The sequence below is a fragment of the Rathayibacter festucae DSM 15932 genome, assembly GCF_004011135.1.
Classification (GTDB): domain Bacteria; phylum Actinomycetota; class Actinomycetes; order Actinomycetales; family Microbacteriaceae; genus Rathayibacter; species Rathayibacter festucae.
This window is the reverse complement of record NZ_CP028137.1, coordinates 1975263-2030854: the sequence shown is the minus strand read 5'-3', so window position 1 is coordinate 2030854 and position 55592 is coordinate 1975263. Positions and strand designations below refer to the sequence as shown.

Here is a 55592-nt window from a genome sequence, read left to right as displayed (position 1 = left end):
CCCCGTCATCGCGACGATGGCCGAGCAGGTCGAGATCCTCGCCGCCGGCGACATGGGCGGCACGATGCGCCTGGGTCTCTACACGGCCGACCTCGCCGAGGGCTCGATCGTCGCGGAGGTCTACGGAGCGCCGCAGGCGGCGGAGCGCCACCGCCACCGCTACGAGGTGAACAACGGCTACCGCGACCGCATCGCCGAGGCCGGCCTCTGGTTCTCGGGGACGTCCCCGGACGGCAGCCTCGTCGAGTACGTCGAGCTGCCGCGCGAGAAGCACCCGTTCTACGTCGGCACGCAGGCTCACCCCGAGCTGCGCTCGCGGCCGAACAACGCGCACCCGCTGTTCAAGGGGCTCGTGACCGCGGCGCTCGAGCGCCAGGAGGCGTCGCGGCTGTTCCCGGCGTCGGAGGCCGGCTCCGATGACTGACGCGACCGACTCCGTGCCCTCGGACGCGCCGGCCTCTGACGTCCTGCTCTCGGACGAGCTCGTCGAGCCCGAGATCCTCACCAGCGAGCGCGTCTTCGACGGCATGGTCTGGGGCGTCCGCGCCGAGACCTTCCGCTACGGCGACGGCGAGCTGCGCCGGGAGTTCCTCGACCACACGGGCGCCGTCGCGGTGCTCGCCCTGGACGACGAGGACCGCGTCGCGCTGATCAAGCAGTACCGCCACCCCGTGCGCACCCGCGAGTGGGAGATCCCGGCCGGCCTCCTCGACATCGAGGGGGAGGACGCCCTCGTCGCCGCGCAGCGCGAGCTGGGGGAGGAGACCGACCTGCGGGCCGGACGCTGGGACCTGCTCTCGGAGTTCGCCACCTCGCCCGGCGGCAGCGACGAGGTGATCCGCATCTACCTGGCGCGCGATCTCTCCGCCACCGACGCCGCCTTCGAGCGCGAGGCGGAGGAGGCCGACATGGAGCTGCGCTGGGTCGCGCTCGACGAGGCCGTCGACGCCGTGCTCGCGCGCCGGGTGCAGAACCCGTCGCTGTGCCTCGCGGTGCTCGCGGCGCACGCCTTCCGCGCACGCGGCTGGGCCGGGCTCGGCGACGCCTCCTCGCCGTGGACGCGGCACCCGCGGGTCCGCCGGGGGTGACTCCACCCGCGATCGCCGACGCCTTCCTCCGGCAGGCGAGCGTCGAGCGCGGACTCTCGGCGCACACGATCGCCGCCTACCGGCGCGATCTGGGGCTCTACCTCGGCTGGCTCGAGGAGCGCGGGGTCACCGATCTCGCGACGCTCCGGCGCTCGGACGTGGGGGAGTTCGCGTCCTGGTTGGCGGCTCGGGCTGAGCGGCCGCTCGCGGCGAGCTCGCGGGCGCGGATCCTCTCGAGCGTGCGCGGGCTGCACCGCTTCGCGCTGGAGGAGGGGCGCGTCGCCGACGACGTCGCCCACGACGTGCTGCCGCCCAAGCTGCCGATGACGCTGCCCAAGGCGATCACGGTCGAGCAGATGGCGTCGCTGCTCGAGGCGGCCCGGGGCGAGGAGCTGTCGGAGCTGCGCGATCGGGCGCTGCTGGAGCTGCTCTACGCCACCGGGGCGCGCATCTCGGAGGCGGTGGACCTGAGCGTCGACGACGTCTTCGACTCGGAGGTGGTGCGGCTGACCGGCAAGGGCTCGAAGCAGAGGATGGTGCCGCTCGGGAGCTTCGCGCGCGAGGCGGTGCAGGACTACCTGGTGCGGGCGCGGCCCGAGCTGTCGCGACGCGGGCGGGCGACGCCGGCGCTGTTCCTCGGGGTGCGCGGGAGCCGGCTGTCGCGGCAGAGCGCGTGGCTGGTCATCCGCGCGGTCGCGGAGAAGGCGGGGCTGGATCGCGAGATCTCGCCGCACACCTTCCGGCACTCCTTCGCGACGCACCTGCTCGCGGGCGGGGCGGACGTGCGGGTGGTGCAGGAGCTGCTGGGGCACGCCTCGGTGGCGACGACGCAGATCTACACGCTGGTGACGGCGGACACGCTGCGCGACGTGTACACGACGGCGCACCCGCGGGCGCGGCGCTGACGGGGCGGGTCTCGATACGCCGCTGCGCGGCTGCTCGACCAGCATGAAGGGGCTGCTGCGCGGCTACTCGACCAGCAGGGGCGCTTCATGCTGATCGAGTAGCCCGCGGAGCGGGCGTATCGAGATCCGCCAGCGTCAGAAGTGGAGTCTGCAGACCCGCCCTGCTGAGGACGGCGGGTCTCGATACGCCCCTGCGGGGCTACTCGACCACCATGGAGGGAGCCGCTGCGGCTGCTCGACCAGCAGGGGTCGGGAGCGGTCGGCTCGAGATCGGCGGACGCCGGGGCGGCGGCGGGGACGACGACGGGGTCGCCGGTACACTCGACGGAGGCCGCGCGGGAGCGCACGCCGACACGGGAAGCGAGGCGACGCAGGTGACACGCAAGACGGACGACAAGGCCGAGCTCACCGGTCTCGAAGCCCCGACGCTCGGCCCGACCGGCCGGCCCCTGCGCGACTTCCCGCTCCCGGTGGAGCTGACCGGGCACGGGCCCGCGCGCATCATCTCGCTCTGCAACCAGAAGGGCGGCGTCGGCAAGACGACGACGACCATCAACCTGGGTGCGACGCTCGCCGAGTACGGCCGCCGCGTGCTGGCCATCGACTTCGACCCGCAGGGCGCGCTGTCCGCCGGGCTCGGCGTCGCCACCTACGACGCGATCACGATCTACGACCTGCTGCTAGGCACCGTCAAGGACCCGAGCGAGGCGATCCGCCCGACCCGCGTCCCGGGCCTGGACATCATCCCCGCGAACATCGACCTGTCGGCCGCGGAGGTGCACCTCGTCAACGAGGTCGCCCGCGAGACGATCCTGGCTCGCGTGCTCCGCAAGGTCAGCGCCGACTACGACGTGATCCTGATCGACTGCCAGCCGTCGCTGGGCCTGCTCACCGTGAACGCGCTCACCGCGAGCCACGGCGTGCTCATCCCGCTCGAGTGCGAGTTCTTCGCCCTGCGCGGAGTCGCGCTGCTGATCGAGACGATCGACAAGGTCCGCGACCGGCTCAACCCGGTCATCGAGCTCGACGGCATCCTGCCGACCATGTACGACTCGCGCACGCTGCACTCGCGCGAGGTGCTCGACCGGGTGGTCGACGCCTTCGGCGACAGCGTGCTCGAGACCGTGATCGGGCGCACGGTGAAGTTCCCCGACGCGAGCGTGTCGGGGGTGCCGATCACCACGTTCGCGCCGGAGCACAACGCGGCGAAGGCGTACCGCAAGCTCGCCAGGGAGCTGATCTCGCGTGGCGCGGTCGCCTGAGGCGCTCCTGCTCGACCAGGAGGCGGACACCGCCCCCGTCTCCCGCGGCTTCACCGTCGCGCTGTCGAACTTCGAGGGGCCCTTCGACCTCCTGCTGAGCCTGATCGCCAAGCAGCAGGTCGACATCACCGAGATCGCGCTGAGCGCTGTGACGGACGAGTTCCTCTCCTACCTGCACGGCATCGACACCGCGGAGGGACTCGACCGCGCCTCGGAGTTCCTCGTGGTCGCCGCGACCCTGCTCGACCTGAAGATCGCCGGGCTCCTGCCGCAGGGCGAGCTGGTCGACGCGGAGGATGCGGCGATGCTCGAGGCGCGCGACCTGCTCTTCGCCCGGCTCCTGCAGTACCGAGCCTTCAAGCAGGTGTCGGCGTGGTTCGCCGAGCGGATCGACGCCGAGACCGGCCGGCACGTGCGCCAGGTACCGCTCGAGGAGGAGTTCCGCGCGAAGAAGCCGGAGCTGGTCTGGACGCTCTCGCCCGAGGACTTCGCGGCGCTCGCCGCCTTCGCGCTCGCGCCGCGCGAGATCCCGACCGTGGGCCTCGACCATCTGCACGCGCCGCTGATCAGCATCCGCGAGCAGGCCGCGTACATCGTGGCCGTGCTGCGCGAGCGGACCACGGCGACCTTCCGCGAGCTCGTCGCCGATGCGGACGAGAAGGGTGTGATCGTGGCGCGCTTCATCGCCGTGCTCGAGCTCTACCGGCACGCCGCGATCGCGTTCGAGCAGCCGGAGCCGCTCGGCGAGCTGACCCTGCAGTGGGTGGCGGAGAACTGGTCGGACGCGAGCCTCGCGCACCTGGGGGCCGACTATGACCAGTGAATCCGCGAGCACCGACTCCGCGGCCGTCGCCGGTCCCGGGACCGTCGCGTTCGAGATCGACCGCGCCGTCGAGGCGATCCTGATGATCGCGGACGAGCCGCAGTCGCTCGCCGCGCTCGCCACGGCGCTCTCGCGGCCGATCCCGGTCGTCCGGCAGTCGGTCGAGCGGCTCGCCGCCGACTTCGACGGCGCGGACGGCGGCATCCGCCGCGGCTTCGAGCTGCGCGAGGTCGGCGGGGGCTGGCGGGTCTACGTGCGCCGCGAGTACGACTCCGTCGTCTCGGACTTCGTGCTGACTCAGAACCCGACCAAGCTGTCGCAGGCCGCGCTCGAGACGCTCGCGGTCATCGCTTACAAGCAGCCGATCTCGCGTGGCCAGGTCGCGCAGATCCGCGCGGTCAACGTCGACTCCGTCGCGCGCACCCTCCTCGGCCGCGGCCTGATCGCGGAGGTCGGCAGCGACCCCGAGACCGGCGCGGTCCTCTACGGCACCACCGAGCAATTGCTCGTCCATCTCGGCCTCGCCTCGCTCGACGAGCTGCCGAAGATCTCCCCCCTACTGAGCGACGGACGGAACGGATTCGATGAGCGCGCCTGAATTGCCTGAGGGCGAACGACTGCAGAAGGTCCTCGCGGCCGCGGGGGTCGCCTCCCGCCGCGTCGTCGAGGAGATGATCGTCGCGCGGCGGATCCGCGTGAACGGCGAGGTCGCGAGCGAGCTCGGCCGCCGCATCGACCCGGAGAACGACCGGATCGAGGTCGACGGCGTCGCCGTGCAGCTGGACACCTCGCGCCGCTACGTGATGCTGAACAAGCCGGTCGGCGTGGTCAGCTCGCTCTCCGACGAGAACGGCCGGCCCGACCTGCGGACCTACACCCAGAACTTCGAGGAGCGGCTCTTCAACGTCGGCCGTCTCGACTCCGAGACCTCGGGGCTCCTGGTGCTGACCAACGACGGCGAGCTGGCGCACGTGCTCGCGCACCCGTCGTTCGGCGTGACCAAGACCTACATCGCGAAGGTGCACGGGCAGGTGCTGCCGCAGACGATCGCGGCGCTGACCGCCGGCGTCGATCTGGAGGACGGCACGGTCGCGGCCGACAAGGCGCGGCTGCTCGGCCGGCCGGAGGGGCGCTCGAACGCGTCGCTCGTCGAGATCACGCTGCACTCCGGGCGCAACCGCGTCGTCCGGCGGATGATGGCGGCCGTCGGGCACCCGGTGCTCGAGCTGGTGCGCCGGCAGTTCGGCCCGCTGCACCTGGGCTCGCTGCGGTCCGGCGACCTGCGCGACCTGACCCGCGACGAGCTGGGTGCGCTGCTGACCATCTCGCGCCAGGGCGGCGAGGCGCCGGTGGAGAAGCCGGAGCCGACGCGTCAGGCGAGCGCGGGCGCGCGGCGGCCGCGGCCGCAGACCGCGGACGACCAGGGGACCGAGGGGCGTGGGGAGCGGCGGACCGAGGAGCGCTCGGTGCGGCGCTCGGAGGAGCGGCCGGTGCGGCGGTCCGAGGAGCGGCCTGAGCGGCGGTCGGAGGACCGGTCCGTGCGTCGTTCCGACGAGCGGCCTGAGCGGCGGTCGGAGGACCGTCCCGTGCGCCGGTCGGAGGACCGACCTGAGCGTCGTTCGGACGATCGCCCCGTCCGTCGCTCCGAGGAGCGGCCCGAGCGTCGCGCCGACGGCCGCGGCGAGCGTCGCTCGGACGAGCGCCGTCGTGACGAGCGGCCGCGCGAGCGTCCGTCCGATGCGCTGCGCGCCGACGACCGCGCGACGCCGCCGCAGGACCGGCGACGCCCCTCCGCGAACAGCGCCGAGCGGCCTGACTTCGGTGTGCGGCGCAGCGGCCAGGACAAGCGGCGTCGGCCTGATCGGTAGGCTGTCGGGGTGAACGAGCTCCTGCACCCCGCCCCGCCCGCGATGCGGACGACGGGGACGGTGCGGGTGGTCGGCTCCGGCCTGCTCGGCGCGTCGATCGGCCTGGGCCTCGCCTCGCGCGGGGTCGACGTCGTCCTCGACGACGCCTCGCCCGCCAGCCTCTCGCTCGCCATCGACTACGGGGCCGGCCGCGCCGCGACCGCCGACGACCGGCCCGTGCTGATCGTGGTCTGCGTGCCGCCGGACGTCGTCTCCGGCGTCGTCGAGCGCGAGCTGGCCGCGTTCCCCGAGGCGGTCGTCACCGACGTGGCGAGCGTCAAGATGCAGCCGCTGCGCGAGCTGCGCGCCCGCGGCCTCGACCTCAGCCGCTACATCGGCTCGCACCCGATGGCCGGTCGCGAGCGCGGCGGCCCGGTCGCGGCCCGCGGCGACCTCTTCGTCGGGCGCCCGTGGGTGATCTGCCGTGACGGCGAGACGCCGCCCGAGGCGCTCGCCCGGGTCGAGGCGCTCGCGCTCGACCTCGGCGGCTCGATCATCGAGATGGGCCCGGAGGAGCACGACCGCTCGGTCGGCCTCGTCTCGCACGCGCCGCAGGTGATCTCCTCCCTGCTCGGGCAGCGGCTCGTCGACGCGCCGAACGACGCCCTGCGGCTCGCGGGCCAGGGCGTGCGCGACGTCTCGCGGCTCGCCGCCTCCGCTCCGGAGCTGTGGGTGCAGATCCTCGGCGCGAACCGCGAGCACGTGGTCGCCGTGCTCGACGCCTTCCGCGACGACGTCGCCGCGGTCGCCGACGCGCTGCGCGACCTCGACGCCCCGGGTGCCCGCCGCCTGCTCGCCGAGCACCTCGCCGCGGGCAACGCCGGCGTCGCCCGCCTGCCCGGCAAGCACGGCCAGGACCAGCGCTTCTCCACCCTGATCGTCCTCGTCGACGACACCCCGGGCACTCTCGCCCGGCTGTTCGTCGAGATCGGCGAGGCCGGGGTCAACCTGGAGGACGTGCGCCTCGAGCATGCGGAGGGGCGCCGCGTGGGCCTCGCCGAGATCTCGGTGGTGCCGGAGGCTGTCGGCCCGCTGACCGAGGAACTGACCGCACGCGGCTGGAGGATCGCCGGATGAGCACGGAGCAGAACAGGCAGGAGGGCGGCCTGAACCGGATGACGCCCGCCCGCCGCGCCCAGCAGAGCATCCCGGAGGACGGGGGAGCGGCGCCCGAGCGCGCGAGCGGCTCGCACACCGACGACGTGCCCGACTTCGGCGACGCGGTCGTCGTCGCGATCGACGGACCGGCCGGCAGCGGCAAGTCGAGCGTCTCGCGCGAGGCGGCCCGACGGCTCGACTTCGAGTTTCTCGACACCGGCGCCGCGTACCGCGCGCTCGCCTGGCACGGCCTCGACACCGGGCTCGACTTCGCCGACGAGAACGCGATCGTCGACGCGCTCGACGGCTTCGACTACTCCATCGGCACCGACCCCGAGTCGTACTCCGTCTGGGTCGGCCGGACCGAGGTGACCGCGGCCATCCGCGAGCCCCGGGTGACCGGTCAGGTCTCGGCCGTGGCCAAGGTCCCGGAGGTGCGCCGGCGGATCACGCTGCTGTTCCGCCGCATCATCGGCGAGACCCGGAAGGCCGGCATCATCGTCGAGGGGCGCGACATCACGACGGTCGTGGCGCCGACCGCCGGGGTGCGGATCCTCCTGACGGCGAGCGAAGAGGCTAGGATGGCGAGGCGTTCGCGCGAAGTCACCACGCAATCCGCTGAAGCGACGGGTCAGGCACTGCGGTCCAGGGACCGCGCCGACTCCCAGGTGGTGGACTTCATGAACGCCGCAGACGGAGTCACTCTTCTCGACTCCACTCACCTCGACTTCGAGCAGACCGTCGATGCGGTCATCGCCGAGGTCCGAACTTCGAGAGCAAGGGCCGATCATGGCACAGGACACGCACGTCGGTGACGACGAGCTGAACTTCGGAGACGACGACCTCGTCGAGCGCCTCGGCGACCTCGACGAGCAGCTCGCCTCCTCGCGCGCCCAGGCGCTGCGCAGCGGACTCGAGGACTACGACCTCGACGAGGAGGACCGCGACCTCCTCGAGTACGCCAGCGAGGACCCCGACGAGGTGCGCTACCTCCCGGCGCTGCCGGTCGTGGCGATCGTCGGCCGTCCCAACGTCGGCAAGTCGGCGCTGGTCAACCGCATCCTCGGCCGCCGCGAGGCCGTCGTCGAGGACACCCCCGGCGTCACCCGCGACCGCGTCTCGTACAAGGCCGACTGGCTCGACCGCCAGTTCACCGTCGTCGACACCGGCGGCTGGGAGCCCGATGCGCGCGGCATCGACGCCTCCGTCGCGATGCAGGCCGAGATCGCGATCGACCTCGCCGACGCCGTGATCTTCGTCGTCGACGCGAACGTCGGCGCGACCGCGACCGACGAGCACGTCGTGAAGCTGCTCCGCAAGACCAGGAAGCCCGTGTTCCTCGCGGCCAACAAGGTCGACGACGTGCGCCAGGAGCCGAACGCCGCCTCGCTGTGGTCGCTCGGCCTCGGTGAGCCCCACCCCGTCTCGGCCGTGCACGGCCGCGGCGTCGCCGACCTGCTCGAGACGGTGCTGGAGAAGCTGCCGCTCGAGTCGCTCGTCGCCAAGCGCGAGGTCGGCGGCCCGCGCCGCGTCGCGATCCTCGGCCGCCCGAACGTCGGCAAGTCCAGCCTGCTGAACAAGGCCGCGGGGGAGGAGCGGGTCGTCGTCAACGAGCTGGCCGGCACCACCCGCGACCCGGTCGACGAGCAGGTCGAGATCGCCGGCAAGATCTGGCGCTTCGTCGACACGGCCGGCATCCGCCGCCGCGTGCACCTGCAGCAGGGCGCCGACTTCTACGCGTCGCTGCGCACCTCGACCGCGCTCGAGAAGGCGGAGGTCGCGGTCGTCGTGATCGACGTCTCCGAGCCGATCTCGGAGCAGGACGTCCGCATCATCGACCTGGTGCTCGAGTCGGGCCGCGCGCTCGTGCTCGCCTTCAACAAGTGGGACCTCCTCGACGACGAGCGCCGCCGCTACCTCGAGCGCGAGATCGAGAAGGACCTCGCCCACGTGGCGTGGGCTCCGCGAGTGAACATCTCGGCGAAGACCGGGCGTCACCTCGAGAAGCTGGTGCCCGCGCTCGAGCTCGCCCTCGAGTCCTGGGACACCCGCATCCCGACCGGCAAGTTCAACGCGTTCCTCGCCGAGCTCACCGCGGCGCACCCGCACCCCCTGCGCGGCGGCAAGCAGCCCCGCGTGCTGTTCGGCACCCAGGCGTCCTCGCGCCCGCCGACATTCGTGCTGTTCACCACCGGCTTCCTCGACCCGGGCTACCGCCGCTACATCGCGCGCCGCCTGCGCGAGATCTACGGCTTCCAGGGCTCGCCGGTGAACGTCAACATGCGCGTGCGGGAGAAGCGCGCGCGCTGACACGTTCTGTCGCGGCGGCTCCGGCTCGTCGTTCCGCGTCCGGCTCGCGGGGATCCTCGGATCCCGCGAGCCGGACGCGTTTCTGCGTGCCGGAGCATGCTGATCGAGGAGCCCGCGGAGCGGGCGTCTCGAGATCCCCCCCGGCCGCGCATCCGGCGATCGACCGGTCACGAACGGTCGTGGTCCGCGCGCCGACCCGACCACTCGTGACAGATCGATGGCTGCCGGAGTCAGTCCTGCGTGGCGAACGGCCACCAGGACGGCAGCAGCCGCCGGTACGCCGCGAGGTAGGTCTCGGGAGTGCGCGGCTCGGGGAGCCGCAGCCACGCCTCCATCAGGCCGGTCGAACCGGCGGCGAGGAAGGAGGCGGTGCCGTCCGCGAGGAACGGGGTGATGTCGTCGCCGTCGGGCAGCTGGAGCGTCCCGGTCTCGAGCGTCGCGAGGACGGCCGCGCGGAAGTGCAGCGCGAGCATCGCCCGGACACCCGAGTCGCCGCCGGGAGCGTCGAACGCCCGCAGGTAGAGGTCGCGGCGCGTCTCGAGGTGACTGAGGATCCGCGCCGTGCCCTGGCGAATGGTCGAGTCGGTCGCCGCCCCCGCTCGCAGGGTGTCGAGATACTCGTCGCGGATCGCGTCGAGCTCGTCGGCGAGTGCCGCACAGAGCAGCTCGGCGGCCGAGGTCGCGTGCGCGTAGAAGGTGGAGCGGTTGACGCCGGCGCGGTCGGTGATCTCGGAGACCGTGAGGCTGGAGACGTCTCTGGCAGTCGCCAGATCGATGATGGCTCGGTGCAGGGCCACCTGCGATCGCTTCTGCCGCGCGTCCACTGCTGCTGCCTCCTGTAGGGCGCTCGCTCCGGTCCGCCCGGCGCGTACCGCCTCAGCGATTCTACGGGCGCCGAGCGTCGGTCGTTTTCACTCTCGGCCCCGCGATCCGCTAAGGTAGTCGAGTTGCCCGGGCCTCGGTCCGGACTGCCACGGGCTGTGGCGCAGCTTGGTAGCGCACTTGACTGGGGGTCAAGGGGTCGCAGGTTCAAATCCTGTCAGCCCGACAGAAAGCCCTGATGAGACGTCCGTTCGTGGACAGCGCTCGTCAGGGCTTCGTCGTTTCCGGCGCCGCCGTGCGCGCGTGCCGAGCCGCTCAGCCCAGCAGCTCCGCGACCTCCGCGAAAGCCGCCTCGCGGCGAGCCACCCGCGCCGCCCGCTCGATCGGGTCCTTCGTGAAGAGGGCCTGCGGAGACGGGTGGAACGTGCGCACGACGGCCAGGCCGCGCTCGCGCTCGATGCCCGGGTGCAGCCGGAGCAGGCGGCGCCAGCCGTGGTCGGCGTCGGCGCCCTGCAGCAGGACGACCTCGATGCTCGGCGCGAGGTCGAGCAGGTGCAGGACCGTCGGAATCCCGGCGTCGAGCTGCTCCGCGGTCGGTGCCTTGCCGATGTACCAGGGGTAGGCGTTCCAGGGCAGGAGATCGAACGGCGACAGTCCGACGTCCGTGAGGAGGCGCGACATCAGCTCGGCGGAGTCGTCGTCGTTCTCGGTGCAGAGGAAGCCGCTGCCCGCGCCGTCCCGAGTGCCGGGGCCCGGATCGCGGAGGATGCTCAGCACCCGCGCCTCGGTGCCGCCGTGCAGGGGAGCGACGTAGGGGAGCCAGCCGCGGTCGTACGGGTTCCGCAGCTCGTCGATCCAGCGGTTGATCGGGGCGACGTGGGGCGCGTAGCGCTGCTCCCACTGCTGGCGGCGGAAGTCGAGGTCGGCCATGGCGCGGGGCATGACTGCACCCTAGACCTCGGGTGCACGCGACGATCGGGCAGGCCTGGCGGACTCGAGGACGGCCCAGGCGAGACCGGAGGAGAGCAGGCAGGAGATCAGCAGGGCGCCGGAGAGGGTCAGCAGGACACGGAGTGCATCGTTCCCCTGGCCGTGGAGCGCAAGGCTGGAGGCGGCGCCGGCCACCGGCAGCATGGTGAGCACGACCGCCGCGACCACCCGGCCGAGAAGCAGATCCGAGAAGGCGCGTGATCCGATGCCCGCGAGCGCAGCGGTCGTGCAGCAGAGTGCGAGAGGAAGGACTGCGAGCAGACCCCAGCCGATCCCGTGCAAGTACACCGAGGCCCAGAGAACGACGGCGGGCAGCGACACGGCCGACGAGAGGAGGGCGTGAAGGCCGACACCGGCGAATCCGGCTCGGGCGATCGAGACGTCCGCGAGCGGGAGGTGCTGGTGGTCGAGGTCCTGCGCGGTCGCCTGAGACGGACCCGGAAGCGCGAGGATCAGCACGAGGAGAAGTCCGCCCAACGGCATCGGCACGCTGTCCCGCAACAGGCTGGAGAGCACCGCCACGGCGAGGAGGGCGAGCGCAGTGCGGGGCTCCTGCCAGCGCCGGCGCCGAGTCTGCGCCAGGTGACTCGCTAGGACCGCGCCGACCGCGGAGTCGGGCCATCGCGTCCATGAGGGACGGCCGACGGCGTAGCCCCGGCCGGCAAGAGTCCGGTTCGACTCGCCGGAGAGGACCCGGGTGAGCTGGTTCGCGAGGATGCTCTCCTCGACCGCGGGTTCGACGAAGATTCCGGCTCGCCGGACGAGCAGGCCGACGGCGATGCTCGACAGCAGGAGAACGCCGATGGTGGCGGAAACGTGCGCGAGTCCGCTCGCCTCGGGAGCGAGGATCACCTCGAAGAGGAGACCGGCGGCGCTCATCGCGGCCGACCCGATGGAGTCCTCGCCCACGAGCAGAGACTGCACCCCGAGGGCGATCCAGACCGCGCCCGCGGCGAGGACGCAGGTCAGCGCGAAACGGCGCCGATCAGGCCGGATGATTCTTCCGAGGATGTGGCTGGTCAGGGACGTCGCCCGAACCAGGAGGAGGACGGCCGTCATCGCGCACCCCGAGAGCACGCCCCACGCGACCGGCTCTCCACGGAGAAGCAGAGCCGTCGCCGACGCCGCGGAGGTGCTGGCGAACGCGATCGCCGCGGTCCCGACCGCATGCACCACCACGACGATGCGCGGACCACTCGGGCTCTGCAGCACCCAGGACACGTCCGCGGGCTGCAACCGCAGCGGCGAACCCCGCTGCGCTGTCAGTGACACCAGGATCAGCGAGAGACCGAGGACGAATCCCGCGATCCGCGTGGGGGGCGCCTCCGTCGGAGACCCGCCGGCTCCACCCTGAACCAGGAGCCAGACGCCGCTCGACGCAGCGATCACGAGGACGACGATCGCGAGGGGATTCGTCACGAGGGCCGTGGTGCTGCGGATGCGGATCCGCAGGTAGGCCCGGGAGAGAGCGAGCGCTCCTGCAAGGGGAAGACGCCGCGTTCGTTCAGTCGTCGTCATCGCGAAGAGCTCCTACGACACGGAGGTAGACGTCCTCCAGAGGCGGCTGCCCCTCGAGATCGTCGCGCCCGAGACGCGCGATGTGCGCGATCCTCCCGGCGTGCAGGATCACCGCTCGATCGGCGATGCGCTCCAGCTCGGTCAGCCCGTGCATGGAGAGCAGCACGCCGCAGCCTTCCTCGGCCAGCCGCCGGACCTCGTTCCGGAGCTCGCGCACCGAGACGGCATCGAGGCCGTTGAACGGCTCGTCCAGCAGGAGGAGCCCGGCGCCCTTCAGCAGCGCGAGAACGAGAGCGAGCTTGCGGCGCATCCCCTGCGAGAGCTGATGGGGGAGGAGGTCCTGCTTGTCGCTCAGTCCGTAGCGCTCCAGGAGCGACGGTCCGAGCGACTCGATCCGGGGTGAGCCGCTCAGCCGCTCGATCAGCCGGACGTGCTCCACAACGCTCAGACCCGGGTACAGGTCCGGTTCCTCCGGCATGAGGCTGAGGGCTCGTCGAGCCCCCGTCGTGCCGATCGCGTGACCGAGGACGAGCGCACTGCCATGCGAGGGCTCGTACAGTCCGGCGAGGGTGCGCATGAGGGTGGTCTTCCCGGCGCCGTTGGGTCCGACGAGTCCGACCACCTCGCCGGCGTTAATCGTGAAGGAGACGTCGCGGAGAACACCCACCGCGCCCATCGTCTTGCCGAGCCCCTGGACCTCGAGGATCATGCGATGTGTGCCGCCGTCAGTCATCAGCGGCCAGCCACTGCGCGAGGTCGCCGCCGGAACGTTCGACCGGTGCACGCAGCGGGTCGAGCCCTCCCTCCGCCAGAATCGACCGGAGCATCGCCCGGATGTCCGGCGATCCGCTCGCCGCGGCCTTTTCAACGGCCCGGCGGACAGCGTCGTCGTAGCGCACCCGCCGGCGAGGGAGAAGCCGATTGCGGACGGGTCGCCGTTCTTCCGCTGCGCCCCAGCCGCGTGCGTCGCCGAAGGCCTGCACTGTGAGGGTGGTGCTGTCCTGGACCCCGGTCGTCGTCGCCGCGGCGAACGCCACGTGCAACACCGACACAGCGACACCCTCCTGCTGCGCTGCGCGCTCGGCGATCGCCATGACTGCGCGGAACTCTGCGATGCGATTCATTCGCTTCACCTTTCATGATCTGTGGACGGATTCCTGCCGGCGGTCAGCTCTCTATCGGACCTGCGGGGCCGCGGCGCAGACGGGGCGAGGACGCGATACATCCGCTCGACCGGGCCGCTCAGACCGCGCCTAGCGAGGACCTGACAGGCGAGGACGAGGGTCCCGTGGATCACCAGAGCGATGACCATCGACAGGGCGAAGGGCACGCGCGAATAAAGGGCCAGCCCGTACGCCAGCCCCGCGCAGAGGACGCTCGTCGAGAGGTAGATCGAGAGCGAATACCGGCCCGCGACCGCGAACCACGTCAAGGCACGGATACGAGCCAGCCGGCTTTCATTGCGCGAGAGGAGAAGGTAGATCACGACGGCGAGAGCAGGAGGCGCGGCGACCTGACAGCAGGCTGCAAGAGCGCTCAGCAGCCCCGTGTCCGTCGGGAGGAAGAGCTGGATGGAGAGCTGAAAGGCGTAGGCCCCCAGGGCGATGGCGCTGCTCAGGCCGAGAGCGGCCCGCGCGAACTGGCCGTGAAGGCCGTCCTCTCTGCGCAATCGAGCGAGGGCGATGCCCACGAGGAAGAGTCCGGCGAGTTGAACTCCGCCGATCAGCGCGAAATCCTCCGCATACGTCACCCAATCGATGAGGCGTTGCCCGCTGACGGCGGCGAGGTCCTGCGAGGTGTAGGCCGAGAGGGCTCGGTCGCCCAGCGACTCGTACATCGAGGCGGCGCTGCTCAGCGCTTCGGTGATCTCAGGTCGAACGACGCCTCCGCGGGCGAAGGTGTCGGCGACGGTCAGGATGAGCGGAAGCAGCGTGATGGAGATTCCGATCGCCAGCTGTGCTCGGGGTGGCCGGTGCCGGAACTGCAACGCGACCAATCCGGCCAGCAGGTAGTAGAAGAGCACGTCGCCCCACCAGACGAGCAGGCCGTGCAGGAGACCCAGCATGCCGAGCACGACGAGCCGTCGCGCCGTGCACCGATGGCCGCCGGGTCCCTGTAGGAGATCCGCCAGGCCCGATCCCATGGCGAGCACGAACATCCCCATCCCCGTCATCGTCGGCACGGCGAGGAAGACCGCGACGGCGAGATCATCCGTGAAGCCTCCGGGGAAGGGATTCCGGCCGGCGACGAGCTGGTAGCGGATCGGAGTGAGGATCAGCGGAACGTTCGTGAGGACCACGAGGAGGGTGCCGAATCCACGCAGCAGGTCGGGCGTCAGCAGCCGCTCCGCCTGCTCGCCGCGAGAATCGATTTTCCGGTCAGTCATGATCCTCCTGGACGCTCGCGAGTCGACCCAGCTGGACGATGAGTCTGCAAAGCCCGTGCTTGCTGACGCCGGCTTGAGCGCGGCCCGTGAGGTCGGTGGCGGCGCCCGGCTCCTCCGACACGAAGACGAAACCGTCTGACTCGAGGAGGGTGAGGCACCGCTGAATCGCCGGTCTCGCCAGCATGTCCTCGTTGAGTGCCGGCACGAGACCGACGGGCGCGTTCACGTTCGCGAGTGTGAGCGTCAGGAGAGTTCCGGTGGAGCCATGGGCCAGTGCGCTCAAGGTGGTGGCGGTCGCTGGTGCGACGAGGGCGGCATCGCAGTGCGAAGCGAGCCATCGGTGCGGAGGCTCTCCGCGAGTGAGGGCGAATGTTTCGACGAACACCTCGGCGTGGAGGAGTGATCCGACCGTCGTCGGTGACACCAGGCGGCAAGCCGACGGAGTCATCACCACGCTGTAGCTGCCGACGAGCGAGCCTCGCGCGGCCGCCAGCACCGGCAGGACCGAGAGGACCGCCGGAGAACCTGACATGCCGAGCAGCAGGCGGTCGACGCTAGCCACGGCGACGCGCCCGAAGAAGGAGATGCGGATGATCCGGGTCGAAGCCTCGTCGGGAGAACTCCGAGCGGAGTGCCTCACGCAGCGTGGCCTCGTCTACGTCGGGGTGCGCGTGCAGTGCCGTCGCCGCGCAGGCGGCACGGGATTCGCCTGCGCTAACGCCCGCAGCTCCTTCCATCCAGGCGCTCCCGCCCGGACCGGCCTCGGCGAAGAGGGACCGTCGACACGATCTGTCGGTGTAACGGTCGAACTCGCAGTCCGCGATCATCCGAAGAGCCGGATCTCGATCGCTGTTCGCGAGGAAGATCGTGAACGAGTCCGGGCGCGGGTACTCGCCCCGCTCTGCGAGGACTTTGACGACGTGGCCGGAGGAGACCGCTGGTAGTCGAGACGCCAGAATTCTGCCCACGGTGTGCACGTGTTCCTCGGTGATCGCCAGGTAGATACGAGTTCCCGTCCTCGGCGGGTCGTTCTCGCTCAGGAGGGCTGCGAATCCAGGGGTGTACCTATCCCGCACGGCGGGAAGCCTCAGCGACCCGTCGCGCTGGACGAGCTCGAGTCCGACGGAGAGGTGCAGTCCGTTGCGGACGAAGACCGGTGCCTCGCGCTCAGGAGCGGGGCGGTGAACCCAGCCGGGCTCGCGCCGCGTGACCGTTCCGAACACCGCTTCCGAGGAGAAGGTGGAGCCGCTATCCGAGGGGGACTCGAACCGGTGACGTCGCCTGAGGTGCACCAGCTGGTAGATGGCCTCCTTCAGGCGGGACTCCTCATGGATCGGGAGATGTGCGCGATTCCTCAGCAGCTCGGACACGAGATGGTCAATCACGGGTCCGCTCCCGGTTCCGCTGCCAGAGGTACGACGCGTCCAGACCGAGCGGACGCAGAAGCGTCGACGGGTTCATGAGGATCGTGCAGCCTAGAAGGGCGTAGAGGCGGCCCTGACGGGTCTCGCCGTGAACCAGCTGGGCAAGCGCTCCCGATCGGTGGAGGAGATGTACGCCCGCATGACTGGCCAGGCGCGAGAGATGCTCCTCCGGGTCTCGTATAGGGCTCCCGGAGTACCGGACAGTCGCTCCGTATCCGGCTACGACTGCTCGCACCTGGTCCGAGCAGGAGGAGGCGGCTCTGTCGATGCGCTGCGATGCACGCTCGTCGTCCTCCTGCGGCCGTACTGAGGCAGCCCGCTCGATCATCGAGCCGACCAGCGTGCCGAGGTCGAAGAGTGGATCGCCGATCCTGGCGTATTCGAAGTCGATCAGCCTGGGCCTGCCTGGCGGGTCGAGTAGGACGTTGTCCAGACGGAGATCCCCGTGGATCAGGCAGCTCGGCGGCATCGATGCCAGTTCTTCCAGGCGCGCACCGACCTGTTCGTCCGCCTGGATGAGGCTCATGGTCCGGAGCTGACCGGGCGTCGCTCGAACGAGCTCCCGCGGAGTGATGGGCTCGGCGCACGGAATCAGATCGCGGTACTCGCCGAGAAGACGTCCGGCCCAGGCGGGCCAGGTGCTCGAGCTGAGATGCAGATGAGCGAGGGTCGAGCCCACTCGAGCCCACTCCTGGGGCTCCTCCGAGACCTGTTGCCACCCCTCGCGGGCGGTCTTCCCTGGTAGATGCTCGAGGACCAGCACATCGTGCTCCCGATCATGAAGGATGCACCGGGGAGCGATGTCGGCGACTCCCAGCTCCTTCAGCAGCTGGTAGGCCAGACCTTCGGAGAGGAGCGCGCCGTCTCCTGCCTCCGTTCTCTTCCGTCCCCGCTTGAGAACCAGTTCGCGCCCGGCGGGTACACGGGCGAGAACCAGGTCGTTCCGCTGCTGGGCGATCAGGGTCGAAGGAGCGCCGTCGACGCCGAGACCGGCGAGGTACTCCGCCCACGAGAACGGCGATCCTTCGACCACAGGTCTTCCTCCTCCGATTGCGCTTCGACTACAGGTGACTGGCGGCGGCGGTCTGAGTCAGGGCCTTCAGCACTTGAGCAGCCACGTCGCGCACTTCAGAACCACGGTGGTGCGGATGATGATTCCGCCCATCTCCGGCGCGATGTAGTCGTCGCCGAGCATCGCCTCGATCCGGGCCTCGAACGCGTCGACATCGTCGATCAGGGATCGACCGTGCTCGGCGACGGCCACATCGGCGGCGCGCCTGATGAAGTCGAGGTAGTCGCGCTCCTCAGGAGCGAGGGAGTCACGGAACTCATGGAACGAGGCGGTGAATCGCGCGAGACGGCTGCTCTCGGGATCACAGAGCACTTGCAGCTCTGCTTCGAGGTCGATCGTGTCGAGTACTGCGGACATGGGCTTCTCCTTCTTCGAGCCGGTTCACGTAGCGGTCGGCTACGTCACGGGAAGAGTAGAAGCGCTGCCTCGGCAGGAAAAGAGGTTTGCTCACATTGGCGTGTGATGATCGTTTTCCACGCCGGTCAGGCGCGGCACGTCGTGTCGGGTCCGCGCGGAACCCTTCGAAGAGGAGTCGAGGCCTAGCGCCCGAGCTTCGCGTGGGAGCGGGAGTAGGCGAAGTAGATCGCGAAGCCGATGGCCAGCCAGATCAGGAAGCGGAGCCAGGTCTCGATGGAGAGGTTGAGCATCAGGTAGGTGCAGATCAGGGCGGAGAGGCCGGGGAGCCAGGGGTTGAGCGGGACGCGGAAGCCGCGCTTGAGTTCGGGGCGCTTGCGGCGGAGGACGATGACGCCGACGGAGACCAGGACGAAGGCGGAGAGGGTGCCGATGTTGACCATCTCCTCGAGGACGCCGATCGGGGTCAGGCCGGCCAGCAGGGCGACGATGATCGTGACGACGACGGAGGTGACCCACGGGGTGCGCAGGCGGGGGTGCACCTTCGCGAGGCGCTGGGGGAGAAGGCCGTCCCGCGACATCGCGAAGATGATGCGAGTGGCTCCGATGAGGAGGGTCAGCACGACGGTGGTGAGGCCGGCGACGGCGCCGGCGGAGATGACCGTCGCCATCCAGGTCTGGCCGTGGTAGGCGAAGGCGTTCGCCAGGGCGGCGGAGGGGTCGAGCTCGCGGTAGGGGACCATGCCGGTGACGACGAGGGCGACGGCGCAGTAGAGCACGGTGCAGATGATCAGCGAGGCGATGATGCCGATGGGCATGTCGCGCTGCGGGTTGCGGGTCTCCTCGGCGGTGGTTGCGACGACGTCGAAGCCGATGTAGGCGAAGAAGACCAGCGAGGCGCCGGCGATGATGCCGCCGACTCCGAAGGTCGCCGGCTCGATGCCGGAGAGGAACTGCAGCAGCGGCTGGGCGAGGCCGGACGCGGCCTGCGACGCCTCCGCGGGCGGGATGAACGGCGAGTAGTTGCTCGCGTTGATGAACTGCAGCCCGGCGATGATGACGAACAGCACGATGAAGAGCTTCACGGCGACCAGCACCAGGTTGACGCGCAGGGACTCCTTGATGCCGAAGGTCATCAGGGCGCCGAGCACGAGCACCAGCAGGATCGCGGGGACGTCGACGACGCCGCCGTAGGAGATCGCCTCCGGCAGGACGATGCCGAGCTGCCCGAGGAAGGAGCCCAGATAGGCGCTCCAGCCCTGGGCGACCACGCTCGCGCCGAGGAACAGCTCGAGGATGAGATCCCAGCCGATGATCCAGGCGAAGAGCTCGCCGAGCGAGGCGTAGGAGAACGTGTAGGCGGAGCCGGAGACCGGCACCGTGGAGGCGAACTCCGCGTAGCACATGGCCGCGAGCGCGCAGGCGAAGGCGGCGACGACGAAGCTCAGCACGATCGCGGGCCCGGCGATGTCGTGCGCGGCGCGGCCGGTGAGCGTGAAGATGCCGGCGCCGATCACGACGCCGACGCCGAAGACGGTGAGGTCGAGGGCGCTCAGCGACTTCTTGAGGCGGGTCTCGGGCTCGTCGGTGTCGGCGATGGACTGCTCGACGGACTTGGTGCGGAGGAGGCTCACGGTGGTTCTCTCTGGTGAGGTGACGCGGTGTGCAGCGATTCGCGACGCGACGGCACTCCGGGAGGATAGCGGCGCGGCGGACATCGGCGGCGCGGCGTGCCGATCGCTGAGGCCGCGGACCTGGAGGGACGGCCGCCGCGAGGGCTACCCTTCGACGCATGCACCGGATCTTCACGACGAGCGTCGCCTCCGTGTACCCGCACTACGTGGCGAAGGCCGAGCGGAAGGGGCGGACGAGGGCCGAGGTCGACGAGGTGATCGTGTGGCTGACCGGCTTCTCGGTCGAGGAGCTGCACCGCCACCTCGAGGCCGGGACGACCTTCGAGGACTTCTTCGCCGCGGCGCCCATGAATCCGAGCGCGGTTCTGATCACGGGGGTCGTCTGCGGTGTGCGCGTCGAGAGCGTCGAGGATCCGCTGATGCAGCGGATCCGCTGGCTGGACAAGCTGGTCGACGAGCTGGCGAAGGGCAAGGCGATGGCGAAGGTGCTGCGCGGCTGACCGGCGGTCACCGCTGCAGACCGCGACTCGTGCCCGAGGCCGCGATGCAGGCGTCCCGCAGTCGGCCGAGATGCTCCCGCCATCCGGTCTCGTGCTCAAGGCGGAGTCCTTCCTCCGCGCGGATCTCGGCGAAGCCCTGCTCGACGATGATCACTTCCGCTCCTTCCGCCGACGCCGAACTCACGGTCACCGTCACTGTCAGGAAGCCGCTCCACCCGGGCTCGGTCCACTCGAAGGAGAGGCGCGTCGGGGCGTCGACCGCGAGGACGCGGCCGGTCGCCTCGAACGTGCGCCCGCCGTCCGTCCAGGTCTCACGGAGCGGAGAGCCGGCCACTGCATCGAACTCGAGGTCGGGCCACCAGGTGGACCGGTCGACGAGGAGACGCCAGACCTCCGGGGGCGTCGCCGGGAGGTCGATCGAGGCCAGAGCGGAGTCGTCGCTCGGTGTGCCCTCACTCATCGCTGCCCGTGCTGCCGTCGGACCTCTCGCGCGGTCCTGAGTCGGGCCCCTCTGCGGCTGGTCTGCGTGCCGGCGGACCACGTCGGCGTCGGACGGCCACCACCAGGAGCGCGACGACGGCGACGACGGCGAGCCAGGGGAGGAGGAAGCCGAGGCCGATGAGGGCGCCGTTCGCGGCGACGACCAGACCGTTCCAGCCGGCGAGCAGGCCGTCGAGGAAGCCGGTGGGCTCGGCGGTGACGGGGGACGACTCCGGGAGGACGGTGACCGTGAGGGTCGCCAGCGACACCTGACCCTCGAGGGCGGCGAGCTGCTGCTGGGAGGATTCGAGCGACGCCTGGCGATCGGCGAGGGCGGACTCCGCGGCGAGGAGGTCGGCGAGGCTGCCCGCCTGGGCGATCAGCTCGGTCAGCCGGTCGACGGAGGCCTGGGCGGCTTCGACGCGCGCGCGGAGGTCGATCGCCTGGGTGGTCACGTCGCGCCGGTCGATCGAAGAGCCGGTCACCGTGCCGAGGGCCGCCAGCGACTCTCGAGCGTCGGCGAGCCGGTCGGCGGGGACCCGGATCGAGACGCTCCCCGCGCCCTCGGGGAGGGGCGCGTACTGCGACGGGTCGAGAGCGGGATCGGTTCCGGCCGCCGACGCGCTGGTGCTGGAGCTGATGGTGGAGCTGGAGCTCTCGACGTAGCCGCCGAGCGCGGCGGCGGTCGCGCTGAGCGCGGCGATCGCGTCGGCGACGGAGTCGGCCTCGAGCGTCGCGTTCGCCGTGGACACGACCTCCCGGCCGGTCCCCTCCGCGGACGCGTCGCCGGGCGCCTCCGCCGCGCCCTGCGCCGAGCCGTCGGCGAACTGCGGTGCGGACTCCGCGCCCGACTGCCCGAAGTCGAGACCGCCTGCCTCGCTCGAGGACCCTGCCGCGCTCGATGCGGACCCCACTCCGGCACCGCCTCCGACCAGGGGGCCTACGACGACGGCGACCACGAGGAGGCCCGCGGCGACGCTCCCGATCGCGGCGACGCGTCGGCGACGGGCTCCCCGCTCGCGGCGGGCGGCTGCGACGGCGCGGAAGACGCGCGCCTCGAGTGCCGAGACGCGGTCCTCGTCGAGGGTGTCGAGCTCGGGCGCTGGGCGATCTGAGGCCTGGATCTCGGGAGGTTCAAGCTCGGAGGCCTGGAGCTCATCTCCCCGCGAGTCTGTGGGTTCGGTCATGACGTCTCGGCTCCTCGGAAGTCGTCGACCACCAGGCGGAGGCGTCGACGGACGCGGGACAGGCGGTTGCGGACGGTGGCGTGCGAGACGCCCAGGGTGACGGCGGCCTCCTCGTACCCGCGCCCCTCGGTGGCGCAGAGGCGGAAGATCGCGCGATCGAGCTCGGCGAGCCCGGCCGTCTCGCGGAGGATCGCCTCGGCGAGCGCGGCGGTGACGATCTGCTGCTCGAGGTCGTGCGGCGAGGGCGTCTCGTCGTCGGCCTCGACGGTCCGCTCCCGGTCGCGGAGGCGGGAGCGCAGGCGGTTGGCCGCCTGGAAGCGGCAGATCGTCGCGAGCCAGGGGAGGAGGGAATCGCTCACCAGCTCGAGTCCGCCGAGACGACTCCAGGCGAGGACGAAGGTCTCCTGCGCGACGTCCTCGGCGTCCCGGGGGTCGCGGAGGATCCCGTGCGCGAGCCAGTAGACCGGGCGGACGTAGGCACGGTAGAGGGAACGGAAGGCGAGCTCGCTGCCGGCCGCCGCGCGGCGGACGAGCTCCGCGTCGGTCTCCTTCGGCGGCAGCTGCGACGGCGGCTCTCGCGGCGGCTCGGACGGCCCGGCCGACTTCTGCGCGGCCGTCGTTCCCCCGACAGACGTGCTCTCCTGAGTGGGCGTCATCCGCGGACCTCCTCTCCCTCTCACTCTGACAGTGTCGGGCGGGCGCGGATCGTCTCAGAATCCGATCCGGCCGCTGAGGAGAGCGCCGCCGCTAGGACAGATCCGGGATCACGATCTGCTGCAGTGCCCAGGTGTTGCCGTCCGGATCGGCGAAGTGCACGAACTCGCCCCAGGGCTGCGAGTCGACCTCGGACACCTCCGCACCGCGGGCCAGCAGCTCCTCCCGGGCCTTCGCCGCGTCCGCGACGACCATCTGCAGGCCCTTCTGCGAGCCGGGCGCCATCTCGGTGATGCCGATGCCGAGGACGATGGAGCAGGCCGACCCCGGAGGCGTCAGCTGCACGAAGCGCAGCCCCTCGTGCACCGTGTGGTCGTGGTCGGCGACGAAGCCGATCCGCTCGACGTAGAAGCGCTTGGCGCGATCGACGTCGGTCACCGGAACGGCGACGAGCTCGAGCTTCATGTCCATGGTGTCTCTCCTGCTCCGTGTCCTTCGAGCGCCCGGCCGGGCTCTCGGGGACGACGCTAGAGCGGCATCAGGTCGGTTGACGTCCTCATGGAGGAGCAGGATGTCGGCATGGCCGCGACCACCTCCCGCGCACTCGCTCTGCTCGCCCTGCTGCAGACCCATCGGCAGTGGTCGGGGCCGGTCCTCGCGGCGCGCCTCGGCGTGACGGAGCGGACTCTGCGCCGCGACATCGAGCAGCTGCGCGAGCTGGGCTACGCCGTGGCGGCGACCCGCGGCGCACTCGGCGGCTACCGGCTCGAGCCGGGCAGCCGCGTTCCTCCGCTGCTCCTCAGTGACGACGAGGCCGTGGCCGTGGCGGTCGGACTCCGGCTCGCGGCCGACGAGGGGCTCGCCGACGGCGAGCGGACGACGCTGAGCGCCCTCGCGAAGTTCGAGCAGGTGCTGCCGAGCGCTCTGCGGGAGCGCGTCAGCGCGGTCGGCGGCGTGCTCCGGTCCGCCAGGCCGCGCGCCGCGTCGATCCCGCCGGAGATCCTCGGCCGGATGGCGCTGGCCTGCCGCGACCACGAACGGCTCCGCTTCCACTACGTCGCGGCGGACGGGGCGGAGAGCGACCGCGTCGTCGAGCCGCACGCGGTGGTGTCCACGCACCACAGCTGGGTGCTCGTCGGCTGGGACCGGCAGCGCGAGGACTGGCGGACGTTCCGGCTCGACCGGGTGAGCCGGCTCCTCGAGACCCGCGTGCACTTCGAGCCCCGGCCGCTCCCGGAGGGCGACGCGGCGGCGTTCGTGGCCTCGACCGGGCGGACGGCGCGGTTCGAGCTCGTGATCGACCTGGCGATGCCGATCGACGAGGTGGTGCGGGTCTTCGGGCGATGGTCGGCGGGATCCGTCGCGCTCGACGCTCGGTGGACGCGCTGGCCGGTGGAGGCGGAGACGGTGGCCGGTCTGCTCGCGGCGCTGGTCTGGATCCCGGTGGGCGTGGAGCATCGGGTGGACGGGGATCCGGACACGCTCGCGGCCGTGCGCGCGGCTCTCGAGCGGATGCACGCCGCTGCGTCGAGGTGAGGCCGTCCCTCCACAGGACGGGAGTTGCGACGGCTCTCCACGGATCCGCCGACCGGCTCCCGCGGCGGGCGGGGAGACGACGACCGTAGCCGCATGACTCCTACCGATCGCCTCGCCACCGCCCGCCACAGCCCCTCCCGGGAGCCGGAGCTCCTCCGCGTGAGCGGGCTGCCCGACCTGCTCGCCGCCGTCCCCTCGATGATCGGCCTCCATCCGGAGGACGCTCTCGTCGTCGTCCCGTTCCTCGGGAACCGGGCCGGAGGCGGTTTCCGCTTCCCGATCCCTCACCGACTGCGCCGAGCGGAGATCGATCAGCTGGCGGGCCGGTGCGAGCGCTTCACGGCGTCGATCTCGCGGGCGACCGGGGTGCTGGCCATCGTCTACACGCGGCAGAGCTACGCGACCGCGCACGGCATCCCGCTGCTCGACCTCGGCCGCACCGTCCTCCGGCGGCTGGAGCGGACCGACCTCGGGATCGTCGGCGTGGCCTGCGTCGCCGCCGACGGCTGGGGGCGCTACACCTCGATCGAGGAGACGCGCGAGCCGCGCCCGCTCGCCGAGATCGAGGAGAGCCGGACCGGCGTCCTCGCGCGCGCGGCGGCTCCCGAGCCGCTCGACGTGACGGCGCTCGCCGCACTGCCGACGGTCTCGGACTCCGATCGCGCGACGGTCGAGGCGATCGTGCGTCATCCGGCCTCGGGGGCGCACGACGTGATCGGCCTGGTCGAGCGGTGGCTGCACGGTCCGCCGGCACCGCGGCAGGAGGCCACGCTGATCCGGGTGCTGCAGTCCCCGGCGCTGCGCGATCAGGCGACCCTGCAGATCGCCCTCGGCTGCGAGACGGCGATCGAGGAGCGGCGGCGTCAGAAGCGGCTCGAGGAGGAGCAGGCGCGCACCGGCCGCCTGATGGACGAGCTCGTCGAGGGCGACGCCGACGCGGGACTCGAGGACGCGCACGACCTGCTCTCCGCGTCGCTGATGATGGGGACGGGGCCCGGCCCGGATCTCGAGCGGACCGAGCGAGCGACAGGTCGGCTCGCTCGCGCGGCAGCGCTCGCGCCCGTCGAGGCGCGGCCGCCGGTGCTGACCGTCCTCGCCTGGTGCTGGTGGGCGCTCGGCGTCTCCTCGATCGCCACCCGGCACCTCGAGGAGGCGCTCCGGATCGACCCGCACTACTCGCTGGCGAAGCTCCACCGGTCGGTGCTCGAGATCCGCGCCGTGCCCGACTGGGTGCTCGACTCCGCCGCGCGGTCGCTGGACCGGGCGGCGGCGCACGTGTGACCGGCGCGGAGAGCACGTGGTGACGCGGTGCCGAGCGCGGCTCTTGCCTCCTCGGACGAGCGCGAGTAACGTGCAACCATATGGTTGTACGAATCGAGGACGAGAGCGATGTCGACCGGCTGTTCCAGGCGCTCGCCGACAGGACGCGGCGCGACATCGTCGCACGGGTGCTGGAAGCGGAGCAGTCCGTGACAGTGCTCGCGGCACGCTACGAGATGTCCTTCGCCGCGGTGCAGAAGCACGTCGCGGTGCTGGAGCGGGCGGAGCTCGTCCGCAAGCGCCGCAGCGGGAGGGAGCAGCTCGTGAGCGGAGAGGTCGCCTCGCTCAGGAGGGCGGCGCGACTGATCGAGGCCTACGAGCTGCTCTGGCGCGATCGCGTCGATCGCATCGCCGACGTCCTCGCCGAGGACGAGGTGCGACCGCCGGAGGAACGAAGGAAGGGACGTGCACAATGACCGTCGTGGAGTCCGTCAAGGACATCGAGAACCTGACCATGACCATCACCGCCGAGTTCGAGGCGCCCGTCGAGCGGGTGTGGCGGATCTGGGTGGACCCGCGGCGGCTCGAGCGCTGGTGGGGACCGCCGACCTGGCCGGCGACCTTCGAGGCGCACGAGGCGGTGGAGGGCTCGCGAAGCCGGTACTTCATGACGGGGCCGGACGGGGAGAAGGCCCGCGGCTACTGGGTGGTGACGAAGGTCGAGGAGCCGACGCGGTTCGAGTTCGACGACGGCTTCGCCGACGAGGAGGGGCGCCCGGACGACTCGCTGGGCGTCACCCACGCGGTCGTCACCCTCGCCGAGGTGGACGGACGCACCCGGATGACCGTCCGCTCCTCCTTCGAGACCCTCGAGCAGCTCGAGCAGATGGTGCAGATGGGCATGGAGGAGGGGATGAACCAGGCGATGGGGCAGATCGACGCGCTGCTCGCGGAGTGAGCAGGGCCGAGGGCCCGCGGCGGTGGGCGCGCCGTCCGGCGACCGGCTGTCTCAGCTCTGCGGCGCCGAGTCCGTGAGATCGGCGGCGTACGCGGCGACCGAGCGGCGATAGCGCGGCAACGTCGGGGCGAGCGCCTCGAGGGCGGTCCTCAGCGCCTCGTCGGTGCGGCCGGCGCTGTGCAGGGCGAGTGCGAGGAAGACCTCGCGCGCCGCACCGACCGACGGGTGCGGCTGGGCGGAGGAGAGGAGGACGATCGCCTCCTTGGTCCGGCCGAGGTTCCGCAGGGTCGAGGCGTACTGGATGCTCAGCCGGGCGAGGCGCTCGTCGTCGAGACCGGCGGCGACGGCGCGCTCGTACTCCACGGCCGCCTCCGCCTCGTGGCCTGCGCTGTCGAGGGCACCGCCGAGCTCGAAGTGCGCGACGCCGTCGCTGCCCGGGTAGCGCGCGGCGAGCACTCGCATCCGCTCGACGACACCGTCCGGATCCTCGAGGCCGTCGAGCCGGTCGACGGCGCGCTGCCAGAGGAGGAGCTCGTCGTCCGCGTCGTCCTCGGGCGCGGCTCCGAGCTCCTCGAACAGCGTCAGCTGCAGGCCGTCGGGGGATCGCAGGCGGGAGTTGAGCGAGCGCCAGGGCGTCTCCCGCGGGGAGGCGACGAGTTCGGCGCCCGCGTCGGCGAGGGCCGCGGTCGCGGCGGCGGCGTCGTCGACCTCGAAGGCGATCCGGAGGGGGTCGCTCGTGTCGCCGTCCGTCTCGAGGCCGTCGATCATCCGCACCTGCGCGGGGTTCGCCAGCTCGAGGGTGGCGACGCCGGCCTCGAGGATCGCGACGCGGGCGTCGCCGTCGCCCTCGAAGGCGGCGCGCTCGGTCAGGCCGAGGGTGTCCCGGTAGAAGCGGAGCGCCGCGTCGAGGTCGTCCACCTGGACGACGAGGCGGAGCTGGCGGACGGCGGGGGGAGTGGAGGCGGTCACGTGCCGACGCTACCGGGTCTCGACAGGCCGTCCTGCGGACGGCTGCTCGACCGGCAGGGGGTCCACGTCCGCTCCTTGCGGATCGGGTGCGGCTTCACGCCGCATGTCGGCCCCCCGCATGCTGGTCGAGTAGCCCCGCAGGGGCGTATCGAGACCCGGCTCCGCCAGAAGGGCGGGTCTGCAGACCCTCCTTCGGACGACGGCGGATCTCGATACGCCCGCTTCGCGGTCTACTCGATCAGCATGTGCGCAGGAGTGCGGGTGCTCGTGAGAGCAGCATGTGCGCACGGGCGCGGGTGCTCGTGAGGGCAGGACGTCAGGACGCCGTGTTGTCCGACGCCGTGGGGGAGTCCGACGCGGCGGGGGTCTCGCGGCCGGTGTCCTCGACCTCGGCGGGTGCGGCGCGGCGTCCGGCCTCGATCACGGCGGTGGAGGCGGCGGCGCCGGCGACCAGGGCGAAGAGCGCCCAGCCGGCCCCCCACTTCCGCTTCCCGACGAGGCCGTCGAAGGAGAGAGCGCCCGGTCCGTCCGCGACGATCGCGGTCGCGGCGGCCGCGAGCAGGCCGTTGTACTCCCAGCCCCCGCCGCTGTTCCAGAGGCCGTTCGACCAGTGCACCTTGCGGACGGCCGTGACCATGGTCGCGATCAGCCCGGCCGCCGCGACCGGCGTCGCCAGGCCCAGGGCGAGCGCGGCGCCGCCCGCGGTCTCGGTGACGGCGGCAGCGACCGCGTTCCGGCGCGCCGGGTGCAGCTCCAGGCTCTTCATCATCTGCTCGGTGCCGTCGAGGCCGGGCCCGTCGAACGAGCCGCGGAGCTTCTGCAGTCCGTGTCCGACGAACAGACCGCCGACGGCGAGACGGAGAACGAGCGAGCCGACCTTCATGGTGACCTCCGGGAGGGGTGGGGTGGTGCGGGACGTGTAGAGCGAGCGTCGCGGCTCGACCGGGCCGGGTCAAGGGGTCGCGCCGACCGCAGGAATCGAGCAGACACGGCCTAGGCGGTCAACCGGTTCGCCTCCTATGATCGGAGCAGATCGACTCGAAGGAGAGCACGCATGACCGGACGCCTCACTGGCAAGACCGCCCTCGTCACCGGAGCCGGCTCCGGCATCGGCCGGGCCGTGGCGGAGCGCTTCGCACGCGAGGGCGCCCGGGTCGCCTTCACCGACCGCGACCTCGCCGCGGCGGAGGACGCAGCGGCCGCCTTCCCGGACTCCGTCGCCGTCCGGCTCGACATCTCGGACGAGAGCAGCGTCGAGCAGGCCTTCGCCCGTCTCGCGGCCGACGGCTTCGCGGTCGACGTGGTCGTCGCGAACGCCGGCGTGCAGCTCTTCGGCCAGGACGCGAAGATCGCCGACCTCGACCTCGACGTCTGGCGCCGCACGATCGACATCAACCTCACCGGCACCTTCCTCACCGTCAAGCACGCCGTCCGTGCACTGCGAGGCCGCGGCGGCTCGATCGTCCTCACCGGCAGCCCGACCGGGCTCAACGGCGAGGGCCAGGACTTCACCGCCTACAGCAGCTCGAAGGCCGGCATGCACGGCCTCGCCCGCACCGTCGCCGCCGCCTACGCGGGAGAGGGGATCCGCGTGAACACGGTCGTCCCCGGCTACACCGAGACCCCGCTGGTCACCGCGATCTCGGGCGACGCCGAGGCCCGCGCCGCGATCACCTCGCGCATCCCGCTCGGTCGACCCGGCTCCGCGGCGGACGTCGAGGGCATCATGGTCTACCTCGCCAGCGACGAGTCGAGCTACGCCACCGGCGCGCTCTTCCGCGTCGACGGCGGCATGACCACCCTCTGATCGTGCCCGCGATCGAGATCTCGCCGGCCGCACCGACGGTCCCGGCCGGGCTCCTCCAGACCGCCGAGCGCGACGCGCGGACGGTCCGAAGCGGCCCGTGGTCGCTGCGGTACTCCGACGGCCGGCTCGACGACCTCTGCTTCGGCGCCGCGCGGATCCTCCGCGGAGTCCGGTTCGTCGTCCGCGACGAGGACTGGGGGACCTTCGCGACCGTCCGCGCAGCGCTCGACATCGAGGGCGGCACTCTCGTGGTCGAGGGCGAGAGCGCTCAGGGGGAGGCGCGCGTCGCCTGGACCCTGCGCGCGGACTTCTCCGGCGACTCGCTCACGATCGCACTCGAGGCGCGGGCGAGCACGCCCTTCCTCCGCAACCGCCTGGGGCTGATCGTGCTGCACGGCACGGAGAGCGCCGGAGCGCCCGTCGAGGCGCGTCACCCGGGCGGCACCGCCGACCGCCTCGCCTTCCCCGAGCGGATCGCGCCCCATCAGCCGGCGCAGGACCTCGCCGGTCTCGCCTGGTCCGCCGACGGCGTCCCGGTCGAGCTGACCCTGGAGGGCGATGTGTTCGAGACGGAGGATCAGCGCAACTGGACCGACGCGTCGTTCAAGACCTACTCGACGCCGCTGAGCCTGCCGTTCCCGGTGCCGGTTGCCGCGGGGGAGATCGTCCGGCAGAGCCTGCGGATCGACTGCGGCGGCGCGCCGCCGACCGTCACGCGGGAATCGCCCGCGTCCCCCTCCGTCCTGCGGACCGGGAGCGCCGGGCACCCGCTCCCCGAGATCCGCACGTCCGCCGCGAGCGCGCCGGCGGACCTCCGGTCGGACGTGCGACCGGCGCTCGATCTGCTGGTCGAGTGCGACGTGCGCTGGGCGGGCTGGCGTCGCGCCCTGCGGCGCGCACTCGAGGACGCCGGCGGACGCCCGATCGATCTGCGCATCGTCGCGTCCGGTCCCGACGACGTCTCCGCGGTCCTCGACGAGTTCGGCGACGCGCCGCTCGCCCGCCTCGGCGTCTTCGCCGCCCGGGGCCACCGCAGCACGCCCGAGCTGCTCGAGGCGGCGCGACGGGCGGCGGCCGAGCGCGGCGCCGAGGTCGTCGGCGGCGTCCGCTCGCACTTCACCGAGCTCAACCGGGGCGCGGACGCGCTCGCGCACGTGGACGCGCCGCTCGCCTTCAGCATCACCCCCTTCATGCACGACCGCTCCGGGCACCAGCTCGTCGAGTCCCTCGCCGTGCAGCGCACGGTGGTGCGCGACGCGACGGCGCTCGCGCAGGGCCGCCGCCTGCACATCGGTCCGGTCACGCTCGGTGCGCGGATGAACGCGGTGTCGACCTCGCCGTTCGACCCCGGCGCCGCCGACATCGACCGGTCCGGCTACGGCCCGCAGATCGTCCCGGGTGCGGACGACGTGCGCCAGCACGCGCCCGAGCTCGCGGCCTGGGTCGTCGGCAGCCTCGACGCGCTCGCGGCCCCGGGCGTCGCCTCCCTCGCCTACTTCGAGCAGTGGGGACCGCGCGGTGTCGCCGCGGCGGCCGGCGTCACGGCCGCCGGCGCGGTGCTGCAGTGGGCGGCGGCCCTGACCGGGACACCTCGTCTGGACGTGGACGCGCCGGGACTCGTCGCGCTCGGAGCCGTCGCCGCGGACGGCCGGGTGGTGCTGCTCGGCAACCCGGGCGGCGTCGCGGTGGCGGTCGATCCGACGGGGATCGAGCGCTGGGAGGCGGCCGGGGAAGCGGTCGGCGAGCCGTTCGTGCTCGAACCGGGCGGAGCCGCGCGGGTGCTGCTGACACCGTAGCCGCGTCCGCGGACCGACGTCTCGCGCCGCCGGAACCGCTCGATGTGGGCGTCCCGCGGCGGGTCGACCGACGTGCGACGCCAGAGCCCGCCCCGACCACACGGTGGTGAGGATCCGTCGGTATCGTCGTCGGCGGCGCGCGAGCGCGGGACCCCCGCCCGCGCCGCGCGCCCCTGAACGAGAGGGACCTCCGTGAAGCATCGACGCCGCGCCCACCTGACCACCGCACGCTCCGCACTGGCACTGTCCGCTCTGGCGCTGTCCGGCGTGCTGGCGCTCTCCGGCTGCTCCGCCCCCGCCGAGGACGCGAAGACCGAAGAGCCGACCTCTCCGCTGGTCGAGTACCTCGGGGCGCTCTACGGCGGCGACCTCTCGCCCGAGGAGCAGGAGGAGAAGTACAGAGAGCAGGACCGCAAGCGCGAGGAGCTCGTCGCGACCTGTATGCAGGAGTCGGGCTTCGACTACACCCCGAGCGTGCAGTCGGCGTCGTTCTCGTCGTCCGACGCCGACGCCTACAAGCCGGACGATCGCGAATGGGTCGCGCAGTACGGCTACGGCGTCGTCGACTCTCCCGGTCGCTACGACTCGGCCGAGCCGGAGGACGAGTACGTCGACGCCAACTCCGAGTACTACGACAGCCTCTCGGAGTCCGAGAAGGCGGCCTACTCCGAGGCGCTCCACGGCCCGGCGGAGCCGGAGGACGCCGCGGCCTCCGAGGACGGGTCGTACGAGTACGACTGGACGACGGCGGGCTGCTTCGGCGCCGCCCAGCACGAGCTCGAGGGGGAGGACCCGGCGTCGGCGGAGAAGCACAAGCCGGTGATGGACGCGCTGAACGAGTTCTACACCGATCTGCAGTCGGTCCCCGAGCTGGCGGATCTCGATGCCGCGTGGTCCTCCTGCCTGAGCGACGCGGGCTACCCGGGCTTCGCCACCCCCTACGTGGCCGTGAACTCGATCAGCGACAAGCTGACGGCGGTCTACGACGCGGCCGGCGACCAGGTGGTCGAGCCGACCGACCCGAAGCTCGTCACGGTGAAGGACGAGGAGATCGAGCTCGCCCTCGCCGATCTGGACTGCCGGGAGAAGACCGACTACACCGCGGTGCACAAGAAGGTCCAGGACGCGCTGGAGCAGCGGTTCATCGACGACCACCGCGCCGAGCTCGACGCGCTGAAGGCCGACGCCGAGCAGGGCGAGTAGATGCGCGTTCCCCGCCGCCCGGGCTCCGGCGATCCGACGCCGCCCGACTCGGAGCCGACCGGTCGAACGACCTCCGATCCGACGCCGACCGATCCGCTCGACCTCCTCGCGGTCACCGAGCCCGCCGACGATCCCGACCACGGCTCCGAGACTCCGCGGCGTCGCGGCCGCTTCGCCGCACTCGCCGCCGTCGTCTCGCGCAACCGCGTCCTCTGGATCGTGGCCGCCGCCGCGCTGCTGAGCCTCGTCGCGGGACTGCTCGTCGGGAGGTTCGTGGTGTCGCCCGCCGAGGCCGCCGCGAACGCGGAGCCGCCCGCCCCCGGCCTGATCACCGCGCCGGTCGAGTCCGGCGAGCTGAGCAACGACGTGACCCTCCGCGGCGAGGTGCGCTACGCGGACGCCGTCGAGGTGACCATCGACACGACCGGGATCCAGGGCGCGGCAGTGGTGACCGGTCAGGTCCCGGCGGCCGGCACCGAGCTGTCGCCGCTGTCGATCGCCCTGGAGATCGCCGGCCGCCCCGTCATCGTCCTCCCCGGCGATCTGCCGGCCTACCGGACCCTGCGGTTCGGGGTGTCCGGGCCGGACGTGGTGCAGTTCAAGACGGCGCTGCGCGGCCTCGGCATCGATGCCGGCGACCCGGCCGACGACGTCTTCGACGAGACGGCCGCGAACGCGGTCACCGAGCTGTACGCCCAGGCCGGCTACGCGCCGCCCGCGACGCAGGAGGACGGCGAGGACGTCGTCCGCGCCGCCCAGGAGACGCTGCGCTCGGCCGAGCAGGGACTCGTCGCCGCGCAGAAGGAGCTCGACGCCGCTCGGGCGGGCTCCTCGCCCGTCGAGGTCCGCGAGGCGGACAACGCGGTCGCGAGCGCACGACGCGAGCTGGAGGCCGCCCACGCGGCCGAGCCGCCGGACGGCCTCCGCATCGCGGACCTCGACGACGCGCTCGGCCTCGCCGAGCTCCGGCGAGCCCAGCTGGGCGCGAGCACCGACACCGGCGCCCAGCGCGGCGCCGTCGAGTCGGCGCAGTCCCAGGTGACGCAGGCCCAGGAGGACCTCACCCGCGCCCGCCAGTCCGTCCTCCCGGCGCTCCCCGCAGGCGAGGTGCTGTTCCTCACCTCGCTCCCGCGGCGGGTGGACGCCGTCACCGCCAAGCGCGGCAGCGTGCTGTCCGGGGCGGCGATGACGGTCTCCGGCGCGCAGGTCGAGCTCTCCGGCTCCGCCGCCGAGGCCGACGCGCGGCTGCTCTCGGTCGGGCAGAAGGCCTCGTTCGAACTTCCCGACCGGTCGTCGCACGGCGCCACGGTGTCGGGTGTCGATCCCGCGAAGGACGGCAAGGGGCGCTGGACGGTGACGCTCACCCCCGATCCGCTCTCGCCCGAGCAGATCGAGCAGCTGCGCGACACCAACGTCAAGGTCACGGTCGCGGTCGGAGCGACCGAGGGCGCCGTGCTCTCGGTCCCGGTCGCCGCGCTGTCCGCCGGCTCCGGCGGCGAGAGCCGGGTCGAGGTCGTCGACGGCGATCCGCGCGACCCGGGCGCCGCCACCCGGCTCGTCGTCGTCACCACCGGACTCGCCGCGAAGGGCGCGGTCGAGGTGTCGCCGGTGGACGGGACGCTCGACGAGGGCGACCTGGTCGTGGTCGGCCGGTGACCGCTCCGCTGGTCGAGCTGCGGGACGTCACCCGCTCGTTCCCGGGTCCGCCCGAGGTGCAGGCGCTCAAGGGCGTCAGCCTCCGGATCGACGAGGGGGACTACGTCTCGATCGTCGGCCCCAGCGGCTCGGGCAAGTCGACGATGCTGAACATCCTCGGGCTGCTCGACCGGCCGAGCGTCGGCGAGTACCGGCTCGACGGCGCGCTCACCGGGGCGCTCGACGAGGACACCCGGGCCGCCGTGCGGGCGCAGCGCATCGGCTTCGTGTTCCAGTCCTTCCACCTGCTGCCGCGGCGCACGGTGCTCGAGAACGTGATGCTGCCGATGCTCTACAGCGGGACGCCGCGCGCCGACCGCGAGGCGCGCGCCCGCGACGCCCTGCTCCGGGTCGGCCTCGGGCACCGGCTCGGCTTCCTGCCGACCACGCTCTCGGGAGGCGAGCGCCAGCGCGTCGCCGTGGCGCGCGCCGTGGTCGCCCGCCCGAGCCTCCTCCTCGCCGATGAGCCCACCGGCAATCTGGACGGCTCGACGACCGCGGACGTGATGCGGCTCTTCGAGGAGCTGACGGACACCGGACTCACCCTGGTCGTCATCACCCACGACCTCGCCGTCGCCCGACGGGCGCGCCGGTGCCTCCGCATCGCCGACGGACGGATGCAGGAGGTGACCGCATGAGCCCGGCACTCGCGGCGCTGCGCCGGCGGCTCGGGCGCCGGCGACCGCGCTCGGCCGCCGCGTCCGCGCTGCTGCGGCCGGTCCGCCGCGCGGACCGCTTCACCGCCGCCGACCTGCTCGCCGAGGCCACCTCCGACATCGGCACGCGGCCGGCCCGGCTGGTGATGACTCTGCTCGGCACGGTGCTCGGCATCGGCGCTCTCGTCGCCACGATCGGCTTCGCCCAGACGACCGCCGATCAGCTCGCCCGCCGGTTCGACGCGTTCGCCGCCACCCAGGTCGTCGTGCAGCCGGCCGAGGCGAAGGACTCCTCCGGCGACAGCGTCGCCACCGGGCGCCTGCCCTGGGACGCCGTCGACCGGGTGCTCCGGCTCGCCGGTGTCGAGCAGGCGGCTCTCGTCGGCGAGGTGTCCCTCCGCGAGGGCGCGAGCGTCACCGCCGTCCCGGTCAACGACCCCTCGGCGCCCGCCGCCGCCCCGCCGCGGGTGTTCGCCGCCTCCGCCGATCTCCTCGGCACCCTCGAGGGCGACGTGACCACCGGGCGGATGTTCGACTCCGGACACGACGCGCGCGCCGACCGCGTCGTCGTCCTCGGCAGCCGCGCGGCGGAGCGGCTCGGTGTCGAGCGCGTCGACTCCCGGCCGTCGATCCTGATCGACGGAGTCGCCTACTCGGTCCTCGGGATCTTCGCCGACGTCCACGCCCGCGCCGAGCTGCTCGACGCGGTCGTCCTCCCCACCGGCACCGCGCGGGCCGACTTCGCGCTCGCGACGCCGGGAGACCTCCAGGCGCGCATCGACATCGGCGCCGGCCCGCAGGTCGCGGCGCAGGCTCCGCTGACCCTCGCCCCGGACGCACCCGACTCCGTCTCCGTCTCCGCGCCAGGCGGCCGGTCCGAGCTGGCCGGCGACGTCCGCGCCGACGTGGACCTGGTGTTCCTGATCCTCTCGGTGGTGGTGCTCCTCGCGGGCGGCGTCGGCATCGCCAACGTCACCACGCTGTCGGTGATGGAGCGCGTCGGCGAGATCGGCCTGCGCCGTGCCCTCGGCGCCACACGACGCAGGATCGCGCAGCAGTTCATCGTCGAGTCGGCCGTGATCGGCCTCCTCGGCGGTCTGCTCGGTGCAGCGACCGGCGTCCTCGCGGTGCTCGCGGTCTCGCTCGCGCAGCAGTGGACCCCGGTGCTCGACCCCGGGGTGGCGTTCGGCGGCGCGCTCCTCGGCGCGCTGATCGGACTGCTCGCGGGCAGCGTGCCGGCGCGACGCGCCTCCCGCATCGAGCCGATCGCGGCCCTCCGCGGGACGTGAGCGCCGCCGCGGGCGCCCGGGTCGCGATCAGGGCGTCGGCCCCGATCCGCTGCCCGGGTGCCGCCGGAAGCGGCCCGACGCTCAGGCGTCGAGCGTCCAGCCCGGGCGCACCCAGTGGCAGGTGTAGCCGCCGGGATGCTTCCGGAGGTAGTCCTGGTGCTCCTCCTCCGCGTCCCAGAACTCGCCGGCCGGCTGGACCTCGGTGACGACCGGGCCCGGCCAGCGGCCGGAGGCGTCGATCTCGGCGATCGTCTCGCGGGCGACGCGCTCCTGCTCGGGCGAGAGGGCGACGATCACGGAGCGGTAGCCCGTGCCGATGTCGTTGCCCTGCCGGTTCCGGGTGGTCGGGTCGTGGGCCTGGAAGAAGAACTCGAGCAGGTCGCGGTACGAGGTCTGCTCGGGGTCGAACTCGATCTCCACCGCCTCGGCGTGGTCGCCGTGGTGGCGGTAGGTGGCGTTCGGGGTCGTCCCGCCGGAGTAGCCGGCGCGGGTCTCGAAGACGCCCGGCAGGTCCCGGATCAGCTCCTGCAGGCCCCAGAAGCAGCCGCCGGCGAGGATCGCGCGCTCCTCGGCCATCAGACGGCGACCGTCTCGGACAGCAGCGGGCGACCGCCGGAGCGGGTGGCCGCCGCGGAGGGCAGGCGGGTGGACCGGGCGCGGGCGCCGGTGTCGTGCGGGGGGATGAGCATGGGTTCTCCTTGTCCTCGTCCATTCCACCACCTGGGCGCGGTCCACGGGGGACCGGCCCAGGACCTAGCCGAGCAGCGTGTAGGTCGAGGCGTCCAGGTACACGGTGCTGTCGGTGCAGACCTCGATCGCCGCGGGCGCGCGGACGGCGGCATCGACCGCGTCGATCACCTCGGCCACCACGAACGTCGACGTCGCGGTCGGGCAGCCGAAGGCGCCGGGGGAGTGCCAGGCGACCCGGACGTCCGCCTGCGCCGCTGGAGCGAGGGCGAGCAGGCCGGCCGGGTTCGGGCCGTCGGCGGAGGCGACCGCGCCGAGGCGGCTGCCGTCGGCCCCCGCGGCGTAGACCCCGGGGATGCCGGCGAGCGTGCAGGTCCGGTCGGTCGTGTTCGTGAAGATCAGGTCGAAGGCGCTGCTGCCCGCGCCGGACGCGTCGGGGTCGGCGCGGTACTCGAGCGAGAGGTCGCTCCCGACGCAGCGGACGGTCTCGGGCGCCGGCTCGGGCGCGGGTGCCGGCGGCTGGGTCGCAGTCGGCAGCGGGGCGGGAGTCTCGGGTGCCGCCGTCGGCGCGGCGGTCGGCTCCGCGGTTGGGACGATCGAGGCGGGTGCCGACGCCGTCGCGGTGGGCGAGGCCGTGGGCGTCACCGTGGCCGTCGCGCTCGGCCGCGGCAGCGGCGAGGTGGAGGAGGCGATGTCGGCGCGCCCCGCGCAGCCGGTGACGAGGAGGCCGACCGCGGCGAGGGTCAGGGCCGCCGCGGCACCGCGGCGCAGGAGGTCGCTCATGGGCCGAGTCTGCCACCGCGGGCCGCGATCGGCAGCCCCGGATCGGCAGCCCGCGATCAGCTCCCGGTGTCCGCCAGGCGCCGGGACGCGGTGCTCATGTGCGCCTCCATCGCCCGCGCGGCGGCGGCCGGGTCGCGCGCCTCGATCGCCTCGAGCACGGCGCGGTGCTCGGTGAAGGCGTCGAGGGCCTGCTCGGGGCTGCTGAGCGCGCGCTCGACCCAGAGTCGCAGCAGCGAGCGGATGGTCTGCAGCAGATCGCGCAGCACCACGTTCTCGGCGCTGACCGCGATCTGCAGGTGGAAGCGCACGTCGGCCTCGACGAACGCCGCGATGTCGTCGAGGTGCGACTCCATCGCCGCCAGGTGCGCGCGCAGGCGCTCGAGGCCCTCCTCGTCGATCCGGAGCGCTGCCAGCATCGCGGCCTGCACCTCCAGGGTGCCGCGCACCTCGATCAGCTCGGCCGTGCGCCCCGCGGAGAGCATCAGCCCCCAGCTCAGCGTCGTCGGCAGCAGCTCGGAGGTGCTGTCGCGCAGGTAGGTGCCGGAGCCGGGCCGCACCGTGACGATGCCGAGGATCTCCAGCGCCGCGAGCGCCTCGCGCACCGCCGACCGGCCGACGCCGAGGCTCTCGGCGAGCTGGCGCTCCGGCGGGAGGCGGGAGCCGGGCACGAGGTCGCCGCGGGTGAGCAGCGAGGTGAGCTGCTTCGCCACCTCGGCGACGGCGGTGCCCCGGGGGAGGACCTGCAGCTCCAGGCGCACGAGGGACGGATCGTCTTCGGGGTACGCCGGCATGGTCCGACCGTAGCAACCGCGCCGGCACCCCACCCGCAGCGACGCGACCGGAGAACCGGTTGACAATCGGCGCCCCGGCACGGCATCCTCTAATTGGTCAACCGGTCAGCCAATTCCCCCCGAAGGCGGCCCGAGCCCCACCCCGCACCACCCAACACAGTCGTTGACACGGATCAGGAGATCGACGTGGACCTTCCCTCCCGCACAGGCGGAACCGCGACGGCGGACGCCGCCGTCGAGAAGAGCGCCATCAGGAAGGTGTCGATCCGGCTCGTGCCGTTCGTCGCCCTGATGTTCTTCATCAACTATCTCGACCGCACGGCCATCGGCTTCGCCGCGCCGAACGGCATGGAGGCCGACCTCGCCCTCTCGGCGGCCCAGTTCGGCTTCGCCTCGGGCGTCTTCTTCATCGGCTACATCCTGCTGGAGGTGCCGAGCAACCTCGCGCTGCACCGCTTCGGCGCTCGCCGCTGGCTCGCCCGCATCATGGTCAGCTGGGGCATCGTCGCGCTGCTCTTCACCTGGGTGCAGAACTTCGAGCAGCTCGTCGCCCTGCGCTTCCTGCTCGGTGTCGCCGAGGCGGGCTTCTTCCCGGGCGCGATCCTCTTCCTCAGCCTCTGGGTGCCGGCCAAGCACCGCTCGAAGATCCTCGCGCTCTTCTACCTGGCGCAGCCGCTCACCACGGTCATCGGCGCCCCGCTCGCGGGGCTGCTGATCGAGCAGGACGGCATCCTCGGCCTCGAGGGCTGGCGCTTCATGTTCCTCGGCGTCTCGCTGCCGGCGATCGTCATCGGCGTCATCGCCTGGTTCTACCTCAAGGACAAGCCCTCCGACGCGAAGTGGCTGACCCGCGAGGAGCAGGTCTGGCTCACCACCGCGCTCAAGCGCGAGGAGGACGTGAAGACCAAGGGCGTCACCACCCACCCCAAGATGTCCTCCGCCTTCAAGAGCGGCCGCGTCTGGATGCTGAGCTTCGTCTACTTCGGCTTCATCTACGGCCTCTACGCCCTCGCCTTCTTCCTGCCCACGATCATCGAGGGCTTCCAGGAGCAGTACGGCACCACCTTCGGCATCTTCGAGAAGGGCCTGATCACCGCGATCCCCTACGTGCCCGCGGCGATCGCCCTCTACCTCTGGTCGCGCGACGCGACCCGCCGCGGCGTCCGCACCTGGCACATCGTGATCCCCGCGATCGCCGGTGGCCTGTCCATCCCGCTCGCGCTCTTCGCCGGCTCCCCGGCGGCCACGATCGCCGTGATCACCGTGACCGCGATGGCGATCTTCTCGGCGCTGCCCAACTTCTGGACCTTCCCGACCCGGTTCCTCACCGGCGCGGCGGCTGCGGCGGGCATCGCGCTGATCAACACCGTCGGAAACCTGGCCGGCTTCTCGGCCCCGTACATCACGGGCGCCCTGAAGGACGCGACCGGCGGCTACGAGGTCCCGATGTTCATCGTCGGCTTCTTCCTGCTGCTCTCGGCCGTGCTGATGTCCCTGCTGGCGCGCCGCTACAAGGACGCACCTCTCGACGCCCCCAGCGTCGACGTGATCGCGCACTGAGCACCCGCACGACCCGCTGATCGCCCGACGCTTCTCCTCGAACAGGACTCCTGATGACCCGGCTCTACAACGACCCGTCCGACTTCGCCGACGAGATGATCGACGGCTTCGTCGCCGCGAACCGCCGCTTCGTGCGGCGGGTGCAGGGCGGCGTGGTGCGCTCGACCGTGAGCGCGCCCGGCTCGGTCGCCCTCGTGGTGGGCGGCGGCTCCGGCCACTACCCGGCGTTCGGCGGACTCGTCGGGCAGGGTCTCGCGCACGGCGCGGCGATGGGGAACCTCTTCGCCTCGCCGTCCGCGCAGCAGGTGCACGCGGTCGCCGCGGCGGCCGAGCACGGCGGCGGCGTGCTGCTGAGCTACGGCAACTACGCGGGCGACGTGCTGAACTTCGACGCGGCCGAGCGGCGCCTGCGCGACGAGGGGATCGACGTCCGCACCGTGACGGTGACGGACGACGTCTCGAGCGCGAGCGTCGCCGAGAAGCACAAGCGCCGCGGGATCGCCGGCGACCTGACCGTCTTCAAGGTCGCGGGTGCCGCGGCGGAGGAGGGCGCGTCGCTGGACGAGGTCGAGCGCATCGCCCGCCTCGCCAACGAGCGCACCCGCTCCTTCGGCGTGGCGTTCTCGGGCTGCTCGCTGCCCGGGGCGTCCGAGCCGCTGTTCACCGTTCCGGAGGGGCGGATGGCGGTCGGCATGGGCATCCACGGCGAGCCGGGGATCCGCGAGGACGACGTGCCGACGGCCGACGGTCTCGCCGAGCTGCTGGTCTCGTCCCTACTCGCCGAGCTGCCCGACGGCGTCGACGCGGCCGAGGGCTCGCGCCTCGTCGTCGTGCTGAACGGGCTCGGCTCGGTGAAGTACGAGGAGCTGTTCGTCGTCTACTCCGGCGTCGAGCGGCGCCTGCGCGAGCGCGGCCTCGAGGTGCTCGAGCCCGAGGTCGGCGAGCTCGTCACCAGCTTCGACATGGCCGGCGTCTCGCTCACCTTCTTCTGGGTGGACGACGAGCTGGAGCGGCTCTGGGCCGCGCCGGCCGAGGCGCCCGCCTACCGCAAGGGCTCGGTCCGTCCCGCCGAGCAGGCCGCGGTGACGGAGCAGGAGACGGCCGCGGTCGTGATCGGCGAGGCGAGCGACGACTCCCGTGACGCCGCCCGCACCGTGCTCGCCGCTCTCGAGGCGACGCAGAGCACCATCGACGAGAGCGCCGACGAGCTCGGGCGGATCGACGCGGTCGCCGGCGACGGCGACCACGGCATCGGCATGCAGCGCGGCGTGCACGCGGCGGTCACCGCCGCCCGGGCCGCGCTCGAGGCCGGTGCCGGGGCGGGGACCGTGCTCGCCCACGCGGGTGACGCCTGGTCCGATCGGGCCGGCGGCACCTCCGGAGCGCTCTGGGGCGCCGCGCTCGCCGCGGTCGGCTCGGCGCTCGGCGACACCGCCGCGCCCACGGCCGCCGCGGTGGTCGAGGGGGTCGACGGCGCCCGCGCCGCGATCCTCCGCTTCGGCGCGACGCCCGGGGACAAGACGATGGTCGACTCCCTCGTGCCGTTCGCCGACGTCCTCGCCGAGGCCGTCGCCGCGGGCGAGGAACTACCCGTGGCCTGGACCCGGGCCGCCGAGACCTGCACCGCCGCCGCCGCCGCGACCGCGCAGCTGCTGCCGAGGATGGGCCGCGCCCGGCCGCACGCCGAGAAGAGCCTCGGCACCCCCGACGCGGGGGCGCACTCGCTCGGGCTGATCGTCACCGCGATCGGCGCGGTGCTGCGCTCGGGCACCTCCGGCTCCGCGACCCCCGGCTCTGTCGGCAGCGGCGCGTAGCGTCGACACCGTCCCCGAATCCGCTTCCAGCAAGGAGAGAACACTCATGAGCGCACCCTTCCGCCTCGTCGTCGGCTCCGATGACGCCGGTCTCGACTACAAGGAGATCGTCAAGGCAGACCTGGAGAAGGACTCCCGCGTCGCGTCCGTCGTCGACGTCGGCGTGGACGCCTCGTCGCACACGCCCTACCCGAGCGTCGCCATCGCCGCCGCCGAGATGGTCGCCCGCGGTGAGGCTGACCGCGCGATCCTGATCTGCGGCACCGGGCTCGGCGTCGCGATCGCCGCCAACAAGGTGGCCGGCATCCGCGCCGTCACCGCGCACGACTCGTTCTCAGTCGAGCGCTCGATCCTCTCCAACGACGCGCAGGTGCTCTGCATGGGCCAGCGCGTCGTCGGCATCGAGCTGGCTCGCCGCCTCGCGAAGGAGTGGCTCGGCTACGAGTTCGACACGTCCTCCGCCTCCGCGGAGAAGGTCCGCGTGATCGAGGCGTACGAGGCCGGCAACCCGGTCGCCGACGACGCCGCCACGGTCGGCTCGTGCTGAGCCGCGCCGCCGGGGACGCCCCGGCGTTCACCGTCGGCGTGAGCCTCAAGATGTACTTCGGCCACGCGCGGACGCTCGAGTGGATGCGGCGCATCGCCGAGATCGCCCGGATGCACGAGGCGACCGCCTCCGGTGTCGTCGAGCTGTTCGTGGTGCCGACCTTCCCCGCGCTGGTGCCGGTCGGCGCCCTCGCGGCGGAGGCCGGTGTCGCTCTCGGCGCCCAGGACCTGTTCTGGGAGGACGCGGGAGCGTTCACGGGGGAGGTCAGCGGCGCGGAGCTGCGCGAGGTCGGCTGCCGGCTGGTCGAGATCGGCCACGCCGAGCGGCGCGCGCTCTTCGGCGACGACGACGAGCGCGTCCGCGCGAAGGTCGCGGCGGCGTTCCGCAACGAACTCGTGCCGCTGCTCTGCGTCGGCGAGACGGAGCGCGGCTCCGTCGAGGACGCCGTCGAGCTCGTGCTCGCGCAGATCGGCTCCGCCCTCGCGGACGCGGACGAGGCCGGCGCCGTCGGCCCGATCCTCGCCGCCTACGAGCCCGTCTGGGCGATCGGTGCCCCGGAGCCGGCCGAGCCGGCCTTCATCGCCGGCGTCGTCACCGCACTCGAGGCGGCCCTCGCGGAGCTGCCCGGCCGCGCCGGCAGCCGCGTCATCTACGGCGGCAGCGCCGGACCGGGCCTGCTGACCGCGCTCGAGGGCCGCGTGCCCGGGCTGTTCCTCGGCCGCTTCGCGCACGATCCCGAGGCGGTCGGCGCGATTCTCGACGAGGCGCTCGCCCTCGTGCGCTCCCGCTCGGAGGCCCGCCCGTGAGCCGCCTCGGCCTCAGCAGCTACGCCTTCTTCTGGCGCTCCTCCGACCGCGTCCCCGAGCCGCTCGGCGTCGAGGACATGGTCCGCGAGACCGCCGCGCTCGGCGTCGACCTGCTGCAGCTCTGCGACGTGCCGGCGCTCGAGGAGTACTCGGAGGAGCGGCTCGCCTCGCTGCGCGCGGTCGCGGACGCCGAGGGGGTCGCGCTCGAGCTCGGCACCCGGGGCACCGATCCCGCGCACCTGCGCCGCTGGCTCCGCCTGGCCCGCGCGCTCGACGTCGTGCTGCTGCGCAGCATGTGGACGTCGGGGGAGGACCGGCCGGACCGCGCGGAGACGCTGCGGCGCCTGCGCACGATCGCCCCCGAGCTGGAGGAGGCCGGCGTCACGCTGGCCCTGGAGACCTACGAGCAGGTGAGCACGGCCGACCTCGTCGACGTGATCGCGACGCTCGATCACCCGCGGATCCGGATCTGCCTCGACCCGGCGAACACCGTCGCGAACCTCGAGCTGCCGGCGGACGTCACCGCCCGCTGCGCTCCGTACGTCGCCAACTGGCACGTCAAGGACTTCGACTTCAGCCGCAACCCCGGCTGGGTCGGCTTCGTCTACACCGGCACGGCGCTCGGCGACGGCCGTCTCGACTACGACGGCATGCTCGCGCTGCTCCGGCCGGCCGAGCGCGGCATCACCCAGATCATCGAGTTCTGGCTCCCCTGGCAGGACACCGTTCCCGCCGCGGAGCAGGCGCTCGTCACCACCCGGCTCGAAGCCGAGTGGACCCGCACCACCCTCGACCAGCTCAGGAGAAGGAACTCATGACCGACACCACGACCACCACCACCCCGGGCACCGCCGCCTCCGCCCTCACCGTCGCCGTCATCGGCGCCGGCGGCAAGATGGGCATGCGGGTCTCGAACAACCTGCAGAAGTCCGACTACAACGCCCTCTACAGCGAGGCCTCGCCCGCCGGCCAGGAGCGCACCCGCGAGGCCGGCCGCGAGATCACCGCGACGCCCGACGCCGTGAAGGACGCCGACGTCGTCATCCTCGCCGTCCCGGACGTCGTGCTCGGCGCGGTTTCGGAGGACGTGATCCCGCAGATGAAGAGCGGTGCGATCATCCTCACTCTCGACCCGGCCGCCGCCTACGCGGGGCTGCTGGCGAAGCGCGAGGACATCCACTACGCCGTGGCGCACCCGTGCCACCCGTCGGTGTTCCTCGAGCGCACCACTCCGGAGGAGTGGGCCGACACGTTCGGCGGCATCGCCGCGCCCCAGGAGGTCGTCGCGGCCCTCGAGGACGCCGACGACGACGTGCGGGCCATCGCGGAGAAGGTCATCTCGACCATCTACGCGCCCGTCATCGCCGTGCACTGGGTGACCGTCAAGCAGCTCGCCGTGCTCGAGCCGACCCTGGTCGAGACCATCGCCTGCATGGTGGGCGAGTTCCTCAAGGAGGCGCTCGACGAGACCGTCAACGGCGTCGGCGTTCCCTACGAGGCCGCCCGCGCGATGCTCTACGGCCACACCTGGATCGCGCTGACCAACGGCCTGCGCGGCTCGAACCCGTTCTCGGAGGCGTGCCACATCGCCATGGGCTACGGCCGCGAGGCGCTCATCAAGGACGACTGGAAGAAGATCTTCGACGACTCCGAGCTCGACTCCGTCATCGCCAAGATGCTGAAGATCGACGCCGTCAAGCGCTGACGCCGCGGCGGGCGCACCGCATGCTGATCGAGTAGCCCTCGGAGAGGACGTATCGAGATCCGCCGTCGATGATCGGGTGGGTCTCGATACGCCGCTCCGCGGCTACTCGACCAGCAGGGAAGAGGAGCGCGTCTGCGACGCGTGCAATTCCATGGTGATCGAGTAGCCCTCGCAGAGGGCGTATCGAGATCCGCCGTCGTCCGGTGGGCGGGTCTCGATACGCCGCTGCGCGGCTACTCGACCAGCAGGGAAGGGGGCGCTGCGCACCCCCTCGACCAGCAGGGAAGGTCCTAGAGGCGGACGATCATCTTGCCGGTGTTGCCGCCGCGCATCATCGAGAGGAAGGCGTCGACCGCGTGGTCGATGCCGTCGACGACGGTCTCGTCGTAGGCGATGCTCCCCTCCTGGAACCAGCCGCCCATCAGGCGGTTGAACTCCGGGGCGTGGTCGAGGTACGCCGACAGGGTGAAGCCGCGCAGCGTGAGCGCGCGGGTGATGACGTTGGCCATGTTGTCGGGTCCGGCCGGCTTCTCGGTGCTGTTGTAGCCGGCGATCGCGCCGCAGAGCGCCGCGCGTCCGCCGTCGTTGAAGGCGTCGAGCGCCGCTTCGAGGTGGTCGCCGCCCACGTTGTCGAAGTAGACGTCGATGCCGTCGGGCGCCGCCGCGGCGAGCTGCTCGCGGACGGGACCGGCGTGGTAGTCGAACGCAGCGTCGTAGCCGTACTTCTCCGTCAGCAGCGCGACCTTCTCGGCCGAGCCGGCGGAGCCGATGACGCGCTTCGCGCCGAGCAGTCGGGCGATCTGGCCGGCGGCCGAGCCGACGGCTCCCGCGGCGCCGGAGACGAAGACGGTGTCGCCCTCCTTCAGCCCGGCGATGGTGGTGAGGCCGACGAAGGCGGTGAGGCCGGTCATGCCGAGGACGCCGAGTCGCAGCGACAGCGGGGCGCCGGGGATCTCGGGGACGACGCGGAACGCCGAGGTCTCGGCCTGGACGATGTCGCGCCAGCCGAGCTGGTGCAGCACGACGGCGCCGACCGGGAACTCCGGGTCGCTCGACACGGTGACGCGGCCGATCGCGCCGCCGGTCATCGTCTCGCCGAGTGCGTACGGCGGGGTGTAGCTCTTGACATCGTTCATCCGCCCGCGCATGTACGGGTCGACGGAGAGGAAGGCGTTCTCGACGCGGATCTCGCCGGCCGCGGGCTCGTCGTACTCGACCTGCGCGGTGCGGAAGTCCTCGGCGACGGGCCAGCCGACGGGGCGGCGGACGAGCTGGATCTGGGTGCTGGTGACGGTGGTCATGGAGCCTTCCGAGGGGTCGTGGGGGTGGGGATCAGGAGGCGGCGAGGCCGATGCCGAGCGCGAGGACCGCGAGCAGTCCGGGCGCCATCTGCGTGAGGGCCGCGCGCCGCTTGCCGGGGGAGGAGAGCAGCAGCACGAGGGCTGCGGCGACCATCGATCCGGTGCCGGTGAAGACGAGGGCGGCGCCGACGGCCGTGGCTCCCGAGGCGAGCACGATCACGCCAAGGATCGTCACGATCGCGAGGAACAGGTTGTAGAAGCCCTGGTTGAAGGCGAGCTCCTTCGTCGACTCGGCCTCTCCGGCGGTGGTGCCGAAGGTGGAGCGGGCGCGCGGGGTCGTCCAGAGCAGCGACTCGAGCACGAAGATGTAGACGTGCAGCAGCGCCGCGAGGGCGGCGAGAACGAGTCCGATGACGATCACGACGGGACCTCCTAATTGTGTATCGCTCGGTTCACTACCGAACGGCCTCACTCTATACTGGAACGACCGGTTCACAACAGTCCGGCTGCCCTCGGCAGCTCGACCGGTGCCGGATCAGTCAGCAGAGGGAGTTGCCGTGGGACGCACGCAGAGCTTCGACACCGACCAGGTGGTCCGGTCGGCGCGCGCCGTCTTCTGGGACCGCGGCTTCGAGGAGGCGTCGCTGCCCGAGCTCGAGGCGGCGACCGGACTCGGCCGCTCCAGCCTGTACCACGCGTTCGGCAGCAAGCGCGGGCTCTTCGACGCGGCGGTTCAGAGCTACCTCGACGAGATCGTGCGGCCGAGGCTCGCGCCACTCACCCGCGACGAGGTCTCGCCGACGGCCCTCGCGGACTACTTCTCGGGGCTGCGTAATGCGCTCGCGGATCCGCGGACCGTGTCGGCGCAGAGCGGGTGCCTCCTCTTGAACGCGGCGGGGGCGCCGATCGCGCGCGACGACGCGGTGCGCGAGGTGATCGCGGAGTACCGGGCGGAGCTGCAGCGGGCGATGCTCGCGGGGGCGGCGGCGCGGTGGCCGGGGGAGTCCGCCGAGTGGCGGGGGCGGCAGGCGGGGGTGCTGGTGTCGCTGCTGGTGACCTCGCTGGTGCTGGCGCGGGTCGATCCGGGGCAGGCGGTGGCGACGGCGGAAGCGGCGCTGGGGCTGGTGCGGGGGGACTGACGGCCCGGGGTGCTGACTGCTGGCGTGCTCGTCGCTGCGCGACGTCGCGCTCGGTGCGAACGGGGTGGACGCGGTGCCTCGTCGCGGCTCCTTCCCGCGCGCCTGCGGCGCGCCCGCCAGACCCGAGCCAGGAGCCGCGACGAGGCACCGCGACCACCCCTCCGTACGGAGGAGGTGGCGGCACGGTGGGCTGGTACCGGAGAGCGGGCGGACGTTCGGCTCGTGGGAACCGGCCGTTATGACGTGCCGAGGGGTGTTCAGCGTGCCGGAGGTACCCGGTGGGAACCTTCGGCTCGTGGATCGAGGGTCGGCTCGGGGAATCCGGGGGTTTCGGCGTGCCGAGGGTCGGTTCGCGTGCCGAAGGTGGCGGGCGGGACGGTTCGGCGCGTGGGAGGACGTCCGGCTCGCGGGAGCGGGCCGTTTCGGCGTGCCCGGGAGGGTTTCGCGTGCCGGAGGTGGCGGGGCGGTGGGTTCGGCTCGTGGAAGCGTGTCCGGCTCGCGGAATCCGGGGGTTTCAGCGTGCCCGGGGTGGTTTCGCGTGCCGGAGGTGGGGCACGGGCTGCGGGTACCAAGAAGGGCCGGCGGGGAAGTTCCCGCCGGCCCTCAGGAGGGGTGCGTCAGTCGGTGCCCGCGTCGAAGGCGGCGCCCTCGGAGGCGAGGTCGGTGGCGCGGCCGAGCGCGTCGGCGGCGGCGGAGCCGTTGCCCTCGGTGATCGCCTCGGACTCGCCGATCTCGAGGTGGCCGACCAGCTCGGCGGTCGAGCCGCCGACCAGGCCAGCGGCGGCGTACTGCTCGAGGCGCGAGCGGGAGTCCGCGATGTCGAGGTTGCGCATGGTCAGCTGGCCGATGCGGTCCTCGGGGCCGAAGGCGGCGTCGCCGACGCGCTCCATCGACAGCTTGTCGGGGTGGTAGCTCAGCGCGGGGCCGGTGGTGTCGAGGATCGTGTAGTCGTCGCCGCGGCGCAGGCGCACGGTGACCTCGCCGGAGACGGCGGAGCCGACCCAGCGCTGGATGGACTCGCGCAGCATCAGCGACTGCGGGTCGAGCCAGCGGCCCTCGTACATCAGGCGGCCGAGGCGGCGGCCCTCGGAGTGGTACTGCGCGATGGTGTCCTCGTTGTGGATCGCGTTCAGCAGGCGCTCGTAGGTCAGGTGCAGCAGCGCCATGCCGGGCGCCTCGTAGATGCCACGGCTCTTCGCCTCGATGATGCGGTTCTCGATCTGGTCGGAGTTGCCCAGGCCGTGGCGGCCGCCGATCGTGTTGGCCTCGAGGACGAGGGCGACCGGGTCGGAGTACTCGACGCCGTTGAGTGCGACCGGGCGGCCGGCCTCGAAGCGGACGCTGACGGTCTCGGCGGCGATCTCGACGTCCTCGCGCCAGGCGGCGACGCCCATGATCGGCTCGACCAGCTCCATGCCGCTGGAGAGCTCCTCGAGGCGCTTGGCCTCGTGGGTGGCGCCCCAGATGTTGGCGTCGGTGCTGTACGCCTTCTCGGTGGCGTCGCGGTACGGGAAGCCGCGGGCGACGAGCCACTCCGACATCTCGGTGCGGCCGCCGAGCTCGTTGACGAACTGCACGTCGAGCCAGGGCTTGTAGATGCGCAGGCGCGGGTTGGCCAGCAGGCCGTAGCGGTAGAACCGCTCGATGTCGTTGCCCTTGTAGGTGGAGCCGTCGCCCCAGATGTCGACGCCGTCCTCGCGCATCGCGCGGACCAGCAGGGTACCGGTGACGGCGCGGCCCAGGGGGGTGGTGTTGAAGTAGGTCTTGCCACCGGAGCGGATGTGGAAGGCGCCGCACTGCAGCGCGACGAGCCCCTCCTCGACGAGGGCGCTCTTCGCGTCGACGAGGCGGGAGATCTCGGCGCCGTACTGCGCGGCGCGCGCGGGCACGCTGTCGATGTCGGGCTCGTCGGCCTGGCCGATGTCGGCGGTGTAGGTGCAGGGCACCGCGCCCTTCTCGCGCATCCAGGCGACCGCGACCGATGTGTCGAGCCCTCCCGAGAATGCGATTCCGACGCGCTCGCCCACAGGCAGACTGTTCAAGACCTTCGACATGGCTCCGATTTTAGGAGACTCGCGGGGGTCCTCGTGACGCGGGCAGCCGCTCGACATCTGTTGGGTAGTTCTACCCAAAAGGATGGACGGGCGGGGAGGGCGCGTGGGAGGCTCCGCCTGGCCCGCTCGATGATGCGCGGGCCTCCTCTGCATCCGCACTGTGAAAGGCGCTTCATGCCACAGCCCCCCGCCCGCCGCCTCGCAGCACTCACGCTCGCGTGCCTCCTCGCGGCGGGAGGTGCCGCCGCGCTCGCTCCGACCGCGTCCGCGCTCTCGTACGCGATGGTGGATCCGACGGACACGCCGACTCCCACGCCGGAACCCACGACCGAGCCGACCCCGACGCCGACGCCGACGCCCATCCCGACCGAGACGACGCAGCCGGCTCCGGAGCCGACGCCGACTCCGACGGCCACGCCGACCGCGACGCCGACCGCGACCCCGACGGCGACGCCGACCGCGACGCCCACCGCCACTCCGACCTCGACCCCGCGCCCGACGCGGACGCCGACGCCGACCCCCACTCCGACGCAGCCCCCGGCCGCGGCGACCGACCGACTCGCCTCCGACTCGACGCTCAACGCCGGTCAGCGGATCGTCTCGCGCAACGGCCAGTTCCGCTTCGTGATGCAGACCGACGGCAACGCGGTCGTCTACGACGCCGCGGGCCGCTCGACCTTCAGCACCGGCACGTCCGGCACCGGCAACCGCATCACGATGCAGGCCGACGGCAACCTCGTCGTCTACACGACGGCGAACCGCGCGCTCTGGCAGTCGGCCACCGGCGGCAACCCCGGCGCGTTCCTGGTGATGCAGAACGACGGCAACCTCGTCGTCTACCGCACCAACGGCACCCCCGCCTGGGCGACGTCCTACCAGGCCGCTCCGCCCGCCGTCGTCGGCGACACCCTCCGCGGTGGCGCCGAGCTGCGTGCCGACCAGCAGATCACCTCCACCGACTCGCGCTCGCGGGCGGTCATGCAGGGCGACGGCAACTTCGTCGTCTACAGCGGCGGCTCAGCACGCTGGAGCGCCGGCACCTCGGGCGCGGGCAACCGCCTCGCGATGCAGGGCGACGGCAACGCGGTCGTCTACTCCGCCGGCGGCGGAGTGCGCTGGCAGTCGGGCACCGGGGGCAACCCGGGTGCGCGCATGGTCATCCAGAACGACGGCAACCTCGTCATCTACGCCGCCTCGGGCCGTGCCCTGTGGTCGAGCTACACCCCGCCCGCGCCGCCGGCACCCGTGATCCGCGACGTGCTGAACGGCGGCGGCGAGATCCGCTCCGGCCAGCAGCTCGTCTCGAGCGACGGCGGCTCGCGCGCCGCGATGCAGGGCGACGGCAACTTCGTCGTCTACCGCGGTGGCGAGGTCCGCTTCTCCACCGGCACGTCCGGCAGCGGCAACCGCCTCGCGATGCAGACCGACGGCAACGCGGTCGTCTACTCCTCCGGCGGCGCTGTGCGCTGGCAGTCGGGCACCTCGGGCAACCCGGGCGCGCGCATGGTGATGCAGAACGACGGCAACCTGGTGATCTACTCGGGCAACCGCGCCGTGTGGTCGAGCTACACGCCGCCGGCGCCGCCCACGCCCGCCATCAGCGACACGCTGAACTCGGGCAACGAGCTCGGCTCGGGTCGCAGCCTGGTCTCGCCCAATGGAGTCAACCAGGCCGTGATGCAGGGCGACGGCAACTTCGTGGTCTACCGCGCCGGCGGGGTTCGATGGAGCGCGGGCACGTCTGGTGCTGGCAATCGACTCGTCATGCAGACCGACGGGAACGCCGTGATCTATTCGGGCAGCCGTGCACTTTGGCAGTCCGGGACGTCGGGCAATCCCGGTTCGCGAATGGTCATGCAGGACGACGGCAACCTGGTGATCTACTCGGCCGGTGGCCGTGCGGTCTGGCAGAGCAACCAGCCGGCTCCCGCGCCCCGCCCCGTGCCGATCCCGGCTCCGGCCCCCATTCCCACCCCGCCCGGAAACCCCGGTGATGTGGTCAACTGCGACAGCTTCGGCTCCCAGGCGGACGCTCAGGCGTGGTTCAACCTATACCGCGCGTACGGCGACCCCGGTCGTCTGGACGGCGACAACAACGGACTGGCGTGCGACTCGTACGACTACTGATTCGAACTGACCGAAGGCCCGTCTTCTTCGCAGGAGGCGGGCCTTCGTCGTTGTCTCGAGACCGATTCCTCCGAGAACTTCTTCTCTCGCCGATCGAGACCCGATCCTTTCCTTCTCGCTGGAAGCAGTAATGGTGCGGGAGCCTCGGCGACGGCTTCGGCAGAGAAATGAATGCGCTCGTCCAAGGGGTGGACTGCCCCCTGAAGGCGTGTCAGGATCCAGACGTCACTCGACGGTGAGTGAACTGTTCGCCAGAACTCCGAAGGGGTCCTCCATGCCACATGCTTCTCCTCGACGACTTGCAGCTCTCACGCTGTCGTGCCTGCTGACAGTGGGTGGGTCGGCGGCGTTCGCGCCTGCCTCTTCCGCGGCCGACGCCGAAATCGGCATCACTTCTTCTCTAGTTGGACCATCGGCTGCTACGGAATCGGCGCGGGCGGCGGGACAGTACCTCAATGCGCTCGTCGGCGGTGAGGTACTCGCGCGAGGTGAGAGCATCACGTCCGAGTTCGAAAACTACTCGTTCGTCATGCAGACCGACGGCAACGCCGTCATCTACGACTTCAACGGGCGGCCGACCTGGAGCACCGGAACCCAGGGCAGCGGTGATCGTCTTGCAATGCAGAATGACGGAAACGTCGTCATCTATTCGGCTGAGGGTCGTCCTGTCTGGAGCACTGGCACGAGCGGGAACCCCGGCTCGCTCCTGATCATTCAGGACGACGGAAACCTCGTCGTCTACCGCGCTGACAATTCCGCCGCATGGGCGTCCTCGCAGCAGACGCAGCCGTCCGCGATCGGCGACACCCTGAACGGCGGCGGCGAGTTGCAGACCGACCGGCAGCTCACCTCAAACGATTCCGGTTCGCGGGCGGTGATGCAGGCAGACGGCAACTTCGTCGTCTACAGCGGCGGGGCCGCGCGATGGAGCGCAGGCACGTCCGGGTCCGGTAACAGGCTAGCGATGCAGAGCGACGGCAACGCCGTCGTCTACTCAGCCGGCGGATCGGTCCGGTGGCAGTCGGGGACTTCCGGAAATCCAGGGGCGCGGATGGTGATGCAGAACGACGGCAACCTCGTCATCTACGGGGCCAACGGTCGCGCACTGTGGTCGAGCACTGCTCCGTCTGCTCCGGCGCCCACGCCGACGCCGCAGTTCGGCGACGTTCTGCCGGGCGGCGCCGAACTCCGCAGCGGGCAGCAGCTCGTGTCCAGTAATGGGGGCTCCCGTGCTGCAATGCAGTCGGACGGAAACTTCGTTGTCTATACGGGCAGTCGCGTGAGATGGAGTGCAGGGACGTCCGGGCCGGGCAACCGCCTTGCCATGCAGAGCGATGGCAACGCCGTCGTCTACTCCGCAGCCAATCGAGTTCTGTGGCAGACGGGAACGTCGGGGCGCCCCGGCGCCCGGATGGTGATGCAGAACGACGGCAACCTCGTCGTCTACTCGACGTCGAATGCAGTGCTGTGGTCGAGCAACCCGGGCAATGTCGTCAACTGCGACAGCTTCAGGTCTCAGGCCGAAGCGCAGGCGTGGTTCGAGCGCTACCGCGGTTACAACGATCCGGGAGACCTCGACCGCAACAATGACGGACGAGCCTGCGAGGACTTCCGGTACTGATCGGAAGTTGGAGGCGCGAAGGCCCGTTCCCGCGTGGGGCGGGCCTTCGCCATATCGTCGCTGAGGTGCACGCTCTTCCCAGCGGACAACAGCACGTCGTCGGCAGGCGAGATCAGCTCGTCGCGGTCGAACAGCTCGCGCGGCAGCAGCACGACAGACAAGACGGCGCGTGCACCTCTCACAACAACCCGCGCTAGCTGGTGAACGGCCCGCCGCTGCACTAAAGAAGGCGGGCCCTTCACCGCTCGACGGCGTCGCTACCGCTTGAATGCGCCTGGCCACGATTGAGGCGTTCGGATGCTTCGAGCCGTGTCAGGATGCCGTGTCCGCACCGATGCGGTCCCGTTCGAAAGGCCCTCGCCCGTGTTTTTGCCCCCTCGGAGCCGCCTCGCGGCCGCCGTTGTCGCCGCCGCCGTCGTCTCCGCCTCCGGGGTCGCCGCGGCGCCCGCCCTCGCCGCGCCCGCCACGTCGTTCTCCGTGGTCCGCCTCGCCGCTGCCGTCACGGTCGGCGACACCCTCGCGCCCGGCACCGCCCTCCACGTGGACGAGCAGCTCACCTCGGCGAACGGGCAGTACCGCCTGGTCATGCAGGGCGACGGTAACGTCGTGCTCTACTCCGCGTCGGGCGGCGTCGAGTGGACGACCGGCACCCGCGGGTCGGGCAACTATTTCACCTTGCAGAACGACGGCAACATCGTCGTCTACACCGAGGGCGGCGCGCCGCTGTGGGTCAGCGGCTCCAGCGGTCACGAGCAGCCCGACCGGCTCGTGCTGCAGGACGACGGCAATCTCGTCTCGTAGGCGCGCTTCGACGGCGGCGGGCCGCTGTGGTCGAGTCGCGGCGCCGAGACGCTCGGCTCCGACCGGCGCCTCGAGCGCGGCCAGTCGATCACCTCGCAGAACGGGGCCTACCGGACCGTCTTCCAGCGTGACGGCAATCTCGTCACCTACGGCCCGAACGGCGTGCGCTGGAACGCGGAGACCAGCGGCGGCCTGCGCCTCCTGATGCAGGCCGACGGCAACCTCGTCATCGACGACTTCTACCGACCCCTCTGGTTCACCGGCACGGGCGGCAATGCTGGCGCCCGCCTGGTCATCCAGAACGACGGCAATCTCGTGATCTACTCGACCGCGGGCCGTGCGCTCTGGTCGAGCGATGCCGCCGCGCCGGCTCCGGCGAAGCGCGACACCCTCACCGCGGGCCAGGAGCTCGCGGTCGGCGAGCAGCTGACCAGCGCTGACAAGCGGTTCCGCTCCGTCCTGCAGGGCGACGGGAACTTCGTGCTCTACGACATGGTCGTCAGCACCATCGACGACAGCGGTGTCCGCCGCGACAAGGTGATCTGGAGCAGCGGCACCTCGGGAGCAGGCAACCGCCTCGTGCAGCAGACCGACGGCAACGTCGTGATCTACAGCGCCGGTGGCCGCGCGCTGTGGCAGACCGGGACCTCGGGCAACCCTGGAGCCCGCTTCGTGCTGCAGAACGACGCGAACCTCGTCGTGTACAGCGCGAGCGGACGGGCTCTGTGGACCTACCAGTAGCCTCGGACGTTTTACTTCACGCCCGTGCGTCCCGGTTCCTAGCCGCGGCTGTCAGTCGCGGCGGCGGCCGGAAGGGCAGGACGCGACAGCGCGCTTTCATGGTGGTCGAGTAGCCCCGGAGGGGCGTATCGAGACCCGGCAACGTCAGCAGGGTGGGTCTGCAGGCTCGGCCTCTGGCGGGGGGGTGGATCTCGATACGCCCGCTGCGCGGGCTACTCGATCAGCAGGGTCGAGGCCCGGCGCGGCTGTCAGGCGGCGGGGGCTCCGGCGCGCAGGCCGACCGCGGGGAGGAGCACGTTGTCGACGAGGGAGATCAGGTAGTCGCGGTCGACCGGCTCGCGCATCAGCAGCACGCGGTAGGAGACCATCGAGGGCGTCAGGACGGCGAGCATGTCGACGTCGACGTCGGCCGGGATCTCGCCGCGGTCGATGGCGCGGCGCAGGAGCGTGCGGTTGGCGCGAGCGCGCGGCTCCACGATGGCCTGGCGGACGGCGTCGGCGAGCTCGGGCGCCTTCGAGATCATCGCGACGACGCCGGACATGATCCGGAGCTTGCGCTCGGCGTCCTCGATCGCGCGCGGGCGGATCAGGGCGACCAGGTCGCCGCGCAGGGTGCCGGTGTCGGGGAGCGCGTCCTGGTCGATGTCGGCGCCCTTCAGGCAGGCGACGGCCTCGAGCACGAGCTCGGCCTTCGACTCCCAGCGGCGGTAGAGGGTGGCCTTGCCGGCCTTCGCACGCGCGGCGACCATGTCGATGGTCATGCCGTCGTAGCCGGTCTCGGCGAGCACATCCAGGGCGGCGGTGAGGATCTCGCCGTCGCGGTTCGGATCGCGGCGGCGGCCGGGGCGTGCCGGGGCGTCGCAAGTGGCGGCGGGGGGAGTGGGCGGCGTCATCGCGGCTTCTCCAATCGGTTCGGGAGGGCCGCGCGAACGGCCCGTGTGAACACCATGCTAATTGAAGAACTCCGCAGTTCCGAAACTGGCGAGTCTCGTATATGGTCTCCTCCATGTCGCAGACCACATCACTGCCGGACTCCGCCGCCCCCGCGGTTCCGGCCCCGTCCTCCCGCCGCTGGTGGACGCTCGTCGCCGTCGGGCTCGCCCAGCTCATGGTCGTGCTCGACTCCACCGTCGTGAACATCGCCCTCCCCGCCGCCCAGGCCGACCTCGGCTTCTCGGACGGCGACCGCCAGTGGGTCGTCACGGCCTACTCGCTCGCCTTCGGCAGCCTCCTGCTGCTCGGCGGGCGCCTCTCCGACCTGATCGGCCGCAAGCGCACCTTCATCATCGGCCTGATCGGCTTCGCCATCGCCTCCGCGCTCGGCGGTGCCGCCCCCAACTTCGAGCTGCTCATCGCGGCCCGCGCCCTGCAGGGCGTGTTCGGCGCCCTCCTCGCGCCGACCGCCCTCGCCGTGCTCACCACCACCTTCACCGTCCCGAAGGAGCGCGCCCGCGCGTTCGGCGTCTTCGGCGCGATCGCCGGCGCCGGCGGCGCGGTCGGCCTCCTCCTCGGCGGCGTGCTGACCGAGAGCT

At 72.0% G+C, this 55592-nt stretch carries 56 protein-coding genes, 1 tRNA gene and 1 pseudogene (2 of these 58 cut by a window edge); 34 read left to right on the top strand and 24 right to left on the bottom strand.

Features of this window, described 5'->3' with window-relative positions; translation table 11 throughout:
* The 10 genes and pseudogenes from C1I64_RS09520 to der all read left to right on the top strand — a co-directional run.
* Positions 1-424, top strand: the final stretch of a protein-coding gene (locus C1I64_RS09520; RefSeq protein ID WP_185019975.1) for a CTP synthase. The gene continues 1340 nt to the left of window position 1, outside the view; only the last 424 of its 1764 coding nucleotides appear in the window; its start codon lies beyond the left edge, outside the window; its stop codon occupies positions 422-424.
* Positions 417-1088 carry an NUDIX domain-containing protein gene (locus C1I64_RS09515; RefSeq protein WP_127887036.1) on the top strand — a complete coding sequence of 224 codons (672 nt, stop codon included), beginning with the start codon at positions 417-419 and terminating at the stop codon, positions 1086-1088. The genes C1I64_RS09520 and C1I64_RS09515 overlap by 8 nt, the downstream gene beginning before the upstream one ends.
* Positions 1085-1993, top strand: a complete 909-nt coding sequence (gene xerD, locus C1I64_RS09510; protein ID WP_127887035.1) for a site-specific tyrosine recombinase XerD — start codon at positions 1085-1087, stop codon at positions 1991-1993. The genes C1I64_RS09515 and xerD overlap by 4 nt, the downstream gene beginning before the upstream one ends.
* 374 nt (positions 1994-2367) lie before the next feature.
* Positions 2368-3255: a ParA family protein gene (locus C1I64_RS09505; RefSeq protein WP_123446039.1), complete on the top strand. Its 888-nt coding sequence runs from the start codon at positions 2368-2370 to the stop codon at positions 3253-3255.
* Entirely contained in the window at positions 3239-4078 is an 840-nt protein-coding gene (locus tag C1I64_RS09500) for a segregation and condensation protein A (RefSeq protein ID WP_123706605.1), read from the top strand. Before C1I64_RS09505 ends, C1I64_RS09500 begins: the two co-directional genes overlap by 17 nt.
* On the top strand, positions 4068-4676 hold the full coding sequence (gene scpB / locus C1I64_RS09495) for an SMC-Scp complex subunit ScpB (protein WP_127887034.1): 609 nt from the start codon (positions 4068-4070) through the stop codon (positions 4674-4676). The genes C1I64_RS09500 and scpB overlap by 11 nt, the downstream gene beginning before the upstream one ends.
* A pseudogene (locus C1I64_RS20540) lies at positions 4663-5427 on the top strand (pseudouridine synthase); the annotation flags it as partial. The gene scpB and the pseudogene C1I64_RS20540, both read left to right, overlap by 14 nt.
* Positions 5428-5988: 561 nt before the next feature.
* On the top strand, positions 5989-7062 hold the full coding sequence (locus C1I64_RS09485) for a prephenate dehydrogenase (RefSeq protein WP_127888515.1): 1074 nt from the start codon (positions 5989-5991) through the stop codon (positions 7060-7062).
* Positions 7059-7898, top strand: a complete 840-nt coding sequence (cmk, locus tag C1I64_RS09480; RefSeq protein WP_243582657.1) for a (d)CMP kinase — start codon at positions 7059-7061, stop codon at positions 7896-7898. The genes C1I64_RS09485 and cmk overlap by 4 nt, the downstream gene beginning before the upstream one ends.
* Positions 7873-9393, top strand: a complete 1521-nt coding sequence (gene der, locus C1I64_RS09475; protein ID WP_127887032.1) for a ribosome biogenesis GTPase Der — start codon at positions 7873-7875, stop codon at positions 9391-9393. Before cmk ends, der begins: the two co-directional genes overlap by 26 nt.
* 230 nt (positions 9394-9623) lie before the next feature.
* Here the strand turns inward: der and C1I64_RS09470 are convergent, their stop codons facing one another.
* Complete coding sequence (locus C1I64_RS09470) at positions 9624-10190, bottom strand: TetR family transcriptional regulator (RefSeq protein WP_127887031.1); 567 nt, start codon at positions 10188-10190, stop codon at positions 9624-9626.
* Positions 10191-10367: 177 nt separating this feature from the next.
* On the opposite strand from C1I64_RS09470, the gene C1I64_RS09465 reads away from it, so the two are divergent.
* Positions 10368-10441, top strand: a tRNA-Pro gene (locus C1I64_RS09465).
* An 89-nt stretch (positions 10442-10530) separates the two neighbouring features.
* Here C1I64_RS09465 and C1I64_RS09460 read toward each other — a convergent pair.
* The 10 genes from C1I64_RS09460 to C1I64_RS09415 form a co-directional block, all read right to left on the bottom strand.
* Entirely contained in the window at positions 10531-11157 is a 627-nt protein-coding gene (locus tag C1I64_RS09460; protein ID WP_127887030.1) for a uracil-DNA glycosylase, read from the bottom strand.
* A gap of 9 nt (positions 11158-11166) precedes the next feature.
* Positions 11167-12723 carry a hypothetical protein gene (locus tag C1I64_RS09455; RefSeq protein ID WP_127887029.1) on the bottom strand — a complete coding sequence of 519 codons (1557 nt, stop codon included), beginning with the start codon at positions 12721-12723 and terminating at the stop codon, positions 11167-11169.
* Positions 12710-13432, bottom strand: a complete 723-nt coding sequence (locus C1I64_RS09450) for an ABC transporter ATP-binding protein (protein WP_164874499.1) — start codon at positions 13430-13432, stop codon at positions 12710-12712. Before C1I64_RS09450 ends, C1I64_RS09455 begins: the two co-directional genes overlap by 14 nt.
* Positions 13433-13448: 16 nt before the next feature.
* Positions 13449-13847 (bottom strand): hypothetical protein, encoded by a 399-nt coding sequence (locus tag C1I64_RS09445; RefSeq protein WP_127887027.1) that lies wholly within the window; start codon positions 13845-13847, stop codon positions 13449-13451.
* Positions 13848-13852: 5 nt separating this feature from the next.
* The gene (locus C1I64_RS09440) at positions 13853-15109 is read right to left on the bottom strand and encodes a DUF418 domain-containing protein (RefSeq protein WP_127887026.1); all 1257 of its coding nucleotides are present in this window, start codon (positions 15107-15109) and stop codon (positions 13853-13855) included.
* Entirely contained in the window at positions 15102-15671 is a 570-nt protein-coding gene (locus C1I64_RS09435; protein ID WP_127887025.1) for a flavoprotein, read from the bottom strand. The genes C1I64_RS09440 and C1I64_RS09435 overlap by 8 nt, the downstream gene beginning before the upstream one ends.
* Positions 15664-16494: a T3SS effector HopA1 family protein gene (locus C1I64_RS09430; RefSeq protein WP_208645111.1), complete on the bottom strand. Its 831-nt coding sequence runs from the start codon at positions 16492-16494 to the stop codon at positions 15664-15666. Before C1I64_RS09430 ends, C1I64_RS09435 begins: the two co-directional genes overlap by 8 nt.
* Positions 16487-17566 (bottom strand): aminoglycoside phosphotransferase family protein, encoded by a 1080-nt coding sequence (locus tag C1I64_RS09425; protein ID WP_164874498.1) that lies wholly within the window; start codon positions 17564-17566, stop codon positions 16487-16489. Before C1I64_RS09425 ends, C1I64_RS09430 begins: the two co-directional genes overlap by 8 nt.
* A gap of 66 nt (positions 17567-17632) precedes the next feature.
* Positions 17633-17962, bottom strand: coding sequence for a hypothetical protein (locus C1I64_RS09420; protein WP_127887022.1), 330 nt, complete (start codon positions 17960-17962; stop codon positions 17633-17635).
* Positions 17963-18144: 182 nt separating this feature from the next.
* Positions 18145-19593, bottom strand: coding sequence for an amino acid permease (locus C1I64_RS09415; protein WP_127887021.1), 1449 nt, complete (start codon positions 19591-19593; stop codon positions 18145-18147).
* A 158-nt stretch (positions 19594-19751) separates the two neighbouring features.
* On the opposite strand from C1I64_RS09415, the gene C1I64_RS09410 reads away from it, so the two are divergent.
* On the top strand, positions 19752-20093 hold the full coding sequence (locus tag C1I64_RS09410; protein ID WP_127887020.1) for a DUF2200 domain-containing protein: 342 nt from the start codon (positions 19752-19754) through the stop codon (positions 20091-20093).
* A 7-nt stretch (positions 20094-20100) separates the two neighbouring features.
* Here C1I64_RS09410 and C1I64_RS09405 read toward each other — a convergent pair whose 3' ends face one another.
* From C1I64_RS09405 to C1I64_RS09390, 4 genes are all read right to left on the bottom strand, one after another.
* Positions 20101-20553 carry an SRPBCC family protein gene (locus tag C1I64_RS09405; RefSeq protein WP_127887019.1) on the bottom strand — a complete coding sequence of 151 codons (453 nt, stop codon included), beginning with the start codon at positions 20551-20553 and terminating at the stop codon, positions 20101-20103.
* Complete coding sequence (locus C1I64_RS09400) at positions 20546-21760, bottom strand: DUF4349 domain-containing protein (RefSeq protein ID WP_127887018.1); 1215 nt, start codon at positions 21758-21760, stop codon at positions 20546-20548. The genes C1I64_RS09405 and C1I64_RS09400 overlap by 8 nt, the downstream gene beginning before the upstream one ends.
* A complete protein-coding gene (locus C1I64_RS09395; protein WP_123706587.1) occupies positions 21757-22416 on the bottom strand; it encodes an RNA polymerase sigma factor in 660 nt (219 codons plus the stop codon). The genes C1I64_RS09400 and C1I64_RS09395 overlap by 4 nt, the downstream gene beginning before the upstream one ends.
* A 91-nt stretch (positions 22417-22507) precedes the next feature.
* Entirely contained in the window at positions 22508-22885 is a 378-nt protein-coding gene (locus C1I64_RS09390) for a VOC family protein (RefSeq protein ID WP_127887017.1), read from the bottom strand.
* Between the two features lie 108 nt (positions 22886-22993).
* On the opposite strand from C1I64_RS09390, the gene C1I64_RS09385 reads away from it, so the two are divergent.
* The 4 genes from C1I64_RS09385 (at position 22994) to C1I64_RS09370 (ending at position 26168) form a co-directional block, all read left to right on the top strand.
* Complete coding sequence (locus C1I64_RS09385; RefSeq protein WP_164874497.1) at positions 22994-23950, top strand: helix-turn-helix transcriptional regulator; 957 nt, start codon at positions 22994-22996, stop codon at positions 23948-23950.
* Positions 23951-24043: 93 nt separating this feature from the next.
* Complete coding sequence (locus C1I64_RS09380) at positions 24044-25231, top strand: DUF4192 family protein (RefSeq protein WP_127887015.1); 1188 nt, start codon at positions 24044-24046, stop codon at positions 25229-25231.
* An 80-nt stretch (positions 25232-25311) separates the two neighbouring features.
* Positions 25312-25686, top strand: a complete 375-nt coding sequence (locus C1I64_RS09375; RefSeq protein ID WP_127887014.1) for an ArsR/SmtB family transcription factor — start codon at positions 25312-25314, stop codon at positions 25684-25686.
* Complete coding sequence (locus C1I64_RS09370) at positions 25683-26168, top strand: SRPBCC family protein (protein ID WP_127887013.1); 486 nt, start codon at positions 25683-25685, stop codon at positions 26166-26168. Before C1I64_RS09375 ends, C1I64_RS09370 begins: the two co-directional genes overlap by 4 nt.
* 51 nt (positions 26169-26219) lie before the next feature.
* On the opposite strand, the gene C1I64_RS20535 is transcribed toward C1I64_RS09370, so the two are convergent.
* The gene (locus tag C1I64_RS20535; RefSeq protein WP_244209438.1) at positions 26220-27137 is read right to left on the bottom strand and encodes a tetratricopeptide repeat protein; all 918 of its coding nucleotides are present in this window, start codon (positions 27135-27137) and stop codon (positions 26220-26222) included.
* Between the two features lie 316 nt (positions 27138-27453).
* Positions 27454-28020: a DoxX family protein gene (locus C1I64_RS09355; RefSeq protein WP_127887012.1), complete on the bottom strand. Its 567-nt coding sequence runs from the start codon at positions 28018-28020 to the stop codon at positions 27454-27456.
* A gap of 171 nt (positions 28021-28191) precedes the next feature.
* On the opposite strand from C1I64_RS09355, the gene C1I64_RS09350 reads away from it, so the two are divergent.
* From C1I64_RS09350 to C1I64_RS09325, 6 genes are all read left to right on the top strand, one after another.
* Entirely contained in the window at positions 28192-28944 is a 753-nt protein-coding gene (locus tag C1I64_RS09350; RefSeq protein WP_123446058.1) for an SDR family NAD(P)-dependent oxidoreductase, read from the top strand.
* A gap of 2 nt (positions 28945-28946) precedes the next feature.
* Positions 28947-30740 carry a D-apionate lactonase family protein gene (locus C1I64_RS09345; protein WP_127887011.1) on the top strand — a complete coding sequence of 598 codons (1794 nt, stop codon included), beginning with the start codon at positions 28947-28949 and terminating at the stop codon, positions 30738-30740.
* 192 nt (positions 30741-30932) lie between these two features.
* A complete protein-coding gene (locus C1I64_RS09340; protein ID WP_127887010.1) occupies positions 30933-31943 on the top strand; it encodes a hypothetical protein in 1011 nt (336 codons plus the stop codon).
* Positions 31944-33599 (top strand): hypothetical protein, encoded by a 1656-nt coding sequence (locus tag C1I64_RS09335; RefSeq protein ID WP_208645109.1) that lies wholly within the window; start codon positions 31944-31946, stop codon positions 33597-33599.
* Positions 33596-34276 carry an ABC transporter ATP-binding protein gene (locus tag C1I64_RS09330; RefSeq protein ID WP_123732934.1) on the top strand — a complete coding sequence of 227 codons (681 nt, stop codon included), beginning with the start codon at positions 33596-33598 and terminating at the stop codon, positions 34274-34276. Before C1I64_RS09335 ends, C1I64_RS09330 begins: the two co-directional genes overlap by 4 nt.
* A complete protein-coding gene (locus C1I64_RS09325; RefSeq protein WP_123446062.1) occupies positions 34273-35583 on the top strand; it encodes an ABC transporter permease in 1311 nt (436 codons plus the stop codon). Before C1I64_RS09330 ends, C1I64_RS09325 begins: the two co-directional genes overlap by 4 nt.
* 81 nt (positions 35584-35664) lie before the next feature.
* Here C1I64_RS09325 and msrA read toward each other — a convergent pair whose 3' ends face one another.
* The 3 genes from msrA to C1I64_RS09310 form a co-directional block, all read right to left on the bottom strand.
* Positions 35665-36159 carry a peptide-methionine (S)-S-oxide reductase MsrA gene (gene msrA, locus C1I64_RS09320; RefSeq protein WP_123446063.1) on the bottom strand — a complete coding sequence of 165 codons (495 nt, stop codon included), beginning with the start codon at positions 36157-36159 and terminating at the stop codon, positions 35665-35667.
* A 177-nt stretch (positions 36160-36336) separates the two neighbouring features.
* Positions 36337-37053: a DUF4232 domain-containing protein gene (locus C1I64_RS09315; RefSeq protein WP_127887009.1), complete on the bottom strand. Its 717-nt coding sequence runs from the start codon at positions 37051-37053 to the stop codon at positions 36337-36339.
* 56 nt (positions 37054-37109) lie between these two features.
* Positions 37110-37844: a FadR/GntR family transcriptional regulator gene (locus C1I64_RS09310; protein WP_127887008.1), complete on the bottom strand. Its 735-nt coding sequence runs from the start codon at positions 37842-37844 to the stop codon at positions 37110-37112.
* Positions 37845-38135: 291 nt separating this feature from the next.
* On the opposite strand from C1I64_RS09310, the gene C1I64_RS09305 reads away from it, so the two are divergent.
* Genes C1I64_RS09305 through C1I64_RS09280 form a run of 6 tightly spaced genes read left to right on the top strand, consistent with a single transcriptional unit; the run spans position 38136 to position 44276 of the window.
* Entirely contained in the window at positions 38136-39404 is a 1269-nt protein-coding gene (locus tag C1I64_RS09305; RefSeq protein ID WP_221181106.1) for an MFS transporter, read from the top strand.
* 53 nt (positions 39405-39457) lie between these two features.
* The gene (locus C1I64_RS09300; protein WP_127887007.1) at positions 39458-41218 is read left to right on the top strand and encodes a dihydroxyacetone kinase family protein; all 1761 of its coding nucleotides are present in this window, start codon (positions 39458-39460) and stop codon (positions 41216-41218) included.
* A gap of 46 nt (positions 41219-41264) precedes the next feature.
* Positions 41265-41765: a ribose-5-phosphate isomerase gene (locus tag C1I64_RS09295; protein ID WP_127887006.1), complete on the top strand. Its 501-nt coding sequence runs from the start codon at positions 41265-41267 to the stop codon at positions 41763-41765.
* Positions 41759-42571, top strand: coding sequence for a triose-phosphate isomerase family protein (locus C1I64_RS09290; protein ID WP_244209437.1), 813 nt, complete (start codon positions 41759-41761; stop codon positions 42569-42571). The genes C1I64_RS09295 and C1I64_RS09290 overlap by 7 nt, the downstream gene beginning before the upstream one ends.
* Complete coding sequence (locus tag C1I64_RS09285) at positions 42568-43389, top strand: sugar phosphate isomerase/epimerase family protein (RefSeq protein ID WP_244209436.1); 822 nt, start codon at positions 42568-42570, stop codon at positions 43387-43389. Before C1I64_RS09290 ends, C1I64_RS09285 begins: the two co-directional genes overlap by 4 nt.
* The gene (locus tag C1I64_RS09280) at positions 43386-44276 is read left to right on the top strand and encodes a phosphogluconate dehydrogenase C-terminal domain-containing protein (protein ID WP_127887005.1); all 891 of its coding nucleotides are present in this window, start codon (positions 43386-43388) and stop codon (positions 44274-44276) included. Before C1I64_RS09285 ends, C1I64_RS09280 begins: the two co-directional genes overlap by 4 nt.
* Positions 44277-44566: 290 nt before the next feature.
* Here the strand turns inward: C1I64_RS09280 and C1I64_RS09275 are convergent, their stop codons facing one another.
* Together C1I64_RS09275 and C1I64_RS09270 are read right to left on the bottom strand one after the other, a co-directional pair.
* Positions 44567-45577, bottom strand: a complete 1011-nt coding sequence (locus tag C1I64_RS09275; protein WP_127887004.1) for an NADP-dependent oxidoreductase — start codon at positions 45575-45577, stop codon at positions 44567-44569.
* A 31-nt stretch (positions 45578-45608) separates the two neighbouring features.
* A complete protein-coding gene (locus C1I64_RS09270; protein ID WP_127887003.1) occupies positions 45609-45998 on the bottom strand; it encodes a DUF1304 domain-containing protein in 390 nt (129 codons plus the stop codon).
* A gap of 136 nt (positions 45999-46134) precedes the next feature.
* On the opposite strand from C1I64_RS09270, the gene C1I64_RS09265 reads away from it, so the two are divergent.
* Entirely contained in the window at positions 46135-46716 is a 582-nt protein-coding gene (locus C1I64_RS09265; RefSeq protein ID WP_127887002.1) for a TetR/AcrR family transcriptional regulator, read from the top strand.
* Between the two features lie 617 nt (positions 46717-47333).
* Here the strand turns inward: C1I64_RS09265 and argG are convergent.
* Positions 47334-48770, bottom strand: a complete 1437-nt coding sequence (gene argG, locus C1I64_RS09260) for an argininosuccinate synthase (RefSeq protein WP_127887001.1) — start codon at positions 48768-48770, stop codon at positions 47334-47336.
* A gap of 174 nt (positions 48771-48944) precedes the next feature.
* Here argG and C1I64_RS20350 point away from each other — a divergent pair, with 174 nt between their 5' ends.
* The 4 genes from C1I64_RS20350 to C1I64_RS09240 all read left to right on the top strand — a co-directional run bounded on the left by C1I64_RS20350 (position 48945) and on the right by C1I64_RS09240 (position 54060).
* The gene (locus C1I64_RS20350; RefSeq protein WP_208645108.1) at positions 48945-50897 is read left to right on the top strand and encodes a hypothetical protein; all 1953 of its coding nucleotides are present in this window, start codon (positions 48945-48947) and stop codon (positions 50895-50897) included.
* Between the two features lie 274 nt (positions 50898-51171).
* Entirely contained in the window at positions 51172-52518 is a 1347-nt protein-coding gene (locus C1I64_RS09250; RefSeq protein WP_164874496.1) for an excalibur calcium-binding domain-containing protein, read from the top strand.
* Positions 52519-52881: 363 nt separating this feature from the next.
* On the top strand, positions 52882-53319 hold the full coding sequence (locus C1I64_RS09245) for a hypothetical protein (protein WP_164874495.1): 438 nt from the start codon (positions 52882-52884) through the stop codon (positions 53317-53319).
* A gap of 162 nt (positions 53320-53481) precedes the next feature.
* Complete coding sequence (locus C1I64_RS09240) at positions 53482-54060, top strand: hypothetical protein (RefSeq protein ID WP_127886997.1); 579 nt, start codon at positions 53482-53484, stop codon at positions 54058-54060.
* A gap of 248 nt (positions 54061-54308) precedes the next feature.
* Here C1I64_RS09240 and C1I64_RS09235 read toward each other — a convergent pair whose 3' ends face one another.
* Entirely contained in the window at positions 54309-54953 is a 645-nt protein-coding gene (locus C1I64_RS09235) for a TetR/AcrR family transcriptional regulator (RefSeq protein WP_127886996.1), read from the bottom strand.
* 113 nt (positions 54954-55066) lie between these two features.
* On the opposite strand from C1I64_RS09235, the gene C1I64_RS09230 reads away from it, so the two are divergent.
* Positions 55067-55592, top strand: the beginning of a protein-coding gene (locus C1I64_RS09230) for an MFS transporter (RefSeq protein ID WP_244209435.1). 983 nt of this gene lie beyond the right edge of the window; the window shows 526 of its 1509 coding nt (coding positions 1-526); its start codon is at positions 55067-55069; its stop codon lies beyond the right edge, outside the window.

What these genes read in the sequence shown, in the direction of transcription:
- C1I64_RS09515 (WP_127887036.1), top strand. Translation starts at nt 417, where the DNA reads ATGACTGACGCGACCGACTCCGTGCCCTCGGACGCGCCGGCCTCTGAC.
- C1I64_RS09485 (WP_127888515.1), top strand. Translation starts at nt 5,989, where the DNA reads ATGCGGACGACGGGGACGGTGCGGGTGGTCGGCTCCGGCCTGCTCGGC.
- C1I64_RS09450 (WP_164874499.1), bottom strand. Translation starts at nt 13,432, where the DNA reads ATGATCCTCGAGGTCCAGGGGCTCGGCAAGACGATGGGCGCGGTGGGT.
- C1I64_RS09250 (WP_164874496.1), top strand. Translation starts at nt 51,172, where the DNA reads ATGCCACATGCTTCTCCTCGACGACTTGCAGCTCTCACGCTGTCGTGC.
- C1I64_RS09390 (WP_127887017.1), bottom strand. Translation starts at nt 22,885, where the DNA reads ATGGACATGAAGCTCGAGCTCGTCGCCGTTCCGGTGACCGACGTCGAT.
- der (WP_127887032.1), top strand. Translation starts at nt 7,873, where the DNA reads ATGGCACAGGACACGCACGTCGGTGACGACGAGCTGAACTTCGGAGAC.
- C1I64_RS09400 (WP_127887018.1), bottom strand. Translation starts at nt 21,760, where the DNA reads ATGACCGAACCCACAGACTCGCGGGGAGATGAGCTCCAGGCCTCCGAG.
- C1I64_RS09305 (WP_221181106.1), top strand. Translation starts at nt 38,136, where the DNA reads ATGTTCTTCATCAACTATCTCGACCGCACGGCCATCGGCTTCGCCGCG.
- C1I64_RS09235 (WP_127886996.1), bottom strand. Translation starts at nt 54,953, where the DNA reads ATGACGCCGCCCACTCCCCCCGCCGCCACTTGCGACGCCCCGGCACGC.
- C1I64_RS09405 (WP_127887019.1), bottom strand. Translation starts at nt 20,553, where the DNA reads ATGAGTGAGGGCACACCGAGCGACGACTCCGCTCTGGCCTCGATCGAC.
- C1I64_RS09315 (WP_127887009.1), bottom strand. Translation starts at nt 37,053, where the DNA reads ATGAGCGACCTCCTGCGCCGCGGTGCCGCGGCGGCCCTGACCCTCGCC.
- C1I64_RS09440 (WP_127887026.1), bottom strand. Translation starts at nt 15,109, where the DNA reads ATGACTGACCGGAAAATCGATTCTCGCGGCGAGCAGGCGGAGCGGCTG.
- C1I64_RS09355 (WP_127887012.1), bottom strand. Translation starts at nt 28,020, where the DNA reads ATGAAGGTCGGCTCGCTCGTTCTCCGTCTCGCCGTCGGCGGTCTGTTC.
- C1I64_RS09460 (WP_127887030.1), bottom strand. Translation starts at nt 11,157, where the DNA reads ATGCCCCGCGCCATGGCCGACCTCGACTTCCGCCGCCAGCAGTGGGAG.
- C1I64_RS20350 (WP_208645108.1), top strand. Translation starts at nt 48,945, where the DNA reads ATGCCACAGCCCCCCGCCCGCCGCCTCGCAGCACTCACGCTCGCGTGC.
- cmk (WP_243582657.1), top strand. Translation starts at nt 7,059, where the DNA reads ATGAGCACGGAGCAGAACAGGCAGGAGGGCGGCCTGAACCGGATGACG.
- C1I64_RS09295 (WP_127887006.1), top strand. Translation starts at nt 41,265, where the DNA reads ATGAGCGCACCCTTCCGCCTCGTCGTCGGCTCCGATGACGCCGGTCTC.
- C1I64_RS09335 (WP_208645109.1), top strand. Translation starts at nt 31,944, where the DNA reads ATGCGCGTTCCCCGCCGCCCGGGCTCCGGCGATCCGACGCCGCCCGAC.
- C1I64_RS09370 (WP_127887013.1), top strand. Translation starts at nt 25,683, where the DNA reads ATGACCGTCGTGGAGTCCGTCAAGGACATCGAGAACCTGACCATGACC.
- C1I64_RS09455 (WP_127887029.1), bottom strand. Translation starts at nt 12,723, where the DNA reads ATGACGACGACTGAACGAACGCGGCGTCTTCCCCTTGCAGGAGCGCTC.
- C1I64_RS09350 (WP_123446058.1), top strand. Translation starts at nt 28,192, where the DNA reads ATGACCGGACGCCTCACTGGCAAGACCGCCCTCGTCACCGGAGCCGGC.
- C1I64_RS09280 (WP_127887005.1), top strand. Translation starts at nt 43,386, where the DNA reads ATGACCGACACCACGACCACCACCACCCCGGGCACCGCCGCCTCCGCC.
- argG (WP_127887001.1), bottom strand. Translation starts at nt 48,770, where the DNA reads ATGTCGAAGGTCTTGAACAGTCTGCCTGTGGGCGAGCGCGTCGGAATC.
- C1I64_RS09300 (WP_127887007.1), top strand. Translation starts at nt 39,458, where the DNA reads ATGACCCGGCTCTACAACGACCCGTCCGACTTCGCCGACGAGATGATC.
- C1I64_RS09275 (WP_127887004.1), bottom strand. Translation starts at nt 45,577, where the DNA reads ATGACCACCGTCACCAGCACCCAGATCCAGCTCGTCCGCCGCCCCGTC.
- C1I64_RS09445 (WP_127887027.1), bottom strand. Translation starts at nt 13,847, where the DNA reads ATGAATCGCATCGCAGAGTTCCGCGCAGTCATGGCGATCGCCGAGCGC.
- C1I64_RS09380 (WP_127887015.1), top strand. Translation starts at nt 24,044, where the DNA reads ATGACTCCTACCGATCGCCTCGCCACCGCCCGCCACAGCCCCTCCCGG.
- C1I64_RS09325 (WP_123446062.1), top strand. Translation starts at nt 34,273, where the DNA reads ATGAGCCCGGCACTCGCGGCGCTGCGCCGGCGGCTCGGGCGCCGGCGA.
- C1I64_RS09375 (WP_127887014.1), top strand. Translation starts at nt 25,312, where the DNA reads ATGGTTGTACGAATCGAGGACGAGAGCGATGTCGACCGGCTGTTCCAG.
- scpB (WP_127887034.1), top strand. Translation starts at nt 4,068, where the DNA reads ATGACCAGTGAATCCGCGAGCACCGACTCCGCGGCCGTCGCCGGTCCC.
- C1I64_RS09385 (WP_164874497.1), top strand. Translation starts at nt 22,994, where the DNA reads ATGGCCGCGACCACCTCCCGCGCACTCGCTCTGCTCGCCCTGCTGCAG.
- C1I64_RS09395 (WP_123706587.1), bottom strand. Translation starts at nt 22,416, where the DNA reads ATGACGCCCACTCAGGAGAGCACGTCTGTCGGGGGAACGACGGCCGCG.
- msrA (WP_123446063.1), bottom strand. Translation starts at nt 36,159, where the DNA reads ATGGCCGAGGAGCGCGCGATCCTCGCCGGCGGCTGCTTCTGGGGCCTG.
- C1I64_RS09420 (WP_127887022.1), bottom strand. Translation starts at nt 17,962, where the DNA reads ATGTCCGCAGTACTCGACACGATCGACCTCGAAGCAGAGCTGCAAGTG.
- C1I64_RS09310 (WP_127887008.1), bottom strand. Translation starts at nt 37,844, where the DNA reads ATGCCGGCGTACCCCGAAGACGATCCGTCCCTCGTGCGCCTGGAGCTG.
- C1I64_RS09410 (WP_127887020.1), top strand. Translation starts at nt 19,752, where the DNA reads ATGCACCGGATCTTCACGACGAGCGTCGCCTCCGTGTACCCGCACTAC.